Genomic DNA, 56,756 nt, shown 5'->3' with positions numbered 1-56,756 from the left:
AGGAAGTCGAACGGCTTGGGCACCCGGACCCCGGCATTGGCCAGGCGAAACAACGCGGCCACCTCGGCGTTCTGCCAAGCGTCCTCGGCCTCCTTGCGCCCGAACTTCGAGCCCTTGGCCATGGCCCGGGCCTGGCGGCTGTTGCGGACCTTGCGGCCCTCCTGATACTCCGCCGCCTGGCGGAAACTGCGTTTGTTGGCCTCCTTGTAGACCTTGGCGCAACGTATCTCCTTCCCGCAGCGCACCACATACACAGCTGCTTCTTTGCCACTCATGAGTGGACGCAGCACCTCATCTACCAGACCGTCTTCGATCAGCGGTTCAATGCGTTTTGGAGTCTTCATCAGCTTTTATTCTGGTTCCCTTGTTACCAAACACGCGAAAGTCACTCGTTATACGGCAATCCTCCCACGACGGGAAAGGGCTGCCGGTCTCCCCTGCCCTGCAATGCACGCAATATGCCGCTGCAGCCCTTGTCCACCAGTGGACAATGCTGGCCGGGCGCCCCCGACAGAAGAATTTTTCTTCCTGCCGACTCAATTTTCCACGGCCTGGGCCGACGTCATTAGAGACAAGGGAGTTTGTCCGACAATCCAATAAAGACGTCAGCATCCGGCCAAGGTTCGATCGCCGCCTGCCGCACTCGCTCCAGGGATGGCAACCCGCACAGATTCCAAGCTGCCCAGGGTTTCGCGAAGTGCCCGCACTTCGTGGACTGACAACACAACAAGAAAAACCGGAGCGCAGATGAACATCAGACAGAAACTCACCTGGGCCTTTGCCGTCATCGCCTGCCTCCCCGTGGTGCTGGTCGCCACGCTGGTGGTGATGAACCTGCGCAGCGATGCCGAGGACGGCTTCGTCGACAGCAGCAATCGCGAAATCCGCCAAGTGGCCAACGCCATGCAGCTGTTCTTCGAGGGCATCAGCCAGAACATCGATTACCTGGCGGCTCAACCCCTGCTCACCCAGGCCGGCGACAACCTCAAGACCTGGATGAGCGCCGAAGCCGCCAAGGCCCCCGAAGGCGAACAGGACAAACGCATCTTCGAACTGTTCGCCGCCATGGCCGCCAGCCATCCGGCTTACTCCTATGTGTCCTATGGCGTGAGCAATGGCGGCTACGTCTCCTGGCCCGCCGACCTGAAGCTGAGCAACTACGACCCACGTGTGCGCCCCTGGTACCAGACCGCCCAGGCCAACCCGGGCAAGACCCTGCGCACCGCGGCCTACTACTGGGCCAACGACGATGCGGTGCTGGTCAGCACCGTGCGCTCCCTGGGCAACCAGTTGGGCGCCCAAGGCGGCGTGGTCGCGGTGGACGTCTCGCTCAAGCAGCTCACCGAGATCGTCAAGCAGATCAAGCTGGGCGAATCCGGCTACCTGATGCTCCTGGAAAACAGCGGCACCATCCTGGTGGACCCCAAGCAGCCGGAACACAACTTCAAGTCTCTGGGCAGCCTCGGCAGCGGCTACGAGCAACTGGCCAAGGCCGGCAAGGGCCTGGTGCAGGTGGAGCTGGGTGGCAAGCGCTACATGGCCAACATCTGGCCTTCCGAGCAACTGGGCTGGACCTTCATCGGCCTGATCCAGCAGGACGAAGTCATGGGCCAGGCGACCCAGCTGACCTGGATCATCGCCATCATCGCCGGGGTCCTGGCGGTGTTGTTCGCCGTGTTCGGCGCCAGCTTCGCCGGCCTCATCGTGCGTCCGATCCGGGGCGTGGCCAGCGGCCTGGAAGGCATCGCCCAGGGCGAGGGCGACCTGACTCGCAGCCTGGACATCCGCGGTCGCGATGAAACCGCGCAACTGGCCAACTGGTTCAACCAGTTCCTCGCGGCGATCCGCAAGCTGATCCAGAACATCGGCCAGGCCGCCCAGAAGATCCTCGCCACCTCCCACTCCTCGACCCAAGTCTCCAGCGACATGGCCGAGGCCGCCGGACGCCAGCGCGAAGCCGTGGACATGGTGTCCACCGCGTTCCATGAAATGGTCGCCACGGCCAACGAAGTGGCGCGCTCCTGCAGCCAGGCCGCCGAATCCGCCGACAGCGGCCAGCGCCAGGCCCGCGAAGGCCAACAGCAGATCGACGCGGCGGTGCACAGCGTCGATCGCCTGAGCCAGGAGATCGAACAATCGGCGCAATCGATGCAGCAACTGGAGCGCGACAGCAACGATATCCAGTCGATCCTCGGCACCATTCGCTCCATCGCCGAGCAGACCAACCTGCTGGCCCTCAACGCGGCCATCGAGGCCGCGCGCGCCGGTGAACAGGGCCGTGGCTTTGCCGTGGTGGCCGATGAGGTCAGGGCGCTGGCCAAGCGCACCGCCGACTCCACCGCCGAGATCGACGGCCTGCTGGGCAACCTGGCCAAGCGCACCAGCGCGGTGACCCAGCAGATGCATGCCAGCCTGGAAGTGTCCCAGCAATCGGTGGAGCGCATTGGCCTGGCGCGCAACAGCTTCGGGCAGATCCGCGAATCGGTGGATGTGATCCGCGACATGAACACCCAGATCGCCACCGCCGCCGAAGAACAGCATCAAGTGGCCGAAGACATCAACCGGCACATCAGCCAGATCCATGGCGACGCGCAACTGGTGGCGGAACTGGCCAACTCGGCGCGCCTGGACTCCCAGAGCCTGGCGGACCTGTCCAACGAACTGGACGGCCTGGTCCGGCGCTTCAAGACCTGACCCGTGGCGGCGAGGGGAATGCCCCTCGCCTGGCCGGCGCCGTCAGCGCTCGACGATGGCCGTCACGCCCTGCCCGCCCGCGGCACAGATCGAGATCAACCCACGCCCCTGCCCGGCCACGCTCAACAGCTTGGCCAGGTTGGCGACTATGCGCCCGCCGGTGGCGGCGAAAGGATGTCCCGCCGCCAGGGAACTGCCCTTGATATTGAGTCGCGAACGATCGATCGCCCCCAGGGGCGCCTCCAGGCCCAGGCGCGACTTGCAGTACTGCGGGTCTTGCCAGGCCTTGAGGGTGCACAGCACCTGGGCGGCGAAGGCTTCGTGGATCTCGTAGTAGTCGAAGTCCTGCAGGCTCAAGCCGTTGCGCGCCAGAAGGCGTGGTACGGCATACACCGGAGCCATCAGCAAACCTTCGGCGCCATGGACGAAGTCCACCGCTGCCGCCTCGCCGTCACGCAGGTAGGCCAGGATCGGCAGGCCACGCTCCCGGGCCCATTGCTCGCTGCCCAGCAACACCAGGGAGGCGCCATCGGTCAGGGGGGTCGAGTTGCCGGCAGTGAGGGTGCCCTGGCCGCTGCGGTCGAATGCCGGCTTGAGTCCGGCGAGCTTGTCCAGGGTCAGGTCCGGGCGCAGGTTGTTGTCCCGGGTCAGGCCGAGGAACGGCGTCAGCAGGTCATCGTGCCAGCCCTCGGCATAGGCGGCGGCCATGTGCAGGTGGCTGTCCAGGGCCAGCTGGTCTTGCGCGTCTCGGGGAATGTCCCAGGTCTTGGCCATCTGCTCGCAATGCTCGCCCATGGACAAGCCGGTACGCGGCTCGCCGTTGCGCGGCAGCTCCGGCTTGAGGTGGCGCGGGCGCACCTGGGACAAGACCTTGAGCTTGTCACCCAGACCCTTGGCCCGGTTGGCCTGAAGCAGGATCTTGCGCAGCCCTTCGTTGACCCCGATCGGCGCATCCGAGGTGGTGTCGACACCACCGGCGATGCCGCAGTCGATCTGCCCCAGGGCGATCTTGTTGGCCACCAGCAACACCGCCTCCAGGCCCGTGCCGCAAGCCTGCTGGATGTCATAGGCCGGGGTGGTGGGCGACAGCCGCGAGCCCAGCACGCATTCGCGGGTCAGGTTGAAATCCCGGGACTGCTTGAGCACCGCTCCGGCCGCCACCTCGCCGATGCGCAGCCCATGCAGGTTGTAGCGCTCGATCAAGCCCTCGAGGGCAGCGGTGAGCATGGCCTGGTTGCTGGCGGTGGCGTAAGGACCGTTGGAACGGGCGAAGGGGATACGGTTGCCGCCGATGATCGCGACGCGACGCAGTTGTGTCATGGAAAGCTCCCTGTTCGGTGAATGCGACTGCGGTGGGTATCTCCTCCACCAGCGTAGGTTCTCATCCGGCGCCTGCTCGGCCCTGGAGGGAGAACCCCTGATCGAACGACCCGAAGCCATTCGTGGTCCACACTTTGAACCCCAACCTGCGGAGTGCGTTCCATGTCCGACCGTTATATCGACTTCGCCAACTCGGGCATCGGCCAGCGCCTGGTCGGGGCCCTTGGCCTCCCCTCGCCGGCGCGCCTGGAGCGCTGGCAGGCTGGCCGCCTGCGGCCCATCGAAGGTGCCTTGCTGATCGGCGGCGGCCCCCTGGCGCGACGGGTGGCGGACCTCGCGCCACGCCTGACCGATGCGATCTACAGCTATGGCAGCGACCCGGCCCTGGCCAGCCCCTGGATTCCCGGACACGGCCCCAGGCTCAAGGCCGTGGTGTTCGACGCCAGCGAACTACTGCAGATCGACCAGCTCAAGCAATTGCGCGAATTCTTCCAGCCGCTGCTGCGCAACCTGGCGCCCAGTGCCCACCTGGTGCTGCTCGGGCGCCCGCCGCAAAGCCTCGACGCGCCCTTCGCCGCCAGTGCCCAGCGCGCCCTGGAAGGCTTCAGCCGTTCCCTGGCCAAGGAGTTGCGCAACGGCGCCACCCTGCAACTGCTGTATGTGGAGGCCGGGGCCGAAGACCAGCTGGAAGGCGCATTGCGCTTCTTCCTCTCGCCCAAGAGCGCCTTCGTTTCCGGCCAGGTGCTGCACCTGCAGCCCTGCACCGCCCAGGTCCGGGACTGGAGCCGGCCCCTGGCCGGGCGCAAGGCCCTGGTCACCGGGGCGGCCCGGGGCATCGGCGCGGCCATCGCCGAGACCCTGGCCCGGGATGGCGCCCAGGTGCTGTTGCTCGACGTTCCCCAGGCCCAGGCCGACCTCGAGGCCCTGGCCGCACGCCTTGGCGGGCAGGCCATCAGCCTGGATATCTGCGCCGAAGACGCAGCGCCAAGGTTGCTCGAACAGTTGCCCCGGGGCCTCGACATCCTGGTGCATAACGCCGGCATCACCCGGGACAAGACCCTGGCCAACATGACCCCGGAATACTGGGATGCGGTGCTGGCGGTCAATCTCGGGGCACCGCAGGTATTGACCCAGGCGCTGCTGGACAGCCAGTGCCTGCACGAGCATGGCCGGGTGATCCTGCTGGCCTCCATCAGTGGTATCGCCGGCAACCGCGGCCAGACCAACTACGCCGCCAGCAAGGCCGGGCTGATCGGCCTGGCCCAGGCCTGGGCGCCACGGCTCAAGGCCCGGGACATCAGCATCAATGCCGTGGCCCCAGGGTTCATCGAGACCAAGATGACCGCCAGCGTACCCTTCGCCTTGCGCGAGGCCGGGCGACGCATGAGTTCCCTGGGCCAGGGCGGCCTGCCCCAGGATGTCGCCGAAGCCGTGGCCTGGCTCGCCCAGCCCGGGAGCGGCGCGGTCAGCGGGCAGGCCCTGCGGGTCTGCGGCCAAAGCGTACTGGGAGCGTGAAGATGACAGGACACTGGCATGAGCTGAACATTCCCGCGTCGCTGCCGACGCTGTTTCTCAAGGCCGCATTGCGGCGCAAGATCAGCGGCACGCACTTGCCCGACCAGGGCCTGCGTTGTTGGATCAGCCTCGACCCCGGGCAACTGGCGGCCTACCGCAAGGTCTGCGGGTTTACCGACAACGGCCTGCTGCCCGCCACCTACCCCCATGTGCTGGCGTTCCCGCTGCAGATGCAACTGCTGACCGCCAGCGACTTCCCCTTTCCCTTGCTGGGGCTGGTGCACCTGGGCAACCGGATCCGCGTGCTACGACCCATGGGCAATGTCAGCAGCGTGCGGGTCGGGGTCCGGGTGGATAACCTGCGCGCCCACGCCAAGGGCGCGACCTTCGACCTGGTGACCAGCATCGACGACCTGCTGGGGCCGCTCTGGGAAGCCCGCAGCGAGATGCTTTGTCGCGGGGTCAAGCTGGGCGCTTCCGGGCCAGCGCCAACCCCTGCCGAACGTGAGCCAGGCCCAGGCCTGGAGGCCGTGGCCAACTGGCGGGCAGAGAGCGATAGCGGCCGGCGCTATGCCAAGGTGTCGGGCGACTACAACCCGATCCACCTGAGCGCCTGGAGCGCGCGACTGTTCGGTTTTCCCCAGGCCATCGCCCATGGCCTGTGGAGCAAGGCCCGGACCCTGGCGGCGCTGGAGCAGCACCTGCCCACGGCGGGCGTGCAGATCACGGTGCGCTTCGCCAAGCCGGTGCTGCTACCCGGCGAAGTCCGCCTGCTGGCCAGCGCCGCCGGCTCCAGCGGCGACTTGCAACTGCTGGGCAAGGGTGGACTGCAACATATGCAAGGAGACTGGCAACCACTGCCCTGAGCGTCGTCACCCTCGGCGAATCAGCACGACTCCAAGGATGATCAGCAGCAATCCGGCCATCTTGCCGAGGCTGATCGGCGCCTCGCGAAACCCGGCCCAACCGAAGTGATCCAGGGCCAGAGCCATGCTCAACTGGCCGGCCAGCACCAGCGTCATGAACAGCAAGGCGCCAATGCGCGGTCCGGCGAACGCCGCGACGGTGATGAAGAACGCTCCCATCAAGCCCCCGCACCAATGCCACCAGGTCAGCCCCTTGAGGGCGCTCAACGATGGCGTCTCGCGCTGTATCAACACCAGGAGCAGCAACGCCATGGTGCCGACGAAGAAGGAAATCATCGCCGCGACGAACACACTACCGACCTGCTTGGCCAACTGGCCATTGACCCCGGCTTGCAAGGCAATCAGGGCACCGGCAACGAACGGCAGGCACAGTAGCCACCAGACTGGAGTCAACATCAAAAGCTCCTGCAAAAATTAAGGCGCGCAGTATAAGCCAGTGCCTCGACTGGCAACACGGGCCAGCCAGCGCTGCAGCCAAGCTTTTTCACCCTATTAATTGTATGTATATAACTTTGGTCGAGGGCCGCCAGCGGTGCTGCCCGGCAAGTTCATTAGTTGTTGTTTTAGATAGCCTTTCTTAAATACACGCAGACTCTTTCAATACTTTCAGGCTATTCATTTATAAGCATCCGGGAGCCGAAGAATAAGTCATTAATACCAACTTCATAATTGTTCGAAGTTCCCTTCGCGACTTTCATCTGGACAACGGACGACGACATCTCCAGCAGTAGAACTGGCGAGCCATCGAAGACAACAGACGTTGTAACAGGTGCAAGGAACAACTCTCATGAACACTCAATTCGGATGGAAGACGTTAACGGCCCTGACCATGATCCTGACCCTCAGCCTGGCCGGCTGCAGCGGTGGCGGTGGCGGCCACAAAAGTGGCGGCAGCAGTTCTTCATCGCCTGCCAGTAGCGACGGTGGAACTGGCGGTGGCACGGGCGGAACTGGCGGAACTGGCGGTGGCACCGGAGGCACGGGTGGAACCGGAGGTACAGGTGGCACAGGCGGAACCGGAGGTACAGGCGGCACTACCACCCCCCTGACCACCAGCAGCCTGGTATCGGACCTGGGTACCACCATCAGCGGTGTCGGCACCGGGGTCAGCGGCCTGGGCGACTCACTGAGCGGCACCCCCGTGGTCGGCGGCGTGGTGCAAAGTGCGGTCAATACCACCGGTAACGTGGTGGATACCGTGGGCGATGGCCTGACCAATGGCCTGGGCAAGCTGGGGAGCGATCCCAAGGCCCTGAGCAAGACCACCGCCACCGTCGGCAACGTGGTCAGCGACGTCGGTACCGGAGTCACCGACCTCAGTGGCAAGCTGGCCACCAGCACCCAGAGCGTGCCGGTAGTCGGCGGCGTGGTCACCCGCGTCGCCCCTGCACTGGGCAGCGTCGGCGCCCGGGTGACCATGCTCGGCAATACCCTGAGCACCACCACCAGCAACGGCCCACTGGGCACCCTGACCGACAATGTAGGTAACCAGGCCCTGGTGCCGGTGGTCAGACTGGCCGAAGGCGCCACCGGCAAGCTGGGCAGCGCCACAGGACTCGGTGCTCCGGTCAATGGGTTGCTCGACAAGGTGGACCAGGCGCTGGACAACACCGGCGACAAAGTCAGCGATGCCGGCAACGGCAGCCCGGTCACCGGACTGCTGGGCAATGCACTGAACAACACCGGCACCAGCCTGGGTACTGCCGGCGGCTACCTGATCGCCTCCGGTGGTGGTAGCGGTAATGGTAGTGGTAGCGGCGGCACCGGGCTCAACACCGGCCTGCTGGAAACCGTGGGCGGCGCCGTGGCTAACTTGAGCAACGGCCTGAACGCCGGCAACACCAACGGCACCGTCAGCGCCGGCGGCGTCACCGGCGCCTCCGCCGGTGGCCTGGTGGCCTCGGTCGGTGGCGCGCTGGGTGGCAGCGGTACTCCCAACCTGCTAATCACCGCGCCACTGGCCAGCGTCGGGGCGAACCTCGGCTCGGCGCTCAATCCGGTCACCTCGGCGGCCAGCGGCCTGACCCAGCAAGTGGGTGCCGCCACCGGTACCGGCGCACCGATCGCCGGCCTGCTGAACCAGGTGGGCGGTGCGGTAAGCAACGTCGGCACCAGTCTCGCCGGCAGCACCGGCACCGGCCAGGTCGGCACGGCCCTGGGCGGAACCCTGAACGCAGTGGGCGGCACGGTGGCCTCGGTGGGTGGCCTGGTCAACGGCGGCAATGCTCCCAGCGGCGGCCTGCTGGGTGGCCTGAATGTCGGAGCATCCATCAATGGCGGTGCCTCGACCGGAACCACCAACGGCGGCCTGGGCGGCGTGGTAGGAGGCCTGACCGGCGCCCTGGGCGGCACTCGATAATTTGCACCTGGCCGATTCGACGGCCCCACCTACAGCGCCTACGCTTGGTTGAAGGCGAGAGATTCAAATGGGTCTCTCGCCTTTTTGTTCATCCTGGGCACGACATTTCTGCGCCGCCCCGGGCCTGTACCCGACGGCTACCAGGCATGAGCATTCTTGGCTCCACCGCAATTCGACCATGGAGTGTCCTATGCGTACGTTGGCCAGCTTGTTGTTACTCGGGTGCTGCTCCAGCGCCTTTGCCGACTCCCTGCCGCGCTTCCTCAACAACAACGACAGCATCAACAACCTGCCGACCCCCAACCTGCCGTTGGACGCCTACCGCCCGGCCAGCCCGCAGCTGCAGCTCCCCGAAGAACCCACGACGTCCAGGGACCAGCAACCGCTGATGATGGGCACCAAGGTCACCGTGCGCCAATTGCAGATCGAAGGTGGCACTGTCTATCCGCTGGAAGAGCTGGCGGCCATCTACCAGCCGCTGATCGGCCATGAGGTCAGCTTCAGTCAACTGATCGAAGCCACGCGCAGCATCACTCGCCGCTACCAGGACGACGGCTACCTGCTGTCCTACGCCTTCATTCCACAGCAACGTTTCGACCAGGGCACCTTGCGGATCGTGCTGGTGGAGGGATACATCCGCGACTACCAGTTGCAGGGTGACATCGGCCCGGTGTCGGCCTACCTGGACCAGTTGGTGGCCAAGCTCAAGGCCGAGCGCCCGCTGACCCGCAAGACCTTCGAACGCTACACCACGCTGATGAGCCGGGTGCCCGGGGTGACGTTGCAGGCCGTGGTACCACCACCTGGCACCACCGACGGCGCGACCGGGCTGGTGGCCGTGGCCAGCCGCAAGCCCATCACCACCACCCTCAACAGCAACCAGGACAACCGCAATGGCATGCAGGCCCTGGTGGGCATCAGCAGTAATGCGCAGACTGCCTGGGGCGAGCAACTGGCCCTCAGCGGGTTGTTCCCGCCAGGCAAGGACAAGGAGCACTACTACCGCCTGGACTACAACCAGCTCCTGGGGTCGGAGGGCACCCAGCTGAGCCTGTACGGTGCACGCTATCGAGCCGATCCCCATAGCGACGTGCTGCTCAGCAACGGCCTGGTGCTGGAACCCCATCGCGAGAACGACCGGTTTTCCATTGGTGTCAGCCACCCTTTCATCGCCTCGCCCAACGAAATGCTCACCGTCGGTACACGCCTGTACGCGGTGAACGACAAGACCCGCTACCGGGTGAATGGCTTGCCTTTGACGTTGGAGGAAAAGACCGACATTCGCGCCCTGGCACTGGAAGGGGACTGGAGCAAGTCGGACCAACGCCAGCTGCGAATCCTCAGCGCCGGCCTGTACCGCGGCCTCGACAGCATGGGCGCCAAGACCAACAACACCCTCTACGACCTGGACTTCTTCCGTGTGCGCCTGGCCGGCGTGCAGAGCAATCGCTTCCTCGACAACTGGCAGGGCGTGCTGTCCGGCGCCCTGTACTGGAGCCGGGACAACTTGCCGGACAGCGAACGGGCCAGCTTTGGCGGCCAGAACTTCGCCCGGGGTTACCCCGATGACCAGACCACCGGCGACAAGGGCTGGGGCGTGGCCTATGAGGTCAACTACAGCTTCAATCGCGAAGGAACCTGGGTCCGGGTGCTGCAGCCCTACGTAGTGCTGGATCGCTCCAAGACCTGGTTCAACGAACTGCCAGTCAGGGGCAGCAGCCTGTCGTCGGCCGCCGTCGGCCTGCGCTTTGGCGACACCAAGCACTACAACATCGCCGTGGAAGCCGCCAAGCCCATGTCCGACGAAGCCCTGGACACCTACAACCGCCGGCCGCGCTACAGCCTGAGCTTCAGCTACCAGCTCTGAACGAACAGTTGCGTGACTTGTGGCCCGCCTCGGCGGGCCTTTTTTTGCCGCTTCGCCATGTCTCGGGCACGCCAAGGCCCCGGTAATCCGGGACCCGTGGCGAGATAAGGGAGTCAGGGCCCGACGACTTGCAGCCGGGGCTCGGGGAACAGGTTGTTGAGGGTTTCCAGCAGGCGCACGTGGTAGATCGGCTTGCGGAACAGGTCCAGGACCTGCAGGCGCAGCAAGTCGCTGACATCGTCCATGTCGGCATGGCCCGACATGACGATGACCGGCAGGTGCTGGCGCGAAGTGTGCTCGCGCAGGCGCTTGATCAACGACAAGCCACTCTCCTCGGGCATGCGCAGGTCGGTGATGACCAGCGCGATGTCCGGATGGCGGGTGAGATGGTCCAGGGCCAGCCTCACCGAGAGGGCGGTGAAGCAGGTGAAACCCTCGCCCTCCAGCAGCTCGGCGAGTTCCATCAGTGCGTCTTCTTCATCATCCACAAGAAGCAGTTGCTGGCGTGGGGTGGCTGGAGTGCTCATGAACCTTACCTTGAACGGGCTGCTCGACGGCCTTCATTGCAGCATGTTGCCTGCCTCAAGGGGTACGCACCACTGGCGCACCTCCCAGGGCGACGAGAATATTGTTGAAGGTTGCCATTACCTGGTTCCCCAGGGGAGTCACGAACATCACCACAACCACGGCGACCATCGCCACCACGATCGCGTACTCGATGGCCGAGGCACCTTCGGTACGGTCAAGAAACAGGCGCGCCCTGAGCAACAAATATTGAAGGATCATCCTAGCTCTCCTTTGCGCCAGACGGCGCCGATAGAACCGCACCGGGTCCATTTCCCCGGTGCTAATTGAGCATTGTCAACAAAACAGGGCCCAGCAACTGTAAGAACGGATTAATCACTAAGTATTAGTTGGAAGGTAACCGCCAGAAATCCAGACACTGTTGAGAGCGCTGTACTTTTGTCAGCTATTTTTTGGCCAGGTAATGGCATTTCGTCCTAGCTCTACTACCTTCACATAGCGAAATAGTTACATGTTCATAGCTGCCTGATTGCGAATCGACTCGTTTGGAATCACGGGCTGTCACGGGCTGTAGTGCAGCAGGAAAGGGAGAGCCTTCATGAACAGTCGCGTCACTATGGGTCTGGCAGGACTTCTTTTGGTCGGTGCGGTGTTTTTCGGGTATTGGGGCCTGGTGCTCAGCCGTCAACCCGAGCCCGCTCCAGTCGCAGCGCCACCACCCACTCCCAGCACCGTCGTCGAACAGACCGCCAGCACTGCCGAGGACCAGACGCGCCAGCCGGTGGTGGTGCTGGTACACGACGTCCCGCCGTTCGTGCCCCTGGCCGCCAGCGACCTGGCCCTGGAAAAACTGCGCACCGCCCCGTCCGGCAGTCTCAGTGCCATCGATCAGGCCGTGGGCAGAATCCCCTGGCGTCAGCTGAGCGCCGGTACCTGGCTCAACGAGCAGAGCTTCACCAGTGGCGGCGCCCTGGCCCGGATGATCCACAGCGACGAGCGCGCATTGGCGGTGGCGGTCGACGAGGTGATCGGGGCTGTAGGCCAACTGAGCCCCGGCGACTATGTGGACGTCCTGCTGTTCTTGCGCCAGGACAGCGCCAACCTGCAGCAGTCGGCGCAGATCGCCGTGCCGGCGATCCGGGTGTTGGCCGTGGGCGAACAACTGGGCCTGACCAACGATGGCCAACCGGGCAACGCCCTGAGCAACGACGAACGACTCAAGCAGGACCAGCACCGGATCAACGCCCGCACCGTGGTCCTGGCCGTGCCCGAGCAACTGCTGAGCCGGATGATGCTGGCCACCCAGGTCGGCGTGCTGCGCCTGGCAGTGCGCAGCAGCGAGGAGCAACGCCTGGCCCACTACTGGGCCGGCAACGAAGAGGCGGTCGAGCACCTGGATGCCGCCAGCAGCAACCTGTTCCAGTTCACCCAACTGGCCCTGGGCCGCGCGCCCCGCAGCCCCACCGTCCAGGGCGCCGCGCCACGACCGGCGGTGGAGGTGATCCGTGGCAACCAGGTCACCCAACAGACCCCCTGATTGAGCAAGGATGCAATACATGCGCAGTCGTTCCACGCCGACCTTCATCGCCCTGCTGGCCCTGGGCCAACTGTTCTGGAATCCGGTCCAGGCCGCTCCGGCAACGGGCTGCTCGGGCCTGGCCCCGTTGCCCGGGGTATTGGAAGTCGGTGAAGGCTTGCAACAGCAGCTGCAATCGCCGGTGGCGATCACCCGGCTGGCAGTGGGCGACCCGAAGATCGCCGATGTCCAGGCCACCGGCGACCGAGCCTTTCTGCTCACCGGCATGGGCCCTGGAGCCACCAGCCTGATGGTCTGGACCGCCTGCTCCAGCACCCCGCGCCAGAGCATGGTGTTCGTCCAGGGCCGGGCCAGCGCCGAGATGCAGGCGGCCCGCGTATCGAGCAGCGCTGATGCGCCGCTGCCCAGCCAGGTGCAGACCGATATCCGCTTCGTCGAGGTCAGCCGCACCAAGCTCAAGGAAGCCAGCGTCTCGCTGTTCGGCCGCGGGCACAATTTCCTGATCGGCTCGCCGAACACCGTTCCGGTCACCAGCAGCAGCTCCGGCAGCACCACGCCCGTCTTCGGCAGCATTCCCCTGAACAATGACTCGTTCAACATCGGCTTCGGCGGCGGCCGGGTACTGACCCTGATCAACGCCCTGGAAGGCAGCGGTTTCGCCTATACCCTGGCCCGCCCGAGCCTGGTGGCCCTCAATGGCCAGAGCGCGAGTTTCCTCGCCGGGGGCGAAATCCCCATCCCGGTGCCCAGCACCGGCAGCAACAGCGTGACCATCGAATACAAGGAGTTCGGCATCCGCCTGACCCTGACTCCCACCATCGTCGATCGCGGGCGCATCTCGCTGAAGGTCGCCCCCGAGGTCAGCGAGCTGGACTACAGCAACTCCGTGGCCATCGCCGGTACCCGGGTGCCGGCCCTGACCATCCGCCGTACCGATACCAGCATCTCCCTGGCCGACGGCGAGAGCTTCGTCATCAGCGGCTTGATCAGCACCCGCAACAGCTCCCAGGTCAACAAGTTTCCCGGGCTGGGCGACCTGCCGGTGCTCGGCGCCTTCTTTCGCGACAACTCCATCAGCCGCGAAGAACGCGAACTGCTGATGGTGGTCACTCCGCACCTGGTCCAGCCCCTGGCGGTGGATGCCAAGCTGCCGGCCCTGCCCGGCGAACGCTTGCGCAACTACGATCCGAATTTCTATCGCATGTTCTTCCTCGAGAACGGCAACTTCGATAAACGCAGTGGGCTGTCGCAATGAGCCAGAACCAGAACCTGAGCCAGACCTTCCTCGCCATCACCCGCAACAGCACCGACCTGGAGTGGTTGCAGGGCGCCCTGGCGCCCCTGGGCCAAGTGGTGGGTGCCGATGGCAGCCTGGACGAGTTGCTGGCGCTGGTGGACGTGACCTGCGCCAACCTGGTGTTCGTCGGCCTCGACCGCGAGCACGTGGTGGCCCAGGCGGCGCTGATCGAGGGTGCCCTGGAGGCCAAGCCGATGCTGGCGATCGTCGCCCTGGGCGATGGCATGGACAACCAGCTGGTGCTCAACGCCATGCGCGCCGGGGCTCGCGATTTCGTCGCCTACGGCTCGCGCTCCAGCGAGGTCGCCGGGCTGGTCCGGCGCTTGAGCAAGCGCCTGCCCGCGGTCACCCCCAGCACCCAGTTGGGCGGCCTGACCGTGCTCTACGGCGCCCAAGGCGATGGCGACGGCGCGCTGCTGGCGGGGCATCTGGCATTGGTGGTGCAGAAGAGCGGCCAGCAGACCCTGCTGCTGGACCTCGGACTACCCAGGGGCGACAGCCTGGCCTTGCTGGGCCTGGAGAGTTCGTTCCACTTCGGCGATGCCCTGCGCCACCTGCGCCGCCTGGATACCACCCTGATCGACAGCGCCTTCACCAGCGCCGAGGCCGGGTTGCGGATCCTCGCCTACGCCAGCCACGACGAGCCCCTGGAACACACCAGCGCGGCGGAGCTGTACATGCTGCTCAGCGCCCTGCGCCAGCATTTCCAGCACATCGTGGTGAACCTGGTGGGACAACCGGACAGCGAGGCCCTGCGCACCTTCGTCAGCCACTGCGACAAGCTGCTGTGGTGCACCGACCAGAACGTGCTCGACTGCCGGCGCAACCTGGAGGTGCTCAACCACTGGCGGGAAAAGGGCATGAAGCTGGAGCACGCGCGCCTGTTGGTGGACCGCTACCTGCGCTCGGTCGCCCCGGACTCCGACACCCTGGGCAAGACCTTCGGCCTGGAAGTGATCGCGGTACTGGCGTTCAGCCCCGAGCTGCGCCTGAACGCCAAGAACCAGGGCGTCACCCTGTTCGAGCTGGGCCCGCGTGAACAACTGACACAAGCCCTGCGGACCCTGGGTGAACGCCTGGCCAAGCGTTCCCAAGGCCTGCCCCAGCCCAAGGCCGGCTGGCTCAACCGGATCATGGGGGGCCGATGAGCGGAGAAAAACTCTTTGGCGCGTCGAACCGCGCCAGCGGCAACGCCGACCACGAAGGCCTGAAGCTGGTCCTGCATCGCTACATCATCGATGCCATCGAGGAGTCGGGAAAGAACCTGCTGGAAAGCTCGCGGCAGAACCTCTCGCAGTTCGTCACCGACAAGGTGGCCGAATACATCGCGCGCATGCACCTGGCCATTTCCCGCTATGAAATGGAGCGCCTGGCGGAGGAGATCGTCGATGAGCTGACCGGCTTCGGCCCCCTGGAAGTGCTGCTGCGCGATCCGGCGGTGACCGAGATCCTGGTCAACGGCCCGCACCGGGTCTTCGTCGAACGCGACGGAGTGCTGCACCAGAGCGACCTGCGCTTCATCGACGCGCACCACGTGGAGCGCGTGATGCAACGGATCCTTGCGCCATTGGGCCGGCGCCTCGACGAGTCTTCGCCGATGGTCGATGCGCGCCTGCCAGACGGCAGCCGGGTCAACGCGATCATTCCGCCGATCGCCCTGGACGGCCCATGCCTGTCGATCCGCAAGTTTCGCAAGGACATGCTCAAGAGCAGCGACTTGATCGCCATGCAGACCATCGACCAGGCGATCTTCGAGTTTCTCCAGGACGCGGTGGGCAAGCGCTGCAACATCCTCATCAGCGGCGGTACCGGCACCGGCAAGACCACCTTGCTGAACATCCTCAGCCAGTTGATCAATCCCCATGAACGCCTGGTGACCATCGAGGACGTGGCCGAGCTGCAACTGGGACACCCCCATGTGGTGCGCCTGGAAACCCGTCCGCCCAATGCCGAGGGCCATGGCGAGGTCAAGGCCAGCGACCTGATCCGCAACGCCCTGCGGATGCGCCCGGACCGCATCATCCTCGGCGAGATCCGCGGCGTGGAGGTGCTGGACGTGCTGACGGCGATGAACACCGGCCACGACGGCTCCATGAGCACCGTGCATGCCAACAATGCCCAGGATGCCCTGCTGCGCCTGGAGACCCTGGTGGGCCTGACTGGTCGCCACGTCGCCGAGCGCACCCTGCGGCAGATGATCTGCGCGGCCCTGGACGTGGTGATCCAGCTCAGCCGCATGCCCGACGGCCGTCGCTGCGTCAGCGAGGTGGTGGAAGTGGTGGGCATCCGCGACGACATCTACGTCACCAATACCCTGTTCCGCCTGGATCGGCGCACCGGCTTCGGTTTCCTGCGCGAGGCGCTCAACCCCGCCGGGGACAAGCTGCGCCGGGAAATCGGGCTGGGCCTCAACTGAACCGCCGGGGGTGAGCCATGATCGCGCTGCTGCTGACCCTGATCTGCCTGATCTTGCTGGGGCTGTCCGGCTGGTTGTTCTATCACGGCGTACGCAAGACCGAGCGCGAGCGAGTACTCAGCCGCCTGGCCGAAGGACAGCCCGACCAGGCACCACCCCCCAGTTCCTGGACCGGCCTGGAACGCGCCTTCATCCGCGCCGGCCTGGGCCAGCCCGGCGAACGCCTGGGGTTGTGGCTGGCAGCCTGGGCCCTATGCATGCTGCTGGGCTATCTGCTGGCCCACTGGTTCGGCCTGCTGGGCGGTGCCCTGGGGCCACCCATACTGCTGCGCCTGTACGTCAGCTGGCGCTACCAGCGGCGGATCAAGCGCATGATCGAACAGCTGCCGCCCTTGCTGGACCACAGCGTGCGCAGCCTGAAATCGGGGCGGACCCTGGCGGATGCGGTACTGGGGGCCATCGAATCGAGCAGCGACCCACTCAAGCAAGCCATGGGCCGGGTGCAACGCAACGTACAACTGGGGGTCAACCTGCCGGAGGCGGTCAGCGACTTCGCCGAATTCTACGAACGGGACGAACTGCGCATGTTCGCCCTGGGCCTGAAGGTCAACCATCGCTACGGCGGCAATGCCAGCGAGCTGCTGGAGAACCTGATCAAGTTGATCCGCGAGCGCGAGCAAGGGGCCCGGCAATTGAGCGCGATGACCGGGGAAACCCGCATGACCGCCTGGGTCCTGGGCGTCTTGCCGTTGCTGCTGGTGGGTTACTTCATGTTCACCAATCCCGGCTACATGCTCGGCATGTGGCATGACCCCTCCGGGCAGAGGATGCTGATCACCGCCGTGTGTTTGCAGATCGTCGGCTGCCTCGCGCTGTGGCGCATGCTGAGGAGTATCTGAAGTGTTGCTGCTAGCGGCGCTGCTGCTGTTCCTCGGAGCCGCGCTGTTGCTTGGCAACATCGTGCTGGAGCAACGCCGGCGCGAGCGCCAGGTCACCCAACGGCTACAGGGCCACATGACCCGCGACAGCCGCCTGGGCAGCTGGCTGCGCCAGCTTGGCGAAAGCCGCTTCGGCCAACGCGCGGTGAGCATGGACAGCGAGACCCAGATCCTGCTCAACCGCCTGGGCTGGCGCCGCGCCAACCAGCGTTCGCTGTTCGCCGCCCTGCAACTGGCCACGCCACTGGTGGTGGTTTGCCTGACCCTGTTCATCCAGGAAGTGGCCTACCCCAACACCGCCAACAAGTGGCTGTTGCCGATGCTCTCCGCCGGCGCCGGCTACCTGCTGCCCAAACGCGCCCTGGCCTACTTCGCCCTGCGCCGGCAGAAACACATTGCTCTGGAGATCTCCACCTTCATTCCACTGCTGCGCATCCTGTTCGAATCGGGCATGGCCGTGGAACAGGCGCTGCGGGTGCTGAGTACCGAGGCGCAGAAACTGCTGCCGGAGCTGACCCATGAACTGCGCCTGGTCCTGGCACGGGTCGACTCGGGCCTGGAGCTGGGCCACGAACTGAACCAGACCGCAATGCTGCTGGCGGTGGATGAGTTCACCGACACCTGCGTGATCCTCCAGCAACTGATCCTGCAAGGCGGTGGTGCGATGAAGTCGCTGCAAGCGCTCAAGCAGTTACTGGATGACCGGCGCCTGACCCGCCTGCAGGAATACATCTCGAAAATGTCGGCCAAAATGTCGGTGGTAATGATGCTGTTTCTCTTCCCCGCACTGTTGATCGTCCTGGCCGGGCCAGGCTTCACCGCCATCGCCCGGGCCTTCGCGTCCTAGAGGAAACCTGATGAAACCACTGATCGCCATCACCTGCCTGGCACTGCTGGGCGGTTGCGCCAGCAACGGCCAGGCGCCCTGGGCGGCCCTGACCAGCTCCAGCAGTTGCGCCAAGCTCAGCTCCGAACAGGAACTGACGGTGAACCTGGCCGACGACATGACCAACGATGGCAAGCTGTACGCCGGCCTGGCCAACCTGCAGAGCCTGCCGGACAACCTGGCCGAGGTCCGGGTGCGCAAGGCCCGGGTCTACCGCTTGCTGGGCCGCAGCGAAGCCGAGCCGCTGTATCGCAGCCTGCTGGGGTCATGCCTGGCGGCCGAAGGGGAACACGGCCTGGGCCAGCTGGCCGCCGCCCGGGGCGACAACAGCCAGGCCCAGGCGCACCTGCAACGGGCCGCCAGCCTGGCGCCGACCAACGAGAAGATCCGCAACGACCTGGGTGTGGTCTACCTCAACCAGCTACGACTCGAAGACGCCCGATTCGAGTTTCTGACCGCCATCGAGCTCCAGCAGTCCGACCCCTTGGCGGCCATCAACCTGGTGACCCTGTTGCTCTACCAGGACAACTGGCAGCAGGCCTCGCAAGTGGTCAGCCGCGCACGCCTGAACCCACAGCAGTTCGCCCAGGCCCAAGCCCGCGCCGAAGAACTCAAGACCTCTGGAAAACCCGTCGCCAGGGTGACCCAGGTGGCCAGTGGCGCGGCCAGCCTGCAACCCGACGCAATACCCGCCAAGGAGCGCTGAAGATGAAACTGTCCATGCTCTGCTGCCCCCTGCTACTGGCCCTGCCCCTGGCGGCCCAGGCCATCGACCCCGGCCCGGCCTCGCCCCAGCAGCAGGAGACCGAAGGCTGGCTGCTGCTGCAAAGCCGTAACCTGCAGGCCTCGCCACAACCACAGACCGCCACCGCCCGCGAACAGGAACTGGCGCTGCAGCGCTGGCTGAAGAAATACCAGTACGAGATCCCGGACTTCTACAATCCGGATGCCGGCGGGAAGATCAATAACAAGTAGCTGGCAAGGCATCGCCTGGCGCCGCACAGGCGCCAGGGATCAGTGCTCGGTGACGCGCTGGCGCAGGCCCGAATTGCTCGGCGACAGGGCCAGGGCCAGTTGCGTGCGGTTGTGCATGTGGGTCAGGCGCAAGACCTGGGAAACATAGAGCTTGACGGTGTTCTCGGTGATACCCAGCTCGCAGGCGATCTGGTAGTTGGTCTGGCCCTTGCCCACCAGGCGAGCCACGTCCAGCTGGCGGGGCGAGAGCTGGTGGAAGATCGTCGGGATCTCGACGGTATCGGCTTCGGCCCCTGGCTCACCCTGGGTTCCAGGGTCGGCGGGGCTGCGCCGGACCTTGTCCAGGTCCTGGTAGAGATCGTCGATGGACTCCGAAAGAAACTGCAGCTTCTGGTTCAGTTGCCCCAGGTGCAGGTTCTTCTGCCGCTCCTGCAAGGCGGCCTCCTGGCGCCGCAAGCCTTCGAGCAGCTCTGCCAGGTCGATGGGTTTCTGGTAGTAGTCGGCCACTCCTACCCGCAGGGCCTTGATCACATCCTGCTTGTCGGATTGGCCAGTGAGCATGATGGCCTCGAATACCCGGTGCTTGCCGGCGATGCGTTGCAGTTCCTGCACCAGCTCGATGCCGTCCAGGTCGGGCATGTGCAGGTCGAACAGCACCAGGGCGATCTCCGGATCCCTGGCGAAGCTGTCCACCGCATCGCGACTGGACTGGCAAGGCACGCAGCGATAGCCGCTGCCCTCCAGGAACTCGCAGAGTTCCTCGACGATCAGGGGTTGATCGTCCACCACCAGCACTTTCATCTGTGAAGTGAGCTTGTTCACGTGTTACTCCGTGCGGGCCCGGCGCCGACCGGCCACTCCTGTGTGCCTCGCATGATCCAGGCCGCTGAACTAGAACCTAGACCTACTTTCCGACTATGTACATAGCGTTAAACGGCCCGGCGACTAATGGGCCACCATCACAGTTAAGACCATTCCAGCCAGGACAAAAGGCGCGAAGGGATATTTTTTTGACGGCCGCGAAGGCTCCTCCCGGACAGGTGGCCCAAGTGCCTGTCTGGCCAACCTGCAAAGCCGGACAAACAACCACCAGAGTCCGCTGCATAGCCCGGCGCCGATGAACGCGCCCAGCAAATGCTGGAGATCGGAGGCCAGGCCCAGGGCCGCCATGAGCTTCACATCCGCCGCCCCCATCTTGCCCATGGCATACCCGGGCAGAGTCAGCGCCAGGGCTACCACCAGGGCCCAGCCCCCTTCGGCGGGCGGTGCTCCCAGCCAGGTGCTGCCGGCCCACGCCAGGTACAGCGCCGCCAGCACCACAGCGCCCAGGGTCAGGATATTGGCGATCCGCCGTTGGCGCAGGTCCTGCAACGCACAGAGTGCCAACCAGCTCCACAAAACCAAGAAATGCATCGGCCAGAACAGTCCCTTTCGGCGGATTGATCCTATGCTCAATGGACATAGTGGTTGTCAGGGTAGACGCACTCATGAAACCGGGCCTCCCTAGAAAACAGAAAGGCGCTGCGGCAATCGAGTTCGCGGCGGTTTTCGTGATCTTTTTCGCGGTGTTCTACGGCCTGGTCACCTACAGCGTGCCGCTGTTGATGATGCAATCCTTCCACCAGGCCACCGCCGAGGCACTGCGCCAGGCCGTCAAGGTCGACCCCAATACGCCCAACTACGCCACCACGGTGCAGAACCTCGCCCTCGCCGTGGTGCAGGCCCAGACCAGGTGGATTCCGCCCGTCTTCAACTTCGGCGCCAACGACTACAGCGCGACCTACAGCGGCGGCGTACTGACCGTCAGCGTGAGCTATCCCATCAGCAAGCTGAACCGGGTGATGCCCCAGGTGGTGCTGCCGGTGATCGGCCCGGTGCCCAGCCTGCCCAGCAGCCTGTCCGTTCAATCGAGCCTGCAATTTTGAGTCCCGGCGACAAGCTCTTCGGGCGTTTCCTCGGCCGCCCGCCAGCGGCCAGCGACCCTGCGCCAGAGCCCCCTATCCAGAACAGCGGCTTGCTGCTGGTCCTCGATGCGTCAGCAAGGGTGCTGAGCATCACCGGGCCTTTGCGCCACGCCCTGGCACAGTTGCCGCCCAGGGCCGAGCCGACCCGACTGGTCGACTACGTGATACCCGCCAGCACCCTGGCCCTCGAAGGCGGTCCCGCCGACTGGAGCGGCCAGGTGCTGGACCTGCAATTGCGCGGGCTCGCCGGCCAGGTCCTGTACCTGCGCGGTTGGGTCCAGCAGCAAGGCGCAAACTGGCATCTGCAATTGCTGGACATCGGCGACCTGGTACAACAACGCCAACAGACCCTGTGCCGCGAGCGCAGCCAGATCTTCGCCGCCCAGAGCAGCGAACAGATCCGCCAATGCAGCCTGGTGCGCCTGCCGGAAGTACTGCACGACCTGCTCGCCGACCTGGCCCATGCCTGGCATATCCCCTGCCTGGGCCTGGCCTTGTTGGACGAACAGGAGCAAGGCTGGATGATCCACAGTTGCTACCACGCCCACGACGCCCCGCACCTGTGGCAAGACGGCCAGCCCCTGGGCAGCGGCCTGGACAGCCTAAGCGGCAACACGCCACTGCGCCTGAACCAGATCCACGGGCTGAACGAACACCCACGCCTGCAAGGCATCTTCGCCCACCGCGAAGGTTGGCTGGTGCCCTACCGCGACGACCATGGCGTAGCCGCCTGGCTGCTGTGCGGCGGCTACGCCGTCCAGCGCCAGGCGCCGGAGTTGCTGGAGCGCGACTGGCTGATGCTCACTGCGGCCCTGGCCGGACCACTGCTCGGGCGCCTGCGCGAGCACCGCCATCATTTGCAGATGGAGCGCCTGGATGCCCTGCAGGGGTTGCTGGGTGCCGGCTGGTGGGAGCTGTTCCCGGCCACCGCCGAGGTGCAGCTGGCCAGCCAACTGGCCGCCAGCCTGCACTTGGCCGAGGGCCATGACCGCCTGGGCCTCGAGGCCTGGCTGGAGCTGTTCCACCCGGCCGATCGCGCCGAGTTGGCCAGCCGCCTGCAAGCGTTGCAATTGGGCAAGCCATTGCTGCTCAGCGTACGCCTGCACCATGGCGATCCTGCCGGCGCGCCACTCTGGTATCGCCTCCAGGGTCAGGTCCTGGGTCGGGGAGAGAGCCAGCGGCTGGTGGGTTTCATGCTGGATATCAGCGACATCAAGAACCAGCAGCAACAAGCCGCAGCAGCCCACGCCCGGCTGGACAACCTGATCGCCAGCTCGCCAGCGGTGATCTACGTCCAGCGCTACGTCGAAGGCGCGCTGCAACCCAGTTTCTTCAGTGCCAGCCTGCAACCGCTGCTGGGCTGGGGCCTGGAGGACTGCAACGACGGCAAGCTGGTGGAATGGGTGCATCCCGAAGACCACGACCTGTACTTCCAGCGCTGCCGGCAGTTGCTGCGTGAAGGCAACGTGCATACCCGCTACCGCCTGCAAGACAGCCATGGCGCCTACCACTGGGTGCTGGACGAAGCCCGGCTGCTGCGCGACGACCTGGGCCTGCCGGTGGAAGCCGTGGGCCTGTGGCTGGACGTCACCGAGGCGACCCTGGCCGCCGAGCAGGTCCGCCAGAGCGAGGAGCGCTACCGGATCCTGGTGGAAGACTCGCCGGCGATGATCTGCCGCTACCGCCCCGACCTGACCCTGACCTTCGGCAACCGGCCCCTGGCGGCCTACCTGGAATGCGCCGCCCAGGACCTGCCGGGCAGCAACCTGGGCCAGTGGCTGTCCACTGAGCAGCGTGAGGGGTTCGAGCGGCGGATCAAGCTGCTGAGCCCGGAATACCCCGTGAGTACTGCCGAGATCAACTTGCAGCTGCCGGGCCGCGAGCATGCCTGGTGGGTGTGGTCCGATCGCGGGGTGTTCGACGACCAGGGCCAACTGCTGGAGGTCCAGGCCGTGGGCCGCGACAACACCGAGGTGCGGCGCTCGCAGCAACAGCTGACGCAAAGCGCGAAGATGGCCACCCTCGGCGAAATGGCCACCGGCCTCGCCCACGAGATCAACCAGCCGCTGAACGTGATGCGCATGGCCATCGTCAACGTGCTCAAGCGCCTGGGTAACGGCGACGTGCAAATCGACTACCTGACCGACAAGCTCAACCGCATCGACGCCCAGGTCCAGCGCGCGGCGCGGGTGGTGGATCACATGCGGGTGTTCGGCCGGCGCTCGGAGGTGGAGCAACAGCCCTTCAACCCGTCCCAGGCCATCGAGGGCACGCTGTCGCTGCTGGCCGAAGGCATGCGCGGCAAGGGCCTGGACCTGCGGATCAGCGAGCTGGGCTTCGAAGTCCAGGTCATGGGGTTCGTCGACCAGCTCGAGCAGGTGCTGATCAACCTCTTGGTCAACGCCCGGGATGCCCTGCTATCCAGGCGCCAGGCCCAGGGCGACTTCAAGCCGTGGATCTCGGTGCATGGCCAGCGCGACGAGCAGTGGGTGCGGTTGTGGGTCGAGGACAACGGCGGCGGTATCGACCCGCGCTTGCTGGAACGGATCTTCGAACCCTTCTTCACCACCAAGCCGGTGGGCGTGGGCACCGGGCTGGGCTTGTCGGTGAGCTATGGGATCATCGAGAACATGGGCGGACGCCTGAGCGTGACCAACGGCCCGGACGGCGCGCGTTTCTGCATCGAGCTGCCGATAGTCCCGGCGGATCAGATCACCAGGTAGGCCTTGCCGGTCTGGCCACAGGTCAGGTTGGCGCCGACCTCGACATCCATGAGGTTGACCCCCAGGCTCGACAGCAGGTTGTTCAGCAAGGGATCCAGCAGCGGGCTCAACAAGTTACTGATCAACGGCGTGATCAGGCTGGTAACGCCATTGACCAGATTTCCCACGCCCGCGATGACAGCCCCCAATGGATTGCTACCCACAGGCTGGTAAACATCCAGACCGATGCCCGAGATCGTTGCCGCCAGGCTATTGACGATGTTGCTCGTCGGCGCCGCATTCTGATAAGCCGGCGTCTGGTTCACATTGGGAGGAACAGGAAAAGGTGTGGCATTGCTGGAGAAGACCAGATCTCGCCCGATGTTCGATCCGGTTTGGCTACGTCCAACCGAACTGTCTACTTTGAGGGCAATGCCTCCAGCCGCAAAGGCAGTGCGAGCTGGGCCACAACTACCGATCCCAAGAATCTTGTGACAGGTCCAGATGCCGAGATCGACGATGGGCAAGGGCTTGACCACCGGAGCCGTCGAGGAAGAGAAGGTAGTACTGGGATCGATCTGACCGATCTTGATGTCGGCAACCGATGAGTTGCTATGCACGGTCAGGCTCTTGGTTCCCGTGGTTCCAGAGGGACAGCTGTAGTTGGTCACATAGGCTTCGGCCCCACCCAGCTCCAAGTTGATGTCGATCTCCGGTGAGGGGAGCAACTTTGGATCGATCTGTTCGCAACCAGCCCCCAGCAGGCATCCCACGGAATTGATCGTGGCCGCAAGGTTGAGGCTCAGCAAGCTGTTGAGCGTCGGCGTCAGCGACCCAACCAAGCCAAGCAATGCGTTGGCCAGGCCCGTCACCCCGGAAAGACCGGTCAGGTTGATAGACACAAGTGTACGTACCTGGGCTGTACGTACATAGATTCGGTTGCTGCCCAACGGATCGGCCATTGCCAAACGAGGATCACCGATGGCTGACAGTTGCGCAGGCTCAATGACCTTGACCTGTACCGTAACGTTTGCCAGGCCCAGGATATTGGCCGGAACGACAGCAGCCACCGCACTGTTGCTGTTGGATAGCTGGATAAAGGCTTGCAGCAGCTGGAACAACTGCACACTGGCATTGAGCGCCGTGCTTGGCAGGCCGGTCTGCAGCTTGAGGATATCCCCCAGCTTCAGCGGTGCGGCATTGAGCGCGGCGATCTGCAGGTTACCCAGGGCGGTGAGGATGTCGGCCGTCGCGCCGTTGGCCTGGACCACGGTGATCGCCGCCTGGATCAGCTTGGTCAGGGTGGTGGTGGTATTGAGCAACTGGGTATAGTTGCCTGCCGCTACGTTGAGATTGATCGCCAGCTGGTCGAGGAAGCTCAAAAGGTTGATGTTGGTATTGAGCAGGCCGTTCCAGCCCACGGCCGTGAGGTTCAGGCTGCCGCCCAGCAAGCCGCCCACCAGTGGATTGAGAATGCTCGACTGCGCGGTGCTGACCGTGCCCAGGGTACTGCGGATGCTCAATTGCGCCACCGGCGGCGTCGGCGCCGCGGCCACTGCCGTGGCACTGAGCTGGGTGGTGAGGTTGATCGGGCCCGGAGAGAACAGCGCGACGACTCCAGCGGCCACGCTGATGGGCACGGTGTTGCTGACGATCACTCGTACCGCCACCGCTTGCGTGGGGTTGACGGTGAAACTGCGCAGGCCGTTGGCGCCGGTGACCAGGGTGCCGCAGCTGGCGGCCAGGGTGCTGCTGCCGGCAGTAGGAGTGAAGCCGTTGCGAGTGGCGTTCTGGTTGGCATAGGCGGCGGCCGTCAGGCCGGCCTGGCAGGTGCCACCGCGACTGACCGCCTCCAGGGCCGCATTGTCGGCTACCCGTTGCAGCTTGCGTTGTTCCAGGTACAACCGGCCGCTGTCCACCACCAGCAGCATGAACACCAGCGCCAGGCCAAAGGTGACCGCCGCCATCAGGCCGATGGCGCCACGCTGGCGGGCAGGACCGGAAAACCGCTTGAGGGGAGACATCGAGGCACTCCTTTACCGACTTGCAACCCTGGGGCTGCCTCCATCGATGCCAAGCAGTGTAGTCAAGCTCCGCCACCAGCGCTGGCAAGGTGCCAGCCCGGCTGACTGACGGCGCCGCGCCCCGGCGCCCGGGGCGACGCCAGGACGCCATGGGTCTAGCGGGGCGGGTAGTTCTGCAGGATGCGCGTCACCGTGGCACGCACTGCCGAGGCCCGGTCGGCGGGGTTGGGCGAGCTGCTGAGCAACTGCTCGTCACTGCCGCGCCATACCAGCTTGCCGTCCTTGCCATCGAGCAGATCCACCTGGATGGTCGCCACCTTGTAGGTGATGTTGCGGGTCTCGTTGTACGCAGGCCCACCCCAGTAGCCATTCCACGGGCCGCCCCAACCGCCGCCATAGTTGGTGGTGACCTGCTGCTGGCGATCCTCGACGATCAGGTAGGCCTGGACATCCAGGTCAGCCCGGGCGCCACCTCGAGCCGGACGCAGGCCGCGCTGGTCCAGTTGCTCGGCCACGGCCTGGCGAATGCGCTGCTCGGTGAGATCGCTCCTGATCCGCGGATCATCGGGACGGTACTGCAGCGCGGGTTCCTTCCAGCTCCAGCTGCGATAGGCGCCAAAATCCCTGCTGGCGTCGAAATCATGGTTCACCTGGTTGGCGGCACAGGCGCTGAGCAAGGCAGCACAGGCCAGTAATGCGATTCGATGGAACATGTCGTATCTCCGCTTGAAATCAGGACACCGGCCTAGCTGGGAGGATAGGCCGCCATGGCCTTCTGCACCGCTTCGCGCAGTGCATCGGCGCGCTCGCCCAAGGAGCCTTTGCTGCTGGTCTCGGCACTGGCGCTCCATACCGGCTGGCCATTGCCGGCGTCGTACAGGTCGACCCTGACCACCACCACTTCCACTTCGTAGGTACGCACCACCGGTACGCTGCCGTACATGCCGTAGCCCGGTCCGTAGCGGTGATAACGATCGTAGCGATCGTAGCTGCCGTAACCGCCATAGCCGTAGTCCTCCTGGACCTGGCGCAGGCGTTTTTCCAGGCGCAGGTCGGCACTGACCCACAGGTCCGCCGGGCGGTTGCCATGCAATGGGCGCAGGCCTCGCTGGTCCAGGGCGCCACTGACCGCCTCGGCGACCTGCGCCGAATCGGCCCAGGCCGAACCATTGGGCAGGCGGCCGTTGAGCCAGGCCCAGCTACGGTAGCGCCCGTAGTCCCGGGGCGCAGCCGGATAGGCGCTGCGGTCGAAGGTCGTGGCCGCCTGCGGTGGCGCCGGCGGCAGCGGCCTGGAACTGGCGACATAGGGATTGCTGCCTTGGCAGGCGGCAAGGGTCGAACACAAAAACAGCAGACCCAGGCGGCGTTTCATCGAGTACTCCGTCAGACCGGCCGGCACAGCCAATGCAGATAACGCCCAAGCCCGGCGAAACTTGGGTGTCGGCGATGAGCCAGCTCCATCTCCAGCAGATCCGTCAGCTCGGCACGGGACTGGAATTCCACGGGCATGTAGTCGTGGAACACCCGGACCCCGCTCTGGGCTTCGACCCGCCACTTGCCATCAAGTTGCGCCGCCAGCTCGCGAGGATCAAGCGGTTGTTGCGGGGTCAGGCTCTGTTTCTCTCCCGCCATGTCGTTCTTGCGCAACTTGCGAAAATGCCCCTTGAGCAAGTTGCGATAGACCAGCGCATCGCGGTTGTAGAACGCCAGGGACAGCCAGCCATCGGCGGCGGTCAGCTGGTGCAGCACCGGCAGGATCGAATGGGGTTCGGCCAGCCACTCCAGCACCGCATGGCACAGCACCAGGTCGTAGGACTCGGTCAATTGCCCCAGCAGGTCCTGCCAGGGCGCCTGGATGAAGGTGGCCTGCTGGCCGGCCTCGGCGAACCGCTGACGGGCCCCTTCGAGCATCGGTGCGGCGGGCTCGGCCAGAGTCACCTGGTGCCCGTGCTGGGCCAGCCACAGGGACATGTGGCCCAGACCGGCGCCGATATCCAATACCCGCAACGGCCGCTCAGGCAAGGCTTCCTTGAGGTCCGCCTGGAGCACCGCCAGGCGGATCGCCCCCTTGGCGCCGCCATAGATCTTCTCGGCGAAGCGTGTGGCCAGCTGGTCGAAATGCCGATCGCTCATGGGCAGAACCGCCGCTCGCTGTCCGCCAGCTTGCTGCGCACCACCTGGTCCATGTCCAGCCCCAGCTCGCTGCACAACAACAGCAGGTAGAGGACGATGTCGCCGACTTCCTGCCCGGCATGGGCCAGCTTGTCCGCCGGCAACTGGCGGGACTGGTCCTCGGTCAGCCACTGGAAGATCTCCACCAGTTCGGCCATCTCGACGCTGGCGGCCATGGCCAGGTTCTTCGGGCTGTGGAATTGCCGCCAGTCGTTGTGGTCGCGGATGGCGTGCAGGCGTTGGGTGAGTTGCTCTAGGTTCATCGGGGTCTCCTGAAGGCCTATAGCTTCCGGGGGTTGGGCAGCGGACGCAAGCGCGCTTTCATCCGTCCGCGTGCTGCTCCAGAATGCGCACCACCGGCCAGCTTCTATGCTGATGGGGAACTCATCGCCAGCGTTGGCGGCCCAAGCATGAGCTCGGCTGACGCGCCCCTCTCTGATCAGGAAATGCACATGCAGGTAGAAAGCTTCTTCGGATGGCTCGGCCAGGCCATCGGCTCGGCCATTCGTTTCATCGTCGACCTCCTGGGCGGGTTGTTCAACACCCTGACCCATGCCGGCGGCAACTTCGTCGATGGCCTGGCCCGGGCACTGGGCATGGACACCTCGATCGTCAGCATCATCGGCCTGATCATCGGCCTGGTGTTCCTCTACTGGGCGATCCGCGCCTTCATGCGCGCCTCGATCCTGCTGGGCATCATCTGGCTGGTGCTCGGTCTCTGGCTGCTGAGCTGGATCATCCACTGACCCCGACGGCGCCGGGCCTCGGCGCCAACAGGCTGCGCAGCTACAATGCCGGCTCACGCAAGGAGCCCGCATGTCCCCCCTGATCACCGATTGGCGTCACCGCCCCACACATCGTCGCGTCTGGGCCCTGGCCGCGCCGATGATCCTGTCGAACATTTCCGTCCCCCTGGTAGCCCTGGTGGACAGCACGGTGGTGGGCCACCTGCCCCACGCCCATCAACTGGGCGCAGTGGCAGTGGGCGCCAGCCTCTATACCTTCCTCGCCTGGGCCATGGGTTTCTTGCGCATGGGCTCCACCGGCTTCGCCGCCCAGGCCGCCGGCCGCAGCGACGGTGCGGCGCTGCGGCAGATCCTGCTCCAGGGCTTGTTGCTGGCGCTGGGCCTGGCCCTGCTGCTGGGGATCATCGGCGTGCCCCTCAGCGGCGCCGCATTGCACCTGATGCAACCCTCGGCGGACCTGGACCAGATGACCCGGGCCTTCTTCCATACCCGCCTGCTGGGCCTGCCCGCGGCCCTGGCCAGCTTCGCCCTGGTGGGCTGGTTCCTCGGTACCCAGAACGCTCGGGCACCACTGGCCATCCTGCTCAGCACCAACCTGGTGAACATCGCCCTGAACCTGTGGTTCGTCCTTGGCCTGGAATGGGGCGTGGTGGGTTCGGCCCGGGCCTCGGTGCTCGCCGAGTGGACCGGGGCCCTGGTGGGCCTGGCCATGACCCGCCCGGCCCTGCGTGCCTATCCGGGACAGATCGCCTGGGCGGCCCTGCGTCGCTGGCAGAGCTGGCGCCCGCTGCTGGCGGTGAACCGCGACATCTTCATCCGCAGCCTGGCCCTGCAATCGGTATTTTTCCTGATCACCGTACAAGGCGCCCGACTGGGGGACGCCACCGTGGCGGCCAACGCCTTGCTGCTCAATGGCCTCTTGCTCACGGCCCACGCCCTGGATGGCCTGGCCCATGCGGTGGAGGCCCTGTGCGGCCACGCCATCGGCGCCCGCGACCACCGGGCCCTGCGCCGCTCGCTGGTGGTCGCCGGAGGCTGGTCGCTGTTGGCAAGCCTGGGCTTCACGGTGCTGTTCCTCTTGGCAGGGCATCTGTTCATCGAGATGCAGACCGACATTGCCGACGTGCGCCAGACGGCCTTCACCTACCTGCCCTACCTTGCCGTACTGCCGCTGATCGCGGTCTGGAGCTACTTGCTGGACGGGCTGTTCATCGGTGCGACCCGGGCCCGGGAAATGCGCAACGGCATGCTGCTCACCGTGCTCCTGCTGCTGCCTTGCGCCTGGGCCTTGCAGGGCCTGGGCAATCACGGCCTGTGGCTGAGCTTCCTGCTGTTCATGCTGTTGCGCAGCCTGACCCTGGGTGTCTTCGCCTGGCGCCTGGAGCGCAGCGATGGCTGGTTCGCCAGGGCTCATTGAGAGCCAAACGACAAGCATGAAAAAACGCCGTTTCCCAGGCAAGGGAAACGGCGTTTTTCATTGGCCTGAAGGCATCACCAGGGATGCCCCGGCGTCAGGACGACAGGTAGGACGAGCGGGTCAGGCCCAGGCGCAGGGCGTCCAGGAACTGGGTGCGCTCGGCGGCGCTGATCCTGGCGCTGGCCACCTTGTCGCGGTAGTGGGTCATCAGCTCTTCGGGCGACAGGTGCACGTAGCGCAGCATATCCTCGATGGTGTCGTGGGTCTCGATGCCGGCGTGGTACACGCTGCCGTTGGCCCGCTGATAGATGTTCACCGAGTCGGTGTCGCCGAACAGGTTGTGCATGTCACCGAGGATTTCCTGGTAGGCACCTACCAGGAAGATGCCCAGCAGGTAGTCCTCGCCCTCGTTGACCGAATGCACCGGCAGACTGGTCTCGATGCTCTGCTCGTCGACGTACTGCTTGATCTTGCCATCGGAGTCGCAGGTCAGATCTTGCAGTACCGCGCGGCGCAGCGGCTCCTCATCCAGGCGATGCAGCGGCAGGATCGGCAGCACCTGGCCGATGGCCCAGGTGTCCGGCAGGCTCTGGAATACCGAGAAGTTGCAGATGTACTTGTCGGCAAGCTTGTCGTTGAGCTCGTCCAGCACCTGGCGATGGGAGCGCTGGCGAGCCTTCAGCGAGTTGTGCAGGCGCCGGCACACGGCGAAGTAGCACTGCTCGGCCAGGGCTTTCTCGGCCAGGGTCAGCTTGCCGTCGGCGTACTGCGCGGCCACGTCGCTCATGTAGTGGGTTGCGCGCCAGTAGGTCTCGGTGACCATCTCGATGTCGGTCGGACCCAGCAAGTCCACCAGCCACTGCACGGTTTCGGGCAGCTCTTCCTTGTTCTCGATGACCGGCACGTCGTCGTTGTGCTTCTCGACGTCGGTCACCTGCACCACCAGCATGGCGTGGTGCGCGGTCAGGGAACGACCGCTCTCGGAGAAGATGTTCGGATGCGGCAGGCTCTGCGCGTCGCAGAATTCCTTGAGCATGCCCACCACCACGCCGGCGTAGTCGTCCATGTCGTAGTTGATCGAACTGGCGTTGCGCGAGTGGGTACCGTCGTAGTCCACGCCCAGGCCGCCGCCGACGTCGATATGGTCGACCGGCAGGCCGAGGTTGCGCAGCTCGCCGTAGTAGCGGATGGCTTCCTTGAAACCGTGCTGGTAGTCGGCCAGGTTGGCGATCTGCGAACCCATGTGGAAGTGCAGCAGGCGGATGCCCTGGTCCAGGCCGGCATCGCGGAAACGCTCCACCACCGCCAGCAGCTGCGCCGCCGACAGGCCGAACTTGGATTTCTCGCCACCGGTGTCGGCCCACTTGCTCGAAGCCAGGGACGACAGGCGCACTCGCAGGCCGACCTGCGGCTTGACCTTGAGCGACGCCGCTTCCTCGATCACCAGGCCCACTTCGGACTCTTTCTCGATGACGATGAACACGTTGTGGCCCAACTTCTGGCCCATCAGCGCCAGGCGGATGAACTCGCGGTCCTTGTAGCCGTTGCAGACGATGGTGCCGCCCTTGGGCGCCAGGGCCAGGACCGCCAGCAGTTCAGGCTTGGAACCGGCTTCCAGGCCGATGGAGACGTTCTGGGTGGCGATGATGTTCTCGATCACCGCTTCTTGCTGGTTGACCTTGATCGGGTACAGGGCGGTGTACTTGCTCTGGTATTCCAGGCGCGCGATGTTGGCATCGAAGGCACCGGTGAGCTGGCGCACGCGATCCTGGAGGATGTCCGGGAAACGCACCAGCAAGGGCAGGGACAAGCCGCTCTTGCGCAGCTCCGCGACCTGTTCGAACAGATCGATGGGCAAGCTGCCCGGACCATTGGGGCGAACTTCGACGCGACCGGCGTCATTGATCGCGAAATATCCGGCCCCCCAATGGCGAATCCCATAAACACTGCGGCTGTCCGCAACTGTCCATTGGCTGCCATCGTCTTTACGTGTGCGTCGTACGGACATCGAAGTCCCCTATAAAGAAGTCATAGAGCGCCGCCCCGATCCAGGGCCGACGCAGTCTAAAGAATGAAAATGACGATTAGCCTGCAAGCGCAATAGACCACGCATGCAGGGCCGAGTTTAGAAACCGTTCATGAACAGGCTCTGTGAAAACCATGGAGACGACGCCAACGTCCTGAGCCAGTCAGGACAGCGTCCAGTCAGAGGTGGTTTTCACAGAGGCTGCTAGCCGCCGGACTTCTTCGCCGTGAAACCGCGCTTGACCAGTTCCGCCAAGAGTAGCTCGACGTGGTCGCCCTGGATCTCGATCACGCCCTCTTTCAAGGCGCCACCGGTACCACAGCGCTTCTTCAACGCCGCGGCCAGTTCCTTGAGGGCGTCTTCGGCCAGGGGCACGCCGGTGATGGTGGTCACCGTCTTGCCACCACGACCCTTGCTTTCGCGACGCACGCGAGCAATGCCGTCGCCGGCTGGAATCACGCTTTGTTTGCAGATACAGGCGGCCACCGGCTGGCTACAGTCCGGGCAATGTCGACCTGCGTCGGTGGAAAACACCAGGCCGCCAAGGGCGGCGAAGGATGCGGCTTTTTTGGCCACCGGCAATCCTCTTGGGAGGACAAAGACTGGTCGGGGCACATGGCGGTGTCGCCGACCGCGAAGCCCCACTCAGGCAGGGGCAGCGCTACTGGGCCAGGTCCCTTGCGGGGATAGCGCTGACTCAGCTTGAAAAGGCGCGCAGTGTAACGGCAAAAAGCCGACTTGCTAAGAGCCAATCGGCGTCAATTTATGCAACTTTAACGACGTCGCGCCAGATAGCGCTGCAAGGCGGCCAGGGAGTCCGGGCAATAGGGCTTCTCGTGGATTTCCCGCAGCACCTGGTCCAGGGGCAGGAAGCGTGCTTCCAGCACTTCCTCGGGCTGCAAACGCAGCGGTCCGTCCCATACGGCGGAGAAGGCCGAGCACCACAGGCGATTGTCGGTGTCCTCGAAGAAGAAGTGGTCGTGGGCGACCAGCTCGACTCCACTCACCCCCAGTTCCTCTTCCAGTTCACGGGCCGCCGACTCGGCATAGCTCTCAGTGGCAAGGACCATGCCGCCGGCGGCGACATCCCAGTAACCCGGGTAGATGGCCTTGCTCAGGGTGCGCCGGTGCACGCATAGCTCACCGGCGGAGTTGAACAGCATGATGTAGGTACCACGGCCGATCAGGCCCCGCTCGCGCAGCTCCGAGCGGGCCATGGCGCCCAGCAGCTGGTCCTCGCCATCGACCCAGGCGATCTGTTCGGCATCGGAGGCGGCGCGGTGGGCCGCCTCATTGGTGGTCGCGACCATGGATCAGCCCTGGTTGAGCAGTTGGCGCAAGTCGATGACTGCTGCGTTGGCACGGGAAATGTAGTTGGCCATGACCAGCGAGTGGTTGGCCAGGACGCCGAAGCCGTTACCGTTGAGGATCATCGGGCTCCAGACAGTCTCCTGGGAGGCCTCCAGTTCGCGGATGATCTGGCGCACGCTGACGGTGGCGTTCTTCTTGGCCAGCACATCGGCGAAGTCCACTTCGATCGCGCGCAGCAGGTGCGACAGCGCCCAGGCCTGGCCACGCGCCTCGTAGAACACGTTGTCGATCTGCATCCATGGAGTTTCTTCGATTTCCTCGCCTAGTTGCGGAACCTGGCCCGGAGCCGGGACTTCGGTCTTCAGCGCAGTGTTGAGCTTGACCCGGCCGACGCTGGCCGACAGCCGCTGGGACAGCGAGCCAAGGCGCGTCCCCACGTCACCCAGCCAGTTGTTGAGGTTGTCGGCCCGGGCATAGAACTGCGCGGTCTTCTGGTTCGGGTCCGACAGCCGCGCCTGGTAGCGGCTCAGGGAGTTGATGCCTTCCAGGTATTCCGACTCGCTGGAGGGCAGGATCCAGCTCTTGTTGTCGAAGTTGAAGCGTGGCTCGGCCTTGGCCAGGTCGGCGTCTTCGGCGGACTGCGACTGGGACCGGGCGAAATCCTTGCGCAAGGCGCGGGTCAGGTCGCGGACCTGGACCAGGACCCCGTATTCCCAGCTGGGAATGTTGTCCAGCCAGATGCCCGGTGGGAAACGGTCGTTGGAGATATAGCCGCCCGGCTTGTCGAGCAGGGTGCTGACCACGGTCTTGAGGGTTTCCACGGTGGTGTAGCCCACCACCATCTGCCGGCCTTCCTTCTCGGCGGCGAGCTGGGCGTTCTGCTGGACCGGGAACAGCGCCGGTTCCTGGCTCCAGTACCAGCCCAGGGCACCGGTGACCAGCAGGTACAGGCCCAGCAAGGTCGCCAGGGCGCGACTGAACAGCAGGCTACCGAAATAGCTGCGTGTCGCCGACTTGGGTTGGGCGGCCCGTTCCGGCGCGCTGTCTGCGCGGTTCTTCCAATCCAGCATGGCTATATCCTTTCAATCACTTGGGTTCATCGATTCGACCGCAACCCTACTCCATCGTGCCTTGCCCTGGCGGGATAAATCTTCAGGCAAACGCGCGCCGCGCAACGATTGCGTATCGGGCGACCACTATAAATGAAGCACAGTCCGCAGCCTATGCGAGCAGTCGGTGGCGAACCCGGTCAAGTCGCTTTGCACATTATTGACGTACGACACTCATGGGAGCCGAAAGTGGTGCTAGCATAGAGCCACCAGTCGATCTCAGCATGCACCCTAACTAGTAGTCAGGATATGACCGAGCCAGAAGACCCCAGCCGTGAGCGCCTCAAGCACCACTTTGCCCAGCGGGTAATTCATCAGGCACGGCAGATCCTGGAGATCTGGCAGCGGCTGCAGCGCAGCGAGTGGTCGTCCACCGACATGTCGGAACTCTGCGAAGCCAACCTGCGTCTGCTGCGTTTCGCCGAACGCTTCGAACAACCCGAGCACTCCCAGCTGGCCCGCAGCATCAGCCAATCGCTGGAAGCGGTGGATGCCAACCGCGGCCGCCTGAGCAGCCACCTGATCACCGAACTCAACCGCCTGATGCAGCGCCTGTCACGCACCGGCCTGCGCCATGGCGATCAGCTGGAACAGACCTTCCTGCCGCCGCTGCGCAAGCCGATCTACGTGATGCTGCAGGATCACGACCGGGCCGAACGCCTGGCCAAGCAGCTGGAGTTCTTCGGGCTCAGCGCCCAGCCCCTGGACAGCATCGCGGCGTTTCGTTCATCCATGGTCGAGCGCCTGCCGGCGGCCATCGTCATCGACGTGGACTTCTGCGGACCCGGCATGGGCCTGACCCTGGCCGCCGAGGCCCAGGTCGGCCTGGAGCAGAAGCTGCCGCTGCTGTTCTTCAGCCTGCACGAAACCGACACCCCGACCCGCCTGGCGGCCGTGCGCGCCGGTGGCCAGGAGTTCCTCACCGGCACCCTGGAAGCCTCCAGCCTGCTGGAAAAGATCGAGGTGCTGACCTGCGTCGCCCAGTACGAGCCGTATAAAGTGCTGATCATCGACGACTCCCGGGCCCAGGCCCTGCACACCGAGCGCCTGCTCAACAGCGCCGGGATCGTCACCCGCACCCTGATCGAACCGATCCAGGCCATGGCCGAACTGGCGGACTTCCAGCCCGACCTGATCATCCTCGACATGTACATGCCGGCCTGCACCGGTACCGAGCTGGCCAAGGTAATCCGCCACAACGACCGCTACGTCAGCGTGCCGATCATCTACCTGTCCGCCGAGGACGACCTGGACAAGCAACTGGACGCCATGAGCGAAGGCGGCGACGACTTCCTCACCAAGCCCATCAAGCCGCGCCACCTGATCACCACGGTGCGCAACCGCGCGGCCCGGGCGCGCAACCTCAAGGCGCGGATGGTCCGCGACAGCCTGACCGGCCTGTACAACCACACCCATATCCTGCAATTGCTGGAAGATTGCTGCTTCCGCGCCCGCCGCGAGAACAAGCCGCTGAGCTTTGCCATGCTGGACATCGACCACTTCAAGCGAGTCAACGACAGCCACGGCCACCCCATGGGCGACCGGGTGATCAAGAGCCTGGCGCTGTTCCTCAAGCAGCGCCTGCGCAAGACCGACTTCATCGGCCGCTACGGCGGCGAGGAGTTCGCCATCGTCATGCCCGATACCGACCAGGACGCGGCATGCCAGGTGCTGGACGAAATCCGCCAGCGCTTCGCCGAGATCCATTACCCGGCCCAACCCCAGGACCTGTGGTGCACCTTCAGCGCCGGAGTGGTGCAAATGCAGGAAGACTCCGACAGCCTGATGATGGCCAGCCAGGCGGACGAGGCCCTGTACCGGGCCAAGCACAGCGGCCGCAACCGGGTGCAGAGCGCGCGGCAATCAAGTCAAAGTGCCATCTTTTCATCCGAATCCACCGATTCGGTCATAACCTTGTAATACAACCGCAATAAATTCAGGCGCTTGCCATTCAAGTCGTTGGTAGAGCCCCGATGCGCCTGAAGTTGCTGACCAATCTCAACACCCTTCTATTAGTTGCCGTGTGCGTGGCCCTGGGGGCGACACTGTGGTGGTCGCAGCGCGCCCTGGAACGCCCCTACCTGCTGATGGAGCGCTACCTGGGCCTGTCCCAGCAATTCCAGAACCAGGCTGCGCGCAATATCGAGGACTACCTGGCAAGCGGCGACGCCCTGCGCCTGAGCAGTGCCACCCAGGCCATCGAGGCCCTGCAGGGCGGACTGTCCGAACTGCCACCGCAACTGGCACATAGCCTGAGCCCGAGCCTGGCCAGCCTCGCCGACTTCAGCAAGACCGACTTGCTGGCGGCGGGCAAACTGGCGGGCGACCCCCAGGCCCTGCTGCTGCAGGCCGAACGCGAACTGGGCGCCAACCTGGAGCAACTGAGCCAGTACGCCGGCGGCGCCACCAGCGCTGAGGCCAGTGCCTACCTGCCGTTGTTGCTGGCCGCCTCCCAGCACCTGGGCAAACTCTCGCTGGCCCGGGACAAACTGGTCAGCAGCGGGCGCAGCGAACTGGCGAGCGACGTCGAGCGCGAACTGAACAACATCCGCGCCCAGGCCGACCGCCTCGAGGCCTTGCCTCTACTGGGTGTGGCGACCAGCAGCGAATCGAACACCGATGACTTCGCCGCCATGATGGGCCTGGAGAACACCCAGAAGAGCGCCGCCGAAGATGCCGGCATCGGCCTCAAACGCGAACTCAACAGCCTGCTCAGCCGCTATCCCGCCGAGCTTGCGCGCACCCGCGAGCAGATCCAGAAACGCGCCGAGCTGAGCGCCGCGACCTTGCTGAAGATCACCGCCGTACAGCAAGCGATCGCCGCACTGGAACCGGAAGTGCGCGCCCAGCACGGCCAGATCCAGGGCGAAGTGCGATTGATGCAGGGGCTGATGATCGGCCTGATCCTGCTGATCGCCCTGGTGATCGATACCCTGCAGCGCAAGCTGGCAAGGGTCCTGACCAACCTCGCCCCGGCCCTGTCGACCTGGGCCCAGGGCGATTTCAGCCAGCCGATCCAGCTGGGCAAGACCAACTACGAACTGCATGCCATCGAAGCATCGCTGAACCGCCTGCGGGCCTACCTGGTGGACCTGGTGGGCACTATTCGCCAGAACGCCGAACAGGTGGCCGGCAGCAGCCGGGCCCTGGCCGACCTCAGCAGCGGCCTGCACAGCGGCGCCGAACGCCAGGCTGGCGACACCGCGCAAATCCGCGATGCGCTGGGCGAGCTGGAAGCCACCATCCAGCAGGTGGCCGGTGATGCCAGCCAGGCTGCGGATGCCAGCCGCAGCGCCGGCCTGGCGGTCCAGCAGGGACAGAAAGTCATAGGCCAGAGCCTCACCGGCTTGCATGCCCTTGTCGGGGAAGTCCAGGGCAACGCGCAGATGATCGAACACCTGGCCCAGGAATCGGCCACCATCGGCGGCGTGCTGACGGTGATCCGCTCCATTGCCGAACAGACCAACCTGCTGGCGCTGAACGCCGCCATCGAGGCCGCCAGGGCCGGCGAGATGGGCCGGGGGTTTGCCGTGGTCGCCGAGGAAGTGCGTTCCCTGGCCCAGCGCACCTCCGGCGCCACTGCACAGATCCAGGCGTTGATCGCCGGACTGCAGAGCGCCGCACAGCAATCGGTGCAGGGCATGCGTGCCCAGGTCGAGCACGCCGAGGCCACCGCCAGCCAGGCCGAGGCCGCCGATGGCGCATTGGATGAAATCGTCGGGGCGATCCAGACCATCGCCGAGACCGCGGTGCGGATCGCCGATGTCACCGCCCAGCAAAGCGGCGCGGTCAGCGAGATCCGCGACCACAGCGAACGCATCCACCAACTGGGCGGCGACAACCTGCTGCGCATCGGCGAAGGTCGGGCCCAGGGCGAGAACCTGCTGGACCTGGGCGGCCAGTTGCACACCGCTGTACAGGCCTTCCGCGTCTGAACCGAACCAGGCTGGCAGCCGCCTTTGGCTGTGCCGATATTTGCGGGAGCCTTCATTTACGGTCCTGGCGCAGCCTGTGCCGGGCCGCTGCAAACCAGCGCCACAAAAAAGCTCCGGGCGCGCCCAAGATCGGCGAAAAAGTCGCCAACCACTTCAACAGCGCTTTATGACGGGCATATGACCGGATTTCCGCACTCGGTCACATATTTCGCGCAAACATCGGTCATCGTGCTGGCTATTGCCGGGAACTGGACAGTCACAAAGTCTTTCCGGCATAGTCGCCGGGTTCTGACAACCGCCCCGATAACAAGGAACGACCGATGGCCACCCTACTGGTTCTCCATGGCCCCAACCTGAATCTGCTCGGCACCCGCGAACCGGGAGTCTACGGCGCCACGACCCTGGCCCAGATCAACCAGGACCTGGAGCAACGGGCCCGTGCCGCCGGGCATCACCTGCAGTACCTGCAAAGCAACGCCGAGTACGAATTGATCGAGCGTATCCATGCCGCGCGGGACGAAGGCGTGGATTTCATCCTGATCAATCCAGCAGCTTTTACACATACAAGCGTCGCATTACGTGACGCGTTGCTGGCGGTGAGCATCCCATTCATCGAAGTGCATTTGTCCAACGTGTACAAACGCGAACCTTTCCGCCATCACTCCTACTTTTCAGACGTTGCGGTAGGAGTGATCTGCGGCCTTGGCGCCAGCGGTTACCGACTGGCCCTGGAGGCCGCCCTGGAACAGCTTGAAATACAGGCAAGTGCTTGAACAACAAGCGTTAAACGCCCCTGACCGACCCCTGGGAGTTGATGATTCATGGATATTCGTAAAGTCAAGAAACTGATCGAACTGCTGGAAGAGTCCGGCATTGACGAGCTGGAGATCAAGGAAGGCGAAGAGTCCGTACGCATCAGCCGTCACAGCAAGACTCCAGCCCAGCAGTACTACGCTCCGGCTCCAATGGCCGCAGCTCCAGTAGCCGCTCCAGCCGCCGCAGCTCCTGCTGCCGCTGCCGCCCCGGCCGCTGCCGCCGCACCTGCGCTGAACGGCACCGTAGCCCGTTCGCCAATGGTCGGTACCTTCTACCGCAAGTCCTCGCCAACCTCGCCAGCCTTCGTCGAAGTCGGCCAGAGCGTGAAGAAGGGCGACACCCTGTGCATCGTCGAAGCGATGAAGATGATGAACCACATCGAAGCTGAAACCAGCGGTGTGATCGAATCGATCCTTGTCGAAGACGGCCAGCCGGTTGAGTACGACCAACCGCTGTTCACCATCGTTTGAACTGCGGAGAGTCTTTGATGAAGCCTGCGAAGTTGGAAAAAGTCCTGATCGCCAACCGCGGCGAAATCGCCCTGCGGATCCTGCGTGCCTGCAAGGAAATGGGGATCAAGACCGTAGCCGTCTATTCCAAGGCCGACAAGGAGCTGATGCACCTGGGCCTGGCGGACGAGTCCGTGTGCATCGGCCCGGCGCAAGCCGCGCAGTCCTACCTGCACATCCCGGCCATCATCGCGGCCGCTGAAGTCACCGGCGCCACCGCGATCCACCCTGGCTACGGCTTCCTGGCGGAAAACGCCGACTTCGCCGAGCAGGTGGAGAACTCCGGCTTTTCCTTCATTGGCCCCAAGGCCGATACCATCCGCCTGATGGGCGACAAGGTTTCCGCCAAGCACGCCATGATCGCCGCCGGCGTACCCACGGTTCCAGGTTCCGACGGCCCGCTGCCGGAAGACGAGGAAACCGCGCTGCGCATCGGCCGTGAGGTCGGCTATCCGGTGATCATCAAGGCCGCCGGTGGCGGTGGTGGTCGCGGCATGCGCGTGGTGCACAAGGAAGAAGACCTGATCGCCTCGGCGAAGCTGACCCGCTCCGAAGCCGGCGCGGCATTCGGCAACCCGATGGTCTACCTGGAGAAGTTCCTGACCAACCCACGCCACGTGGAAGTCCAGGTCCTCTCCGACGGCCAGGGTAACGCCATCCACCTGGGCGACCGCGACTGCTCGCTGCAGCGCCGTCACCAGAAGGTACTGGAAGAAGCTCCGGCCCCGGGCATCGACGAGACCGCCCGCCAGGAAGTCTTCGCTCGTTGCGTCCAGGCGTGCATCGACATCGGCTACCGCGGCGCCGGCACCTTCGAGTTCCTCTACGAGAACGGCCGCTTCTACTTCATCGAGATGAACACTCGAGTACAGGTAGAGCACCCGGTATCGGAGATGGTCACCGGTGTCGACATCGTCAAGGAGATGCTCAGCATCGCCGCTGGCAACAAGCTGTCCATCCGCCAGGAAGACGTGGTGATCCGCGGTCACTCCCTGGAGTGCCGGATCAACGCCGAAGACCCGAAAACCTTCATGCCAAGCCCAGGCACGGTCAAGCACTTCCACGCCCCGGGCGGCAACGGCGTGCGCGTCGACTCGCACCTGTACAGCGGCTACGCGGTTCCTCCGAACTACGATTCGTTGATCGGCAAGCTGATCACCTACGGGGCAACCCGTGACGAAGCCATGGCGCGCATGCGCAATGCGCTGGACGAAATCGTCGTCGACGGGATCAAGACCAACATCCCGCTGCACCGCGACCTGACCCGTGACGAAGGCTTCTGCAAAGGGGGAGTGAACATTCACTACCTGGAGCACAAGCTGGCCGAGCAACACTGATCGGCATTCGCCACACCACCAAGGCCGCTTTCGAGCGGCCTTGGTGTTTCTGCAGGAGCAAGGCTCCTGCAAATGCCTGCCGCCTTGCCGCTGTCGTCTTCTGCCTCCTGCTCGCGTAAACTTGCGCGCTTCTCGCGGCCCACTAGGCTGCACATCACATATTTTCAAAGGTGCCCGCCATGCCTTGGCTGCAAGTCCGTCTCGCCATCAGCCCAGAACAAGCCGAAACCTATGAAGACGCTTTTCTTGAAGTCGGCGCCGTTTCGGTGACCTTCATGGACGCCGAGGATCAACCGATCTTCGAACCCGAGCTGAACACCACCCCGCTGTGGTCCCACACCCACTTGCTGGCCCTGTTCGAAGGTGGCACCGAGGCCGCCAGCGTGCTGGCCCACCTCGAGCTGCTGACCGGCAGCCCGCTGCCCGAACATCACAGCGAAGTCATCGAGGACCAGGATTGGGAGCGCAGCTGGATGGACAACTTCCAGCCGATGCGTTTCGGCCAGCGCCTGTGGATCGTCCCCAGCTGGCATGCCGCTCCGGAACCGGATGCGGTCAACCTGCTGCTGGACCCGGGCCTGGCTTTCGGCACCGGCACTCACCCGACCACCGCCCTGTGCCTGGAGTGGCTCGACGGCCAGGACCTGAAGGACTGCAACGTCCTGGACTTCGGTTGCGGCTCGGGGATCCTGGCCATCGCCGCCCTGCTGCTGGGCGCCAAGCGCGCCGTGGGCACCGATATCGACGTGCAGGCCCTGGAAGCCTCCCGCGACAACGCCGGGCGCAACAACATCGCCGAGGAACTGTTCCCGTTGTACCTGCCGGAGCAGATGCCCCAGGAACAAGCCGACGTGCTGGTGGCCAACATCCTGGCCGGTCCGCTGGTGTCCCTGGCGCCGCAATTGTCCGGCCTGGTCAAGCCAGGTGGACGCCTGGCGCTTTCGGGCATCCTTGCCGAGCAGGGTGACGAGGTCGCTGCGGCCTATGCCCAGGACTTCGATCTGGACCCGATCGCCAACCTCGATGGCTGGGTGCGCATCACCGGCCGTCGGCGCTAGAATGGCCGCCTGCATAATCCGGATGGCCGCATGACCGACAGTTTCGTCACCCAGTGCCCGCATTGCCAAACCAGGTTCCGTGTCAGCCACGCCCAATTGAGCGTGGCTCGCGGAGTGGTTCGTTGCGGCTCCTGCCTGCAGGTGTTCAACGCTGCGCGACAACTGCTCGAGCAGCGCGCGGCCAAGGAAGGCGCGGCCAAGCCGCTCGCCAAGCCGACCGCACCCGCACCGGTGACGACACCCACGACCACACCGCCGCCCCCTCCGGCGGCAGAACCGGAACAGCCGACGCCGCAACCCGCTGCCGAGCAGGAACCGGCTCCAGCACAGCGCGCCATCAGCCAGAAACAATGGTCGGCGGCGGAAATGGACCTGGACCATCTGGACCTCGACGAGGAACTGGCCAAGCTCGAACAACGGGAAATCCAGCCGGCCAAGACCTTCGGCCAGGAGCGCCCCACCCGGGAAAACGGCCTCAGCGCCCGGCGTGACCAGCAGGACAACGACGAAGCCAACTGGCCCGACGGCCTGTTCGGCAGCGCCGGCGAGCAGGACGAACCGGCCAGCCTCAAGGCCCCGGCCAAGGACGACGCCGAGCCCGAGCCGGCCAAGGCCGCCCGCACCGAACCCTCGCTGTCCTTCAACCTGGCGGACCTTGACGACGAACCACCGTCCCCCAAGTTGCGCCTGGACGCCGACCTGGAATCCTTCGACGCAAAGCCCCCTGCGCCTGCCCTCGAGGACGAAGACGAAACCCCAGTCCCGGCACCGGGCAAGAAACGCCGCGAACGCAGCGAACCGGGAGTCCAGGACGAAGTGCTGCTGGACCTGGTCGACGACCCGCTGCACCTGGATTGGCAAAAGCGTCGCTCGCCCTGGGGCCGACGCCTGCTCTGGCTGTTGCTGATCCTGCTGGCCGCCGGTGGCCTGGCAGGTCAGTACATCGCCTATCACTTCGACGAGCTGGCCCGCCAGGACCAGTACCGCCCCTGGTTCCAGCAACTGTGCCCGGAATTCGGATGTACGGTCCCCTCGCGCGTGGACATCGGCCGGATCAAGAGCAGCAACCTGGTGGTGCGCAGCCACCCGGAATTCAGCGGGGCCCTGGTAGTGGACGCCATCATCTACAACCGTGCGCCCTTCTCCCAACCGTTCCCGCTGCTGGAACTGCGCTTCGCCGACCTCAACGGCCACCTGATTGCCAGCCGTAGCTTCAAGCCCGGTGAATACCTGGGCGGCGACCTGCAGGACGCGGCGGAAATGCCGCCGCAAACCCCGATCCACATCGCCCTCGATATTCTCGACCCCGGACCCAAAGCCGTGAACTACAGTCTGAGTTTCCACTCGCCAGAGTGAAACGGCTGGAAGAGTTGACGGACGACTCTGGATTGACGACAGATTTATGACAGCTCCCCGCGTATCGCTCGCGGTAGCCGGCAGAAGAACTGTTCAGATTTTATCCAATTCAGCCTTTATCCGGTCATCGAGAGCGGGTATCATGCCAACCCTTTTTCGAACTCTCATGATCCGGCCCCACAACAGGGAAGTCCTATGTCGGCGGTACGCATCGGCCCATACACACTGCAAAACGGCTTGGTTCTCGCCCCGATGGCGGGAGTTACCGACCAGCCCTTTCGTCAGCTTTGCAAGCAATTGGGTGCCGGCCTTGTAGTCTCGGAAATGGTCACCAGCGACATGAGCTTGTGGAACAGCCGCAAATCGCGGCTGCGCATGATCCACGAAGGCGATCCCGAGCCGCGCTCGGTACAGATTGCCGGTGGCGATGCACAGATGCTGGCGGACGCCGCCCGCGCCAACGTCGAGTTGGGTGCACAGATTATTGATATCAACATGGGTTGCCCGGCGAAGAAGGTCTGCAACAAGGCCGCCGGCTCCGCATTGCTGAAAGACGAAGTCCTGGTCAACGAGATTCTCCAGGCGGTGGTGGCCGCGGTGGACGTACCGGTCACCCTGAAGATCCGCACCGGCTGGGACCGGCAGAACAAGAATGGCCTGACCGTGGCGAGGATCGCCGAACAGGCTGGCATCACGGCACTGGCGGTCCACGGTCGGACCCGCGCCGACCTGTACACCGGTGAAGCCGAGTACGACACCATCGCTGCGATCAAGCAGGCGGTGTCGATCCCGGTCTTCGCCAACGGCGATATCGACTCGCCCGAGAAAGCCCGGCAGGTATTGAATGCCACCGGCGCCGACGGGCTGTTGATCGGCCGGGCCGCCCAGGGGCGGCCATGGATTTTTCGTGAGATCGAACACTTCCTGCGCACCGGTGAAACCCTCCCGGCACCGCAGCTGTTCGAAGTGGAGCGGATTCTGCTGGAGCACCTGGCCGCGCTGCATGCCTTCTATGGGGATGTCATGGGCGTACGCATTGCGCGCAAGCATGTGGGCTGGTATCTCGCAACCCTGCCGGGCGCCAGGGAGTTTCGCGCCCACTTCAATCGTTTGGAAGATACGGAAGCACAGTGCGCCAACGTCCGTGAGTTCTTCGCCGGACGTTACAAGAGCCTGGAGACAGGGGACGGAGAGGGGGTGGCCGCATGACGATGATGACCGAGACTTTAGTGAGTGGAACAACACCCGTGAGCGACAACGTGAATTTGAAACAGCACCTCAATACCCCGAGCGAAGAAGGCCAGACCCTTCGCGGGAGTGTCGAGAAGGCGCTGCACAATTATTTCGCCCACCTTGAGGGCGCTGCCGTCACGGACGTGTACAACCTGGTGCTCTCCGAAGTCGAGGCCCCGTTGCTCGAAAGCGTGATGAACTACGTCAAGGGCAACCAGACCAAGGCCAGCGAACTCCTGGGTCTGAATCGCGGAACCCTGCGCAAGAAACTCAAGCAGTACGATTTGCTGTAAGCATTCAACCAAACCAGAAAGGCGCCCGCGTAAAAAACGGTCGCCTTTTTTGCTGACCCCCTAGCTTGTTGATGGAAATTGAGATGACCGACCAGACTACCCGCCTGCCGATCCGCCGCGCCTTGATCAGTGTTTCCGACAAGACCGGGATCCTCGAATTCGCCAAGGAGCTGGAAGCCCTCGGTGTCGAGATCCTCTCTACCGGCGGGACCTTCAAGCTGTTGCGAGACAATGGCGTGTCCGCAGTGGAAGTCGCCGATTACACCGGTTTCGCGGAAATGATGGACGGCCGGGTCAAGACCCTGCATCCGAAGATCCACGGCGGCATCCTGGGTCGTCGCGGCATCGACGACGCCATCATGAACGAGCACGGCATCAAGCCGATCGACCTGGTGGCGGTCAACCTCTATCCCTTCGAAGCCACCATCTCCAAGCCCGGCTGCGACCTGCCGACCGCTATCGAGAACATCGACATCGGCGGCCCGACCATGGTTCGCTCGGCAGCCAAGAACCACAAGGACGTGGCCATCGTGGTCAACGCCAGCGACTACGCCAGCGTCCTGGACAACCTCAAGGCCGGCGGCCTGACCTACGCCCAGCGCTTCGACCTGATGCTCAAGGCCTTCGAACACACAGCAGCCTACGACGGCATGATCGCCAACTACATGGGCACCATCGACCAGGCCCGGGATACCCTGTCCACCGAAGGCCGCAGCGGCTTCCCGCGCACCTTCAACAGCCAGTTCGTCAAGGCCCAGGAAATGCGCTACGGCGAGAACCCGCACCAGAGCGCGGCCTTCTACGTCGAGGCCAAGAAAGGCGAAGCCAGCATCTCCACCGCCCTGCAGTTGCAAGGCAAGGAACTGTCGTTCAACAACGTGGCCGACACCGACGCCGCGCTGGAATGCGTGAAGAGCTTCGTCAAGCCGGCCTGCGTCATCGTCAAGCACGCCAACCCCTGCGGCGTGGCCGTGGTGCCTGAGGACGAGGGCGGCATCCGCAAGGCCTACGACCTGGCCTACGCCACCGACACCGAGTCGGCGTTCGGCGGCATCATCGCCTTCAACCGCGAGCTGGACGGCGAAACCGCCAAGGCCATCGTCGAGCGCCAGTTCGTCGAAGTGATCATCGCCCCGAAAATCTCCCAGGCTGCCCGCGAAGTCGTAGCGGCCAAGCAGAACGTACGCCTGCTCGAATGCGGCGAGTGGCCGGCCGAACGCGCCGCCGGTTGGGACTTCAAGCGGGTCAACGGTGGCCTGCTGGTGCAGAGCCGCGATATCGGCATGATCAGCGCCGATGACCTGAAGATCGTCACCCAGCGCGCGCCGACCGAACAGGAAATCCACGACCTGGTATTCGCCTGGAAAGTGGCCAAGTTCGTCAAGTCCAACGCCATCGTCTACGCCAAGAACCGCCAGACCATCGGTGTCGGCGCCGGCCAGATGAGCCGCGTCAACTCCGCCCGCATCGCCGCCATCAAGGCCGAGCATGCCGGCCTGCAAGTGCAGGGCGCGGTCATGGCTTCCGACGCCTTCTTCCCGTTCCGCGACGGCATCGACAATGCCGCCAAGGTCGGTATCCGCGCCGTGATCCAGCCTGGCGGCTCGATGCGTGACGCCGAAGTGATCGCCGCTGCCGACGAAGCCGGCATCGCGATGGTATTCACCGGCATGCGCCACTTCCGTCACTGATTTACGGCAATCGGCCGCACTGAAGCAGGCATCTGCTGCGTTGAGGCCGGTTCCACTGATGCTCATTGCCAGAAGGCAACTCCGCTCATCGGAACCGGCCCCGCCTTGCATCTACCTGTTTCATTGCGACCTCGTACAACGTGAGGCTTCGCCTCCCGTCCGAAAGAATTCGAGGTTTTGACATGAAAGTTTTGATCATTGGTAGCGGCGGTCGTGAACACGCCCTGGCCTGGAAAGTCGCTCAGGACCCACGGGTCGAAAAAGTATTCGTCGCTCCCGGCAACGCCGGTACCGCCATCGAGGCCAAGTGCGAGAACGTGGCCATCGACGTGCTGGCCCTGGAGCAGCTTGCCGACTTCGCCGAGAAGAACGTTGCCCTGACCATCGTCGGTCCGGAAGTGCCGCTGGTGGCCGGTGTGGTCGATCTGTTCCGCGCCCGCGGCCTGGACTGCTTCGGCCCGACCCAGGGCGCCGCCCAGCTGGAAGGCTCGAAGGCCTTCACCAAGGACTTCCTGGCGCGCCACAAGATTCCGACCGCCAACTACCAGAACTTCACCGAGATCGAGCCGGCCCTGGCCTACCTGCGGGAAAAAGGCGCGCCGATCGTGATCAAGGCCGACGGCCTGGCCGCCGGCAAGGGCGTGATCGTCGCCATGACCCTGGCCGAGGCCGAGGAAGCCGTACGCGACATGCTCGCCGGCAACGCTTTCGGTGACGCCGGTTCCCGCGTGGTGATCGAGGAGTTCCTCGATGGCGAGGAAGCCAGCTTCATCGTCATGGTCGACGGCAAGAACGTGCTGCCCATGGCCACCAGCCAGGACCACAAGCGCGTCGGCGATGGCGACACTGGCCCGAATACCGGTGGCATGGGCGCCTACTCGCCTGCCCCGGTGGTCACCGCCGACGTGCACCAGCGCGTGATGGACCAGGTCATCTGGCCGACCGTGCGCGGCATGGCCGAGGAAGGCAACGTCTATACCGGCTTCCTCTACGCGGGCCTGATGATCGACAAGGCGGGCAACCCGAAAGTCATCGAGTTCAACTGCCGTTTCGGCGACCCGGAAACCCAGCCTGTCATGCTGCGCCTGCAATCGAGCCTGGTGCTGCTGGTGGAAGCGGCCCTGGCCCAGGCCCTGGACAAGGTCGAGGCCCAGTGGGACCCGCGTCCGAGCCTGGGCATCGTCCTGGCGGCCGGCGGCTATCCTGGTGACTATGCCAAGGGCGCGACCATCACCGGCCTGGACGCCGCAGCCGCGCTGGAAGGCAAGGTCTTCCACGCCGGCACCGCGCTCAAGGACGGCCAGATCGTCACCGCCGGTGGCCGGGTGCTGTGCGCCACCGCCATGGGCGCCAGCGTCGACCAGGCGCAGCAGCAAGCCTACCGCCTGGCGACCGAGATCGACTGGCAGGGCTGCTTCTACCGCAAGGACATCGGCTACCGTGCCATTGCCCGCGAGCGCGGCGAGCAATAAGGCTCGCACGAAACCCCGGCAAGGGCTTCCAGGCCCTTGCCGGGCGCTCATTGCGCCGCGCATAGTTATAATCAGGCATCAACCAACGAAGGGATTTCGCCGTGCGCTGGCTCAGGATTGCCCTAGGCTTCACCGTCACATTGCTGACCCTGCTCTGCATGAATCCGGCCCTGGCCGCTCAAGGCAGTGGCTGGGCGGTGCTGCTCGACGATCAGGGCGACCTGCAACTCAGTGACATCCGCTCCCCGCGCTACACCAACCAGTTCAGCCCCATCGAGCTGGACAAGCTCACCGCCGCCGAGCCCAACGGCGCCCTGTGGCTACGCTTCAAGCTCCAGCCGGGCACCCATGAGCAGATCCTGCGGATCTTCGCTCCCGACCTGTCCCACCTGAATCTCTACGTGCTCGACGGCGACCAGCTGATCGAGCAAGTGAACACCGGCTCCAGCCAGCCCCAGACGGAAAAGCCGCTGCCCAGCAGCGACTTCGCACTGCCGCTGCCACAGAGCGGCAAGACGCTGGACGTCTACGTACGCCTGGTGTCCGAACACGAACTGCGCCCCTACATCACCCTGCAATCGGCGGTGATGGCCGCCGCCAGCCAGGGCCAGACCCTGGTCTACGGCCTGCTGTTCGGCTGCCTGGCGATGCTGATCCTGCACAACCTCACGCGCTTCGCCTACACCCGCTCGCGCAGCAGCCTGTGGCTGGCGGTCTGCGAGGCCCTGCTGACCCTCAGCCTGATGATGCTGCTGAACCTGTTCGGCCCCTGGCTGCCGGACTGGCAATCCCTGCAGACTCCCGGCGCCTACCTGGCGCTGCTGCTGACCGCCCCTGCCGGCATGATGTTCGCCTATCGGTTCTTCTCCCCGGTGGGGCCGCATCCGCTGAACCGCCTGCTACTGGGCAACATCCTGCTGATCGCCTTGTCCGGCCTGTTGCTGTTGATCATCAGCAGCCTGCCGTTGAACATCGTCACCTATGCCCTGGTAGCCCTAGCCGGTTTGAGCATGCTGTTCATCGGCGGCTACCACTGGCACAAGGGCTACCGCCCGGCCCGTTGTTTCGTCGCCGCCATGGCGATCTTCAACTTCGGCACCCTGGTGATCATGCCCGCCCTGCTCGGCCTGACACTGGTGCCCCCGCAAGGCCTGATCGTGACCTTGATGAGCGTGGTCTGCGTGGCCGGCCTGCTGATGAGCGTGGCCCTGGGCGAGCGCCAGCGCCACATCACCGAGAACCGCTTCAGCGCCAGCCGCGACCTTGCCGCCAGCACCGCCGAGGTCAATGCCAAGGCCGAGTTCCTGGCCAAGATCAGCCACGAGATCCGCACCCCGATGAACGGCGTGCTGGGCATGACCGAGCTGCTGCTGGGCACGCCGCTGTCGGTCAAGCAGCGCGACTACGTGCAGACCATCCACAGCGCCGGCAACGAACTGCTGACCCTGATCAACGAGATCCTCGACATCTCCAAGCTCGAATCCGGGCAGATCGAACTGGACGACGTACAGTTCGATCTCAATGCCCTGATCGAAGACTGCCTGAGCATCTTCCGGGCCAAGGCCGAGCAGCAGAACGTCGAGCTGATCAGCTTCATCCAGCCCCAGGTGCCACGGGTCATCAGCGGCGATCCGACACGGTTGCGCCAGGCCCTGTTGAGCTTGCTGGAAAACGCCCTGAAGAAGACCGACGAAGGCGAAGTGCTGATCGTCGTCGCCCTCGACGAGCGCAGCAGCAAGCCGCGCCTGCGTATTGCCGTGCAAGATAGCGGGCAGCCCATGGAGCCCGAGGAACGCGACGCGCTGCTGCATACCGAGCTGCACAGCAAGAATTTCCTGGCCACCACCCGCCTGGGCGGCAACCTGGGCCTGGTGATCGCTCGCCAGCTGATCCTGCTGATGCATGGCGAATTCGGCATCAAGAGCGGCAACCAGCAAGGCAGCACCCTGTGGCTGACCCTGCCGCTGGATGCCGACCGCCTGGAGCATCCCACCGCCGACCTCGACGGCCCGCTGCAAGGGGCCCGGGTCTTGGTGGTGGACGACAACGACACCTGCCGCAAGGTCCTGGTGCAGCAATGCAGTGCCTGGGGCCTGAACGTCAGCGCCGTGCCTTCGGGCAAGGAAGCCCTGGCCCTGCTGCGAACCAAGGCACACTTGCGCGACTACTTCGACGTGGTCCTGCTGGACCAGAACATGCCCGGCATGACCGGCATGCAGTTGGCGGCGAAGATCAAGGAAGACCCGAGCCTGAACCACGACATCCTGCTGATCATGCTCACCGGCATCAGCAACGCGCCGAGCAAGGTGATCGCACGCAATGCCGGGATCAAGCGCATCCTCGCCAAGCCAGTGGCCGGCTACACCCTCAAGACCACCCTGGCCGACGAGCTCAGCCACCGCGACAAGGCGCCCACCACGCCCTACAACCAGCCCCTGGCCCAAGTCCTGGGCCCGGAGCCGATCACCGTGCCCAGCGACTTCCGCATCCTGGTAGCCGAGGACAACAGCATCTCCACCAAGGTGATCCGCGGCATGCTCGGCAAACTCAACCTGCAGCCCGATACCGCCAGCAACGGCGAGGAAGCCCTGCAGGCGATGAAAGCCAAGCGCTACGACCTGGTGCTGATGGACTGCGAGATGCCGGTGCTCGACGGGTTTTCCGCCACCCAGCAACTGCGGGCCTGGGAAGTGGGCAACCAGCGAGTGCGCACGCCGGTGGTGGCCCTCACCGCCCATATCCTGGCCGAGCACAAGGAGCGCGCGCGCCAGGCCGGCATGGACGGGCACATGGCCAAGCCGGTGGAGCTCTCGCAACTGCGCGAACTGGTGGAGCACTGGGTAACCCAGCGCGACTTGCGCGAACGCAGCGCCGCCCACACCAGCTGAGTTAAACTCTGGCTCGCCCTCCCTAGTCGTGAGCTTCCATCATGCTCCACGTGCTGTTCAGCGTTTACCTGAAGATGCTGGTGCTCTACAGCCCCTTCTTCGTCCTCTCGTGCTTCATCAGCCTGACCCGTGGCTACTCCCTCAAGGAGCGTCGGCGCCTGGCCTGGAAAGTCGCCCTAGCGACCCTGGTCTCCAGTGTGCTGCTGTACCTGTTCGGGCGGGTGATCTTCGGCGTGTTCGGCATCACCGTGGATGCGTTCCGCATCGGCGCGGGCTCGGTGCTGTTCATCTCCGCCCTGGGCATGGCCCAGGGCAAGTCGGCGGTACAGACCGACAACGTGCAGCAGGACGTGACCATAGTCCCGCTGACCATTCCCCTGACAGTCGGCCCCGGCACCATCGGCGCCCTGCTGGTAATGGGCGTCAGCCAGCCACACTGGGACGACAAGCTCACCGCCATCCTCAGCATCGCCCTGGCCAGCCTCACGGTGGGCGTGGTGCTGTACCTGTCCAACCGCATCGAGCGCATCCTCGGCGACCAGGGCCTGCAGATCGTCAGCCGGTTGATGGGCCTGTTCGTCTGTGCCCTGGCGGCGCAGATCATCTTCACCGGGGTGCGCGGCTACCTGGTGCCCTAGCCAGCCCTCATCGCAACGGAATGCCCATGCCCTACAACGCCGACCAGGCCTTTATCCAGCAGCAATGGCTGGACGAAGCCTACCCGCGGGAAAACACCCTGATCCTGGGCAATGGTTTCTACTGCCTGTTCGAGTTGCCCCACGGGGCAAGCCGCCTGCAGGACAAGGTGTGGCTCCCGGCCCTGGATCACCGACCGGCAGAAGCCTGCGAAGGCCTGGCGACCCTGGGCTGTTCGGCCCACGGCCCGGAGCCCTGGCAAGCCCTGGGTGGCGAATGCGCAGCCCACGGCGGCGATGGCTTCCTGGCGCTGCAGGAGAAAGACTCGCAGCGCCTGATCTGGCTGCTGGTGCTCCGGGAAACCAACCCCTTCGCCCAGGTGCGAATCCGCGACCGGCATATAGAGGCCCAATCCACCAGCGGGGTCAGCGTTTGCATCCCCATCGAGCGACCGGATCAGCTGACCCTGGTCTGGCCGGCGTGCTGATTCCCTTACCGAGCACAGCCCCATGAAGCCACTGACGCGCCCTGCGGCCATCGACCGCTTGAGCCGGCACCGCCTGCTCGCACTCTCGGCGCAGGAACGCGCCGATCACCTGCTGAACGTCTGGACCCTGGCCCCCGAAGCCCCGGAATTCGCCACCCTCTCAGCCAGCCTGGGGGAGGAAATGCAGACTCGGGAACCGCCGGAAAACGCCGAGCCCGCGCGTTACGATGCGCTGATCCTGGTCAGCCTGCGCGCCGCCTACCATGGCGTCAGCAACCCCTACCTGAGCCGCTGCCTGGCCGAGGCCGGCTACCCGCGCCAGCCGGTCGAGGGCCCGGTGGAAACCCTATTGGCCTGCCCTTGCTGTGGCTACCTGACCCTCGGCGCCCATGGCGAATACGAGATCTGCGGCCTGTGCCACTGGGAAGACGACGGCTGCCAGGCACTGGATGTGCTGAGCGGCCCCAACCACAAGACCCTGGCCCAGGCCCGGGAACACTTTGCCCAGATCCAGGGCAGCCTGCCCCTGGACAAATGGCCACCTATCATCAAGGACCACCCATGATTCCCCCGCAGTTGGTCGCCCTGATCGAAGCCCAGCCCAGCTTCCGCCCGCGCCCAGACACCGCCGGGGTCACCCGAGCGCTGGCAACACTGGGCATTGCCCTGGACAGCGAGTTCGCACAGATCTACCTGGCTTACCACCCCGCCGACTTCGCAAGCCGTGCAAGCTACGAAGTGCTGATGAATATCGCCGAACCCAGCGAAGAGATCCTTGTAGGTACCGAGTTCATTCATGAAGTATGGGAGCTGCCGCAGAACTTCATCGCCTTCACCTCATTGCAAGGCGAAGGCGGCTACTTGCTGGACAAGGACAGCGGCGGCGTCTGGGATTTCGACCTGGGCGACTGGGAAGCCTTCACCGCTGGCCGCATTGCCGCCAGATGGACCGGTTTCTTCGAATTTATCACCTGGTATTTGCAGCCCTAAGCGACAAGCTCCAAACCTCAAGCTGCAAGTTTTCAGCTTGCCGCTCAAAGCTCGAAGCTTGCCGCTGCCCCTCTAGTACCAGCGCGGCGTGTAGACCCACTCGCCGCCATCCGCCTTGGCAAAGGTGCAGGTAGTGGAGGAGCCCACCAGCACCATGGTGCGCATGTCCACCTGCTCTGGGGTCAGCTCGCCCAGGGTGGTGACGCGCAGGGTCTGGCCCGGGCGACCGATGTCGCGCCCCAATACCACCGGGGTTTGCGCTGTGCGGTGCTGGCGCACGATCTCCAGGGCCCGGCCCAATTGCCACGGCCGGGAACGGGAGATGGGGTTGTAGAAGGCCAGCACCAGGTCGGCCTGGGAGGCGAGGTCCAGGCGCTTCTCGATGATGTCCCAGGGCTTGAGGTTGTCCGACAGCGACAGCACGCAGAAGTCATGGCCCAGTGGCGCGCCCGCCTGGGCGGCGGTGGCCAGGGAGGCCGACACCCCGGGCAGGATCTCCAGGTCGACGTTGTGCCAGGCCGGGTCGCTGGATTCGTGCAGGGCTTCGAGCACCGCCGAGGCCATGGCGAACACGCCCGGATCGCCGGACGACACCACCACCACCGAACGGCCCTGGGCCGCCAGCTCGAAGGCGTGGCGGGCGCGCTGCATTTCCTCGCGGTTGTCGGTGCAGTGCATGATCTGGTCGGCGCGGAACGGGCCCGCCATGCGCACATAGGTTTCGTAGCCGAGGATGTCCTGGGCCCGGGCCAGCTCGGCCTTGACCGCCGGCACCATCAGTTCGGCGGCGCCCGGCCCCAGGCCGATCACGGCCAGGCGACCACGGGGCTGGCCGATCCGCTGCGGGTCCAGGGGTTCGCTGGCCACGGCGATGGCGATGTCCTCGCCCATACTGAGGGGCGGCAGCAATTGCGGCACCGCTTGTTGCGCCAGCTCGGCCACGCTGCTGGCCGCCGGGGCAAAACGCAGCGGCACGCCCAGCTCGGCGGCGGCGTCACGCAAGGTCGGGCTGGCCATTTCACTGTCGGCGGCCAGCAGGCAAGCGACGGACTGGCGAGCGATCCCGGCCTGGTGCAGAGCGTCCCGCAGATGCTCGGCCAATTCGAGCCCGCTATCGCGAGCAAGCTCGTTCCTGCAAGTGAGTGCGATGAGAACACTGCGCGGGTAGATCAGCAGTTCGTTGGTCGCGGGTTCGCGCTCGGCGGAACCGACCCGGATGGTCAACCGGGCTTCGCGATCCTCCGGCAAACGGGCTTCGGCCAGCCAGGGCGCGGCGCCTTCGATGCGCACGCTCTCGCCACCCAGCAGGTCGGAGACAAAGCGCTTGCCCTGCTCCAGGTCGCCCAGGGCATAACCGCTGGGCGGGTTGAGCAGGCAAGTGCCGAAGCGCAGCTCACCGCTGGTGGTGATGGCCGCCGCCACGCCCAGGCCGGCAGCGATCTTGCGAGCCATGACGTTGACCCCACCCAGGCCGCCCAGCAATGGCACCACCGCGCTGCCGTCCTCGGCCACCGCCAGTACCGGCGGCTCGGCGCCCTTCTCCAGCAGCAGCGGCGCCAGGGTGCGGATCACGATGCCGGCGGCGCACAGGGCGATGATCGGCGTGTCTTGTTGATAGAGCTGACGCAGGGTCGCGCCGAACTCCTGGTAACTGCGGTCGGCGCCCGTGGTGCGCTCGGCCAGGCCGTAGACCAGCGCGTCGGGGTACAGGCGCTGGATCCGCCGCGCGGTATCGAGGCTGCCTTGGCCAAGGATGACGATGGCCGGAATCGAACGCGCCATCAGCCTTGCCACCTTTGTCCGGGAACGATGATCAACGAGAAGTACGGCGACGACATCGGCTCCACCTCGTCCAGGGGCACGATCTTCTGGTTGGCCATGGTCGCGCGCTCGACATACAGCGCCCGCTGCGCCAGCCCCAGCTCATCCAGGACCTGGCGGACCTTGGGGAAATTGCGCCCCAGCTTCATCACCACTGCCGCGTCGGCATCGGCCAGGCGGCGCTTGAGTTCCTCATGGGGCAGCACCCCGGACAGCACCGACAGGCTCTGGTTGCGATACACCAACGGCGCACCCAGCACCGAGGCGCCGCCGAGCATCGAGCAGACCCCCGGCACCACTTCGGCCTGGTAGCGCTCGGCCAGGCGGTCGTGCAGGTACATGTAGGAACCGTAGAAGAACGGGTCGCCCTCGCAGATCACCGCCACATCGCGGCCGGCATCCAGGTGCTCGGCCACTTGCACGCTGGCTTCGTCGTAGAAATCGCTGATCACCTGCTCATAGGACAGCGGTGCCGGCAGCGCTTCGGTGGTCACCGGGTAGACCAGCGGCAGCAGGGTCTGCGCCTCCTGCAGGTGCGCCTCGATGATGCCGAAGGCATTGCCCTTTTTCCCCTTGGCGACGAAGTAGGCCACCACCGGCGACTCGCGCAGCAGGCGCAGGGCCTTGAGGGTAATCAGTTCCGGATCACCAGGGCCCACGCCGAGGCCGATCAAACGTCCAGGTTGCTGCATCATTCGATCTCCGTGGCCAGGGCGTTGACGGCGGCGGCGGCCATGGCACTGCCGCCCAGGCGGCCTTGCATGATCACGAACGGCACGCCACGGCTGTCGGCGGCCAGCATCGCCTTGGATTCGGCAGCGCCGACGAAACCCACCGGGAAGCCAAGGATCAGCGCTGGCTTAGGTGCGCCGGCGTCGAGCATTTCCAACAGGTAGAACAGCGCGGTGGGGGCATTGCCGATCACCACCACGCTGCCTTCCAGGTAGGGCCGCCACAGTTCCAGGGCCACCGCCGAACGGGTGTTGCCCAGCTCGCGGGCCAGCTGCGGCACGCTCTCGTCACGCAGGGTGCAGATCACCTGGTTGTTGGCCGGCAGCCGTGCCCGGGTGATGCCCTCGGACACCATCCGCGCATCGCAGAGGATCGGTGCCCCAGCAGCCAGGGCCTCGCGCCCGGCCTTGCCGGCGCCTTCAGAAAACTGCAGGCCATCGATGGCCTCGACCATGCCGCAGGCGTGGATCACCCGTACCGCGAGTTTTTCCAGGTCGGCCGGAATGCGTTCTAGCTTGGCTTCTTCGCGGATGATCGCGAAGGAGTTGCGATAGATCTCCTGACCGTCGCGGATGTAATCAATCATCAAGGTGGCTCCGTTGGCGGACATCAAGCAGCGCTTGTGCCGCTTCTATAGAAAGGTTGCGCGCCCGCAGCCTGCCGAACCCCGGCTGCGTGGCGTCGCGCACATACAAGTCGTAGCGTCCCGGGGCCACCGCCAACAGGGTGGTGGGCGCTACATGGGCCGCAGCGCAAGTGCGCAGGCAGCCAGAAAG

General features: G+C 64.9%; 52 protein-coding genes and 2 pseudogenes (2 of these 54 running past the window's edge). 34 read left to right on the top strand and 20 right to left on the bottom strand.

The features are described 5' to 3' along the window. On the bottom strand, positions 1 to 344 hold the 5' end (the start) of the coding sequence (locus tag GDH07_RS24735; protein WP_022642101.1) for a PA4780 family RIO1-like protein kinase. It extends 553 nt beyond the left edge of the window; only the first 344 of its 897 coding nucleotides appear in the window; the start codon lies at positions 342 to 344; its stop codon lies beyond the left edge, outside the window. Between the two features lie 310 nt (positions 345 to 654). Here GDH07_RS24735 and GDH07_RS32965 point away from each other — a divergent pair. Together GDH07_RS32965 and GDH07_RS32960 are read left to right on the top strand one after the other, a co-directional pair. Further along, positions 655 to 1,836: pseudogene (locus GDH07_RS32965) on the top strand (cache domain-containing protein); the annotation flags it as partial. Between the two features lie 90 nt (positions 1,837 to 1,926). Beyond that, complete coding sequence (locus tag GDH07_RS32960) at positions 1,927 to 2,694, top strand: methyl-accepting chemotaxis protein (protein WP_371857902.1); 768 nt, start codon at positions 1,927 to 1,929, stop codon at positions 2,692 to 2,694. A 42-nt stretch (positions 2,695 to 2,736) separates the two neighbouring features. Here GDH07_RS32960 and GDH07_RS24725 read toward each other — a convergent pair whose 3' ends face one another. Continuing rightward, positions 2,737 to 4,014: an acetyl-CoA C-acetyltransferase gene (locus tag GDH07_RS24725; protein WP_022642099.1), complete on the bottom strand. Its 1,278-nt coding sequence runs from the start codon at positions 4,012 to 4,014 to the stop codon at positions 2,737 to 2,739. A 162-nt stretch (positions 4,015 to 4,176) separates the two neighbouring features. Between GDH07_RS24725 and GDH07_RS24720 the strand changes: the two genes are divergently transcribed. Together GDH07_RS24720 and GDH07_RS24715 are read left to right on the top strand one after the other, a co-directional pair. Then, a complete protein-coding gene (locus GDH07_RS24720) occupies positions 4,177 to 5,529 on the top strand; it encodes a 3-oxoacyl-ACP reductase (RefSeq protein WP_152899169.1) in 1,353 nt (450 codons plus the stop codon). 2 nt (positions 5,530 to 5,531) lie between these two features. Next, positions 5,532 to 6,395, top strand: a complete 864-nt coding sequence (locus GDH07_RS24715) for a MaoC/PaaZ C-terminal domain-containing protein (protein WP_152899168.1) — start codon at positions 5,532 to 5,534, stop codon at positions 6,393 to 6,395. A 6-nt stretch (positions 6,396 to 6,401) separates the two neighbouring features. Here the strand turns inward: GDH07_RS24715 and GDH07_RS24710 are convergent, their stop codons facing one another. Then, positions 6,402 to 6,851 (bottom strand): DMT family transporter, encoded by a 450-nt coding sequence (locus GDH07_RS24710; RefSeq protein ID WP_022642095.1) that lies wholly within the window; start codon positions 6,849 to 6,851, stop codon positions 6,402 to 6,404. 391 nt (positions 6,852 to 7,242) lie between these two features. Between GDH07_RS24710 and GDH07_RS24705 the strand changes: the two genes are divergently transcribed. Together GDH07_RS24705 and GDH07_RS24700 are read left to right on the top strand one after the other, a co-directional pair. Next, entirely contained in the window at positions 7,243 to 8,814 is a 1,572-nt protein-coding gene (locus GDH07_RS24705; protein ID WP_152899167.1) for a collagen-like triple helix repeat-containing protein, read from the top strand. A gap of 190 nt (positions 8,815 to 9,004) precedes the next feature. Beyond that, complete coding sequence (locus GDH07_RS24700; protein ID WP_152899166.1) at positions 9,005 to 10,681, top strand: ShlB/FhaC/HecB family hemolysin secretion/activation protein; 1,677 nt, start codon at positions 9,005 to 9,007, stop codon at positions 10,679 to 10,681. 113 nt (positions 10,682 to 10,794) lie between these two features. Here the strand turns inward: GDH07_RS24700 and GDH07_RS24695 are convergent, their stop codons facing one another. Further along, the gene (locus GDH07_RS24695) at positions 10,795 to 11,208 is read right to left on the bottom strand and encodes a response regulator (protein ID WP_152899165.1); all 414 of its coding nucleotides are present in this window, start codon (positions 11,206 to 11,208) and stop codon (positions 10,795 to 10,797) included. A gap of 55 nt (positions 11,209 to 11,263) precedes the next feature. Beyond that, on the bottom strand, positions 11,264 to 11,467 hold the full coding sequence (locus tag GDH07_RS24690; protein ID WP_152899164.1) for a Flp family type IVb pilin: 204 nt from the start codon (positions 11,465 to 11,467) through the stop codon (positions 11,264 to 11,266). A gap of 337 nt (positions 11,468 to 11,804) precedes the next feature. Between GDH07_RS24690 and cpaB the strand changes: the two genes are divergently transcribed. From cpaB to GDH07_RS24650, 8 genes are read left to right on the top strand one after another with little or no spacing between them, the layout of a single operon-like run. Beyond that, a complete protein-coding gene (gene cpaB / locus GDH07_RS24685; RefSeq protein WP_152899163.1) occupies positions 11,805 to 12,743 on the top strand; it encodes a Flp pilus assembly protein CpaB in 939 nt (312 codons plus the stop codon). 19 nt (positions 12,744 to 12,762) lie between these two features. Continuing rightward, a complete protein-coding gene (locus GDH07_RS24680; RefSeq protein WP_152899162.1) occupies positions 12,763 to 13,998 on the top strand; it encodes a type II and III secretion system protein family protein in 1,236 nt (411 codons plus the stop codon). Beyond that, positions 13,995 to 15,188, top strand: coding sequence for a CpaE/TadZ family protein (locus GDH07_RS24675; protein WP_022642087.1), 1,194 nt, complete (start codon positions 13,995 to 13,997; stop codon positions 15,186 to 15,188). The genes GDH07_RS24680 and GDH07_RS24675 overlap by 4 nt, the downstream gene beginning before the upstream one ends. After that, positions 15,185 to 16,456, top strand: a complete 1,272-nt coding sequence (locus GDH07_RS24670) for a TadA family conjugal transfer-associated ATPase (protein ID WP_053132208.1) — start codon at positions 15,185 to 15,187, stop codon at positions 16,454 to 16,456. The genes GDH07_RS24675 and GDH07_RS24670 overlap by 4 nt, the downstream gene beginning before the upstream one ends. Positions 16,457 to 16,473: 17 nt before the next feature. Continuing rightward, on the top strand, positions 16,474 to 17,355 hold the full coding sequence (locus GDH07_RS24665) for a type II secretion system F family protein (RefSeq protein ID WP_152899161.1): 882 nt from the start codon (positions 16,474 to 16,476) through the stop codon (positions 17,353 to 17,355). A gap of 1 nt (position 17,356) precedes the next feature. After that, a complete protein-coding gene (locus tag GDH07_RS24660) occupies positions 17,357 to 18,241 on the top strand; it encodes a type II secretion system F family protein (RefSeq protein ID WP_343038329.1) in 885 nt (294 codons plus the stop codon). 10 nt (positions 18,242 to 18,251) lie between these two features. After that, positions 18,252 to 18,986 carry a tetratricopeptide repeat protein gene (locus GDH07_RS24655; RefSeq protein WP_152899160.1) on the top strand — a complete coding sequence of 245 codons (735 nt, stop codon included), beginning with the start codon at positions 18,252 to 18,254 and terminating at the stop codon, positions 18,984 to 18,986. A gap of 2 nt (positions 18,987 to 18,988) precedes the next feature. Further along, entirely contained in the window at positions 18,989 to 19,255 is a 267-nt protein-coding gene (locus GDH07_RS24650; protein WP_152899159.1) for a DUF3613 domain-containing protein, read from the top strand. Between the two features lie 39 nt (positions 19,256 to 19,294). Here GDH07_RS24650 and GDH07_RS24645 read toward each other — a convergent pair whose 3' ends face one another. Beyond that, entirely contained in the window at positions 19,295 to 20,077 is a 783-nt protein-coding gene (locus GDH07_RS24645; RefSeq protein ID WP_282878930.1) for a response regulator, read from the bottom strand. Positions 20,078 to 20,200: 123 nt separating this feature from the next. Next, positions 20,201 to 20,668 (bottom strand): A24 family peptidase, encoded by a 468-nt coding sequence (locus GDH07_RS24640; RefSeq protein WP_022642080.1) that lies wholly within the window; start codon positions 20,666 to 20,668, stop codon positions 20,201 to 20,203. A 74-nt stretch (positions 20,669 to 20,742) separates the two neighbouring features. Here GDH07_RS24640 and GDH07_RS24635 point away from each other — a divergent pair, with 74 nt between their 5' ends. Both GDH07_RS24635 and GDH07_RS24630 read left to right on the top strand, forming a co-directional pair. Beyond that, on the top strand, positions 20,743 to 21,180 hold the full coding sequence (locus GDH07_RS24635; protein WP_152899158.1) for a TadE/TadG family type IV pilus assembly protein: 438 nt from the start codon (positions 20,743 to 20,745) through the stop codon (positions 21,178 to 21,180). Beyond that, positions 21,177 to 23,942, top strand: a complete 2,766-nt coding sequence (locus GDH07_RS24630) for an ATP-binding protein (protein WP_152899157.1) — start codon at positions 21,177 to 21,179, stop codon at positions 23,940 to 23,942. The genes GDH07_RS24635 and GDH07_RS24630 overlap by 4 nt, the downstream gene beginning before the upstream one ends. Here the strand turns inward: GDH07_RS24630 and GDH07_RS24625 are convergent. From GDH07_RS24625 to GDH07_RS24605, 5 genes are all read right to left on the bottom strand, one after another. Continuing rightward, on the bottom strand, positions 23,927 to 25,945 hold the full coding sequence (locus GDH07_RS24625) for a pilus assembly protein TadG-related protein (RefSeq protein WP_152899156.1): 2,019 nt from the start codon (positions 25,943 to 25,945) through the stop codon (positions 23,927 to 23,929). The two genes, GDH07_RS24630 and GDH07_RS24625, sit on opposite strands and share 16 nt — an antisense overlap. 155 nt (positions 25,946 to 26,100) lie before the next feature. Then, positions 26,101 to 26,658, bottom strand: a complete 558-nt coding sequence (locus tag GDH07_RS24620; protein ID WP_022642075.1) for a DUF4136 domain-containing protein — start codon at positions 26,656 to 26,658, stop codon at positions 26,101 to 26,103. Between the two features lie 32 nt (positions 26,659 to 26,690). Continuing rightward, a complete protein-coding gene (locus GDH07_RS24615; protein WP_022642074.1) occupies positions 26,691 to 27,317 on the bottom strand; it encodes a DUF4136 domain-containing protein in 627 nt (208 codons plus the stop codon). Positions 27,318 to 27,328: 11 nt separating this feature from the next. Next, complete coding sequence (locus tag GDH07_RS24610) at positions 27,329 to 28,078, bottom strand: methyltransferase (RefSeq protein WP_022642073.1); 750 nt, start codon at positions 28,076 to 28,078, stop codon at positions 27,329 to 27,331. Then, positions 28,075 to 28,380 (bottom strand): MazG-like family protein, encoded by a 306-nt coding sequence (locus GDH07_RS24605; protein ID WP_022642072.1) that lies wholly within the window; start codon positions 28,378 to 28,380, stop codon positions 28,075 to 28,077. The genes GDH07_RS24610 and GDH07_RS24605 overlap by 4 nt, the downstream gene beginning before the upstream one ends. Positions 28,381 to 28,569: 189 nt before the next feature. Between GDH07_RS24605 and GDH07_RS24600 the strand changes: the two genes are divergently transcribed. Both GDH07_RS24600 and GDH07_RS24595 read left to right on the top strand, forming a co-directional pair. Continuing rightward, positions 28,570 to 28,863, top strand: a complete 294-nt coding sequence (locus GDH07_RS24600) for a hypothetical protein (protein ID WP_022642071.1) — start codon at positions 28,570 to 28,572, stop codon at positions 28,861 to 28,863. Positions 28,864 to 28,933: 70 nt separating this feature from the next. After that, entirely contained in the window at positions 28,934 to 30,280 is a 1,347-nt protein-coding gene (locus GDH07_RS24595; RefSeq protein WP_152899155.1) for an MATE family efflux transporter, read from the top strand. Between the two features lie 94 nt (positions 30,281 to 30,374). On the opposite strand, the gene speA is transcribed toward GDH07_RS24595, so the two are convergent. From speA to GDH07_RS24575, 4 genes are all read right to left on the bottom strand, one after another. Continuing rightward, on the bottom strand, positions 30,375 to 32,288 hold the full coding sequence (gene speA, locus GDH07_RS24590) for an arginine decarboxylase (RefSeq protein ID WP_031320800.1): 1,914 nt from the start codon (positions 32,286 to 32,288) through the stop codon (positions 30,375 to 30,377). Positions 32,289 to 32,510: 222 nt separating this feature from the next. Then, positions 32,511 to 32,882: a translation initiation factor Sui1 gene (locus GDH07_RS24585; RefSeq protein ID WP_022642068.1), complete on the bottom strand. Its 372-nt coding sequence runs from the start codon at positions 32,880 to 32,882 to the stop codon at positions 32,511 to 32,513. Between the two features lie 197 nt (positions 32,883 to 33,079). Beyond that, a complete protein-coding gene (locus GDH07_RS24580; protein ID WP_022642067.1) occupies positions 33,080 to 33,616 on the bottom strand; it encodes an NUDIX hydrolase in 537 nt (178 codons plus the stop codon). 3 nt (positions 33,617 to 33,619) lie between these two features. Further along, positions 33,620 to 34,687 (bottom strand): DUF2333 family protein, encoded by a 1,068-nt coding sequence (locus GDH07_RS24575; RefSeq protein ID WP_022642066.1) that lies wholly within the window; start codon positions 34,685 to 34,687, stop codon positions 33,620 to 33,622. 288 nt (positions 34,688 to 34,975) lie between these two features. Here GDH07_RS24575 and GDH07_RS24570 point away from each other — a divergent pair, with 288 nt between their 5' ends. The 16 genes and pseudogenes from GDH07_RS24570 (at position 34,976) to GDH07_RS24490 (ending at position 53,427) form a co-directional block, all read left to right on the top strand. Next, positions 34,976 to 36,646 (top strand): response regulator, encoded by a 1,671-nt coding sequence (locus GDH07_RS24570; protein WP_022642065.1) that lies wholly within the window; start codon positions 34,976 to 34,978, stop codon positions 36,644 to 36,646. Between the two features lie 1,499 nt (positions 36,647 to 38,145). Continuing rightward, positions 38,146 to 38,661 (top strand): annotated as a pseudogene (locus GDH07_RS32955) (methyl-accepting chemotaxis protein); the annotation flags it as partial. 320 nt (positions 38,662 to 38,981) lie between these two features. Beyond that, positions 38,982 to 39,434 carry a type II 3-dehydroquinate dehydratase gene (gene aroQ / locus GDH07_RS24560; protein WP_022642063.1) on the top strand — a complete coding sequence of 151 codons (453 nt, stop codon included), beginning with the start codon at positions 38,982 to 38,984 and terminating at the stop codon, positions 39,432 to 39,434. Between the two features lie 48 nt (positions 39,435 to 39,482). Next, positions 39,483 to 39,947: an acetyl-CoA carboxylase biotin carboxyl carrier protein gene (accB, locus tag GDH07_RS24555; RefSeq protein WP_022642062.1), complete on the top strand. Its 465-nt coding sequence runs from the start codon at positions 39,483 to 39,485 to the stop codon at positions 39,945 to 39,947. Positions 39,948 to 39,964: 17 nt separating this feature from the next. Beyond that, positions 39,965 to 41,323 carry an acetyl-CoA carboxylase biotin carboxylase subunit gene (gene accC, locus GDH07_RS24550; RefSeq protein ID WP_022642061.1) on the top strand — a complete coding sequence of 453 codons (1,359 nt, stop codon included), beginning with the start codon at positions 39,965 to 39,967 and terminating at the stop codon, positions 41,321 to 41,323. Between the two features lie 179 nt (positions 41,324 to 41,502). Further along, positions 41,503 to 42,381, top strand: a complete 879-nt coding sequence (prmA, locus tag GDH07_RS24545) for a 50S ribosomal protein L11 methyltransferase (protein ID WP_022642060.1) — start codon at positions 41,503 to 41,505, stop codon at positions 42,379 to 42,381. A 30-nt stretch (positions 42,382 to 42,411) separates the two neighbouring features. Next, the gene (locus GDH07_RS24540) at positions 42,412 to 43,737 is read left to right on the top strand and encodes a DUF3426 domain-containing protein (RefSeq protein WP_152899152.1); all 1,326 of its coding nucleotides are present in this window, start codon (positions 42,412 to 42,414) and stop codon (positions 43,735 to 43,737) included. A 195-nt stretch (positions 43,738 to 43,932) separates the two neighbouring features. Then, positions 43,933 to 44,946 (top strand): tRNA dihydrouridine synthase DusB, encoded by a 1,014-nt coding sequence (dusB, locus tag GDH07_RS24530; protein WP_085595376.1) that lies wholly within the window; start codon positions 43,933 to 43,935, stop codon positions 44,944 to 44,946. Then, positions 44,943 to 45,263: a DNA-binding transcriptional regulator Fis gene (gene fis, locus GDH07_RS24525; protein ID WP_003186237.1), complete on the top strand. Its 321-nt coding sequence runs from the start codon at positions 44,943 to 44,945 to the stop codon at positions 45,261 to 45,263. Before dusB ends, fis begins: the two co-directional genes overlap by 4 nt. A gap of 83 nt (positions 45,264 to 45,346) precedes the next feature. Next, complete coding sequence (gene purH, locus GDH07_RS24520) at positions 45,347 to 46,954, top strand: bifunctional phosphoribosylaminoimidazolecarboxamide formyltransferase/IMP cyclohydrolase (RefSeq protein ID WP_053132248.1); 1,608 nt, start codon at positions 45,347 to 45,349, stop codon at positions 46,952 to 46,954. A 182-nt stretch (positions 46,955 to 47,136) separates the two neighbouring features. Next, positions 47,137 to 48,426, top strand: a complete 1,290-nt coding sequence (gene purD / locus GDH07_RS24515) for a phosphoribosylamine--glycine ligase (protein ID WP_152899151.1) — start codon at positions 47,137 to 47,139, stop codon at positions 48,424 to 48,426. A 101-nt stretch (positions 48,427 to 48,527) separates the two neighbouring features. After that, positions 48,528 to 51,314 (top strand): hybrid sensor histidine kinase/response regulator, encoded by a 2,787-nt coding sequence (locus GDH07_RS24510; protein ID WP_031320798.1) that lies wholly within the window; start codon positions 48,528 to 48,530, stop codon positions 51,312 to 51,314. 41 nt (positions 51,315 to 51,355) lie between these two features. After that, a complete protein-coding gene (locus GDH07_RS24505; protein ID WP_022642054.1) occupies positions 51,356 to 51,952 on the top strand; it encodes a MarC family protein in 597 nt (198 codons plus the stop codon). A gap of 26 nt (positions 51,953 to 51,978) precedes the next feature. Then, complete coding sequence (locus GDH07_RS24500; protein ID WP_152899150.1) at positions 51,979 to 52,437, top strand: hypothetical protein; 459 nt, start codon at positions 51,979 to 51,981, stop codon at positions 52,435 to 52,437. Positions 52,438 to 52,459: 22 nt separating this feature from the next. Further along, positions 52,460 to 53,002: a CPCC family cysteine-rich protein gene (locus tag GDH07_RS24495; protein ID WP_022642052.1), complete on the top strand. Its 543-nt coding sequence runs from the start codon at positions 52,460 to 52,462 to the stop codon at positions 53,000 to 53,002. Continuing rightward, complete coding sequence (locus tag GDH07_RS24490) at positions 52,999 to 53,427, top strand: SMI1/KNR4 family protein (protein WP_022642051.1); 429 nt, start codon at positions 52,999 to 53,001, stop codon at positions 53,425 to 53,427. Before GDH07_RS24495 ends, GDH07_RS24490 begins: the two co-directional genes overlap by 4 nt. A 72-nt stretch (positions 53,428 to 53,499) precedes the next feature. Here GDH07_RS24490 and cobJ read toward each other — a convergent pair whose 3' ends face one another. The 4 genes in view from cobJ to cobG are tightly spaced (each overlapping or abutting the next) and all read right to left on the bottom strand, a layout consistent with a single transcriptional unit that may run on beyond the window. Next, positions 53,500 to 55,209 (bottom strand): precorrin-3B C(17)-methyltransferase, encoded by a 1,710-nt coding sequence (gene cobJ, locus GDH07_RS24485; protein WP_152899149.1) that lies wholly within the window; start codon positions 55,207 to 55,209, stop codon positions 53,500 to 53,502. After that, the gene (locus GDH07_RS24480; protein ID WP_031320795.1) at positions 55,209 to 55,940 is read right to left on the bottom strand and encodes a precorrin-2 C(20)-methyltransferase; all 732 of its coding nucleotides are present in this window, start codon (positions 55,938 to 55,940) and stop codon (positions 55,209 to 55,211) included. Before GDH07_RS24480 ends, cobJ begins: the two co-directional genes overlap by 1 nt. After that, complete coding sequence (locus tag GDH07_RS24475; RefSeq protein ID WP_022642048.1) at positions 55,940 to 56,566, bottom strand: precorrin-8X methylmutase; 627 nt, start codon at positions 56,564 to 56,566, stop codon at positions 55,940 to 55,942. The genes GDH07_RS24480 and GDH07_RS24475 overlap by 1 nt, the downstream gene beginning before the upstream one ends. Then, positions 56,559 to 56,756, bottom strand: partial view of a precorrin-3B synthase gene (cobG, locus tag GDH07_RS24470; protein ID WP_152899148.1) — the end only. The gene runs 1,206 nt beyond the window's last position; the window shows 198 of its 1,404 coding nt (coding positions 1,207-1,404); its start codon lies beyond the right edge, outside the window; the stop codon is at positions 56,559 to 56,561. Before cobG ends, GDH07_RS24475 begins: the two co-directional genes overlap by 8 nt.

This window comes from Pseudomonas piscis, assembly GCF_009380155.1.
In the GTDB taxonomy this organism is placed as follows: Bacteria; Pseudomonadota; Gammaproteobacteria; order Pseudomonadales; family Pseudomonadaceae; genus Aquipseudomonas; species Aquipseudomonas piscis.
The sequence above is the reverse complement of the archived record's forward strand: the minus strand, read 5'-3'. Positions and strand labels throughout refer to the sequence as shown.

Bases quoted from the DNA above. Each gene is read 5' to 3' on its own strand.
- GDH07_RS24495 (WP_022642052.1), top strand. From the start codon at position 52,460: ATGAAGCCACTGACGCGCCCTGCGGCCATCGACCGCTTGAGCCGGCAC.
- GDH07_RS24720 (WP_152899169.1), top strand. From the start codon at position 4,177: ATGTCCGACCGTTATATCGACTTCGCCAACTCGGGCATCGGCCAGCGC.
- GDH07_RS24500 (WP_152899150.1), top strand. From the start codon at position 51,979: ATGCCCTACAACGCCGACCAGGCCTTTATCCAGCAGCAATGGCTGGAC.
- GDH07_RS24505 (WP_022642054.1), top strand. From the start codon at position 51,356: ATGCTCCACGTGCTGTTCAGCGTTTACCTGAAGATGCTGGTGCTCTAC.
- GDH07_RS24670 (WP_053132208.1), top strand. From the start codon at position 15,185: ATGAGCGGAGAAAAACTCTTTGGCGCGTCGAACCGCGCCAGCGGCAAC.
- purH (WP_053132248.1), top strand. From the start codon at position 45,347: ATGACCGACCAGACTACCCGCCTGCCGATCCGCCGCGCCTTGATCAGT.
- speA (WP_031320800.1), bottom strand. From the start codon at position 32,288: ATGTCCGTACGACGCACACGTAAAGACGATGGCAGCCAATGGACAGTT.
- GDH07_RS24540 (WP_152899152.1), top strand. From the start codon at position 42,412: ATGACCGACAGTTTCGTCACCCAGTGCCCGCATTGCCAAACCAGGTTC.
- accC (WP_022642061.1), top strand. From the start codon at position 39,965: ATGAAGCCTGCGAAGTTGGAAAAAGTCCTGATCGCCAACCGCGGCGAA.
- GDH07_RS24675 (WP_022642087.1), top strand. From the start codon at position 13,995: ATGAGCCAGAACCAGAACCTGAGCCAGACCTTCCTCGCCATCACCCGC.
- GDH07_RS24640 (WP_022642080.1), bottom strand. From the start codon at position 20,668: ATGCATTTCTTGGTTTTGTGGAGCTGGTTGGCACTCTGTGCGTTGCAG.
- GDH07_RS24575 (WP_022642066.1), bottom strand. From the start codon at position 34,687: ATGCTGGATTGGAAGAACCGCGCAGACAGCGCGCCGGAACGGGCCGCC.
- dusB (WP_085595376.1), top strand. From the start codon at position 43,933: ATGTCGGCGGTACGCATCGGCCCATACACACTGCAAAACGGCTTGGTT.
- GDH07_RS24600 (WP_022642071.1), top strand. From the start codon at position 28,570: ATGCAGGTAGAAAGCTTCTTCGGATGGCTCGGCCAGGCCATCGGCTCG.
- GDH07_RS24610 (WP_022642073.1), bottom strand. From the start codon at position 28,078: ATGAGCGATCGGCATTTCGACCAGCTGGCCACACGCTTCGCCGAGAAG.
- prmA (WP_022642060.1), top strand. From the start codon at position 41,503: ATGCCTTGGCTGCAAGTCCGTCTCGCCATCAGCCCAGAACAAGCCGAA.
- GDH07_RS24705 (WP_152899167.1), top strand. From the start codon at position 7,243: ATGAACACTCAATTCGGATGGAAGACGTTAACGGCCCTGACCATGATC.
- GDH07_RS24625 (WP_152899156.1), bottom strand. From the start codon at position 25,945: ATGTCTCCCCTCAAGCGGTTTTCCGGTCCTGCCCGCCAGCGTGGCGCC.
- GDH07_RS24615 (WP_022642074.1), bottom strand. From the start codon at position 27,317: ATGAAACGCCGCCTGGGTCTGCTGTTTTTGTGTTCGACCCTTGCCGCC.
- GDH07_RS24725 (WP_022642099.1), bottom strand. From the start codon at position 4,014: ATGACACAACTGCGTCGCGTCGCGATCATCGGCGGCAACCGTATCCCC.
- GDH07_RS24635 (WP_152899158.1), top strand. From the start codon at position 20,743: ATGAAACCGGGCCTCCCTAGAAAACAGAAAGGCGCTGCGGCAATCGAG.
- GDH07_RS24620 (WP_022642075.1), bottom strand. From the start codon at position 26,658: ATGTTCCATCGAATCGCATTACTGGCCTGTGCTGCCTTGCTCAGCGCC.
- GDH07_RS24700 (WP_152899166.1), top strand. From the start codon at position 9,005: ATGCGTACGTTGGCCAGCTTGTTGTTACTCGGGTGCTGCTCCAGCGCC.
- GDH07_RS24605 (WP_022642072.1), bottom strand. From the start codon at position 28,380: ATGAACCTAGAGCAACTCACCCAACGCCTGCACGCCATCCGCGACCAC.
- GDH07_RS24690 (WP_152899164.1), bottom strand. From the start codon at position 11,467: ATGATCCTTCAATATTTGTTGCTCAGGGCGCGCCTGTTTCTTGACCGT.
- GDH07_RS24475 (WP_022642048.1), bottom strand. From the start codon at position 56,566: ATGATTGATTACATCCGCGACGGTCAGGAGATCTATCGCAACTCCTTC.
- cpaB (WP_152899163.1), top strand. From the start codon at position 11,805: ATGAACAGTCGCGTCACTATGGGTCTGGCAGGACTTCTTTTGGTCGGT.
- GDH07_RS24490 (WP_022642051.1), top strand. From the start codon at position 52,999: ATGATTCCCCCGCAGTTGGTCGCCCTGATCGAAGCCCAGCCCAGCTTC.
- GDH07_RS24715 (WP_152899168.1), top strand. From the start codon at position 5,532: ATGACAGGACACTGGCATGAGCTGAACATTCCCGCGTCGCTGCCGACG.
- fis (WP_003186237.1), top strand. From the start codon at position 44,943: ATGACGATGATGACCGAGACTTTAGTGAGTGGAACAACACCCGTGAGC.
- GDH07_RS24695 (WP_152899165.1), bottom strand. From the start codon at position 11,208: ATGAGCACTCCAGCCACCCCACGCCAGCAACTGCTTCTTGTGGATGAT.
- GDH07_RS32960 (WP_371857902.1), top strand. From the start codon at position 1,927: ATGGCCGAGGCCGCCGGACGCCAGCGCGAAGCCGTGGACATGGTGTCC.
- GDH07_RS24570 (WP_022642065.1), top strand. From the start codon at position 34,976: ATGACCGAGCCAGAAGACCCCAGCCGTGAGCGCCTCAAGCACCACTTT.
- GDH07_RS24650 (WP_152899159.1), top strand. From the start codon at position 18,989: ATGAAACTGTCCATGCTCTGCTGCCCCCTGCTACTGGCCCTGCCCCTG.
- cobJ (WP_152899149.1), bottom strand. From the start codon at position 55,209: ATGGCGCGTTCGATTCCGGCCATCGTCATCCTTGGCCAAGGCAGCCTC.
- GDH07_RS24580 (WP_022642067.1), bottom strand. From the start codon at position 33,616: ATGGTCGCGACCACCAATGAGGCGGCCCACCGCGCCGCCTCCGATGCC.
- GDH07_RS24595 (WP_152899155.1), top strand. From the start codon at position 28,934: ATGTCCCCCCTGATCACCGATTGGCGTCACCGCCCCACACATCGTCGC.
- GDH07_RS24665 (WP_152899161.1), top strand. From the start codon at position 16,474: ATGATCGCGCTGCTGCTGACCCTGATCTGCCTGATCTTGCTGGGGCTG.
- GDH07_RS24655 (WP_152899160.1), top strand. From the start codon at position 18,252: ATGAAACCACTGATCGCCATCACCTGCCTGGCACTGCTGGGCGGTTGC.
- aroQ (WP_022642063.1), top strand. From the start codon at position 38,982: ATGGCCACCCTACTGGTTCTCCATGGCCCCAACCTGAATCTGCTCGGC.
- accB (WP_022642062.1), top strand. From the start codon at position 39,483: ATGGATATTCGTAAAGTCAAGAAACTGATCGAACTGCTGGAAGAGTCC.
- purD (WP_152899151.1), top strand. From the start codon at position 47,137: ATGAAAGTTTTGATCATTGGTAGCGGCGGTCGTGAACACGCCCTGGCC.
- GDH07_RS24480 (WP_031320795.1), bottom strand. From the start codon at position 55,940: ATGCAGCAACCTGGACGTTTGATCGGCCTCGGCGTGGGCCCTGGTGAT.
- GDH07_RS24710 (WP_022642095.1), bottom strand. From the start codon at position 6,851: ATGTTGACTCCAGTCTGGTGGCTACTGTGCCTGCCGTTCGTTGCCGGT.
- GDH07_RS24680 (WP_152899162.1), top strand. From the start codon at position 12,763: ATGCGCAGTCGTTCCACGCCGACCTTCATCGCCCTGCTGGCCCTGGGC.